This is a genomic window from Nocardiopsis oceani (assembly GCF_054777395.1).
The window spans coordinates 1-55,747 of the sequence record NZ_BAAHAR010000030.1 but is presented as its reverse complement, the minus strand read 5'-3'; the positions used below and the strand labels follow the sequence as shown (position 1 = coordinate 55,747).

The 55,747-nt window shown below is 67.9% G+C and carries 55 protein-coding genes and 1 pseudogene; 38 read left to right on the top strand and 18 right to left on the bottom strand.

Features of this window, described 5'->3' with window-relative positions; all coding sequences use genetic code 11:
* Positions 1–140: 140 nt before the first annotated feature.
* Both ACYVDG_RS18970 and ACYVDG_RS18965 read left to right on the top strand, forming a co-directional pair.
* Entirely contained in the window at positions 141–1,700 is a 1,560-nt protein-coding gene (locus tag ACYVDG_RS18970; RefSeq protein WP_460754514.1) for a glycosyltransferase family 2 protein, read from the top strand.
* A 122-nt stretch (positions 1,701–1,822) separates the two neighbouring features.
* Positions 1,823–2,248 carry a DUF3817 domain-containing protein gene (locus tag ACYVDG_RS18965; RefSeq protein WP_460754509.1) on the top strand — a complete coding sequence of 142 codons (426 nt, stop codon included), beginning with the start codon at positions 1,823–1,825 and terminating at the stop codon, positions 2,246–2,248.
* On the opposite strand, the gene ACYVDG_RS18960 is transcribed toward ACYVDG_RS18965, so the two are convergent.
* Together ACYVDG_RS18960 and ACYVDG_RS18955 are read right to left on the bottom strand one after the other, a co-directional pair.
* The gene (locus tag ACYVDG_RS18960; RefSeq protein WP_460754504.1) at positions 2,224–3,024 is read right to left on the bottom strand and encodes an SURF1 family protein; all 801 of its coding nucleotides are present in this window, start codon (positions 3,022–3,024) and stop codon (positions 2,224–2,226) included. The two genes, ACYVDG_RS18965 and ACYVDG_RS18960, sit on opposite strands and share 25 nt — an antisense overlap.
* A gap of 447 nt (positions 3,025–3,471) precedes the next feature.
* On the bottom strand, positions 3,472–4,038 hold the full coding sequence (locus ACYVDG_RS18955) for a DinB family protein (protein WP_460754498.1): 567 nt from the start codon (positions 4,036–4,038) through the stop codon (positions 3,472–3,474).
* Positions 4,039–4,185: 147 nt separating this feature from the next.
* Between ACYVDG_RS18955 and ACYVDG_RS18950 the strand changes: the two genes are divergently transcribed.
* Positions 4,186–4,953 (top strand): alpha/beta fold hydrolase, encoded by a 768-nt coding sequence (locus tag ACYVDG_RS18950; protein ID WP_460754495.1) that lies wholly within the window; start codon positions 4,186–4,188, stop codon positions 4,951–4,953.
* A 56-nt stretch (positions 4,954–5,009) separates the two neighbouring features.
* On the opposite strand, the gene ACYVDG_RS18945 is transcribed toward ACYVDG_RS18950, so the two are convergent.
* On the bottom strand, positions 5,010–5,420 hold the full coding sequence (locus ACYVDG_RS18945) for a VOC family protein (protein ID WP_460754490.1): 411 nt from the start codon (positions 5,418–5,420) through the stop codon (positions 5,010–5,012).
* Between the two features lie 356 nt (positions 5,421–5,776).
* Here ACYVDG_RS18945 and ACYVDG_RS18940 point away from each other — a divergent pair, with 356 nt between their 5' ends.
* Genes ACYVDG_RS18940 through ACYVDG_RS18920 form a run of 5 tightly spaced genes read left to right on the top strand, consistent with a single transcriptional unit; the run spans position 5,777 to position 8,994 of the window.
* Positions 5,777–6,661 (top strand): ABC transporter ATP-binding protein, encoded by an 885-nt coding sequence (locus ACYVDG_RS18940; RefSeq protein ID WP_460754681.1) that lies wholly within the window; start codon positions 5,777–5,779, stop codon positions 6,659–6,661.
* Positions 6,658–7,512, top strand: coding sequence for an ABC transporter permease (locus ACYVDG_RS18935; RefSeq protein WP_460754485.1), 855 nt, complete (start codon positions 6,658–6,660; stop codon positions 7,510–7,512). Before ACYVDG_RS18940 ends, ACYVDG_RS18935 begins: the two co-directional genes overlap by 4 nt.
* Positions 7,502–7,780, top strand: coding sequence for a helix-turn-helix transcriptional regulator (locus ACYVDG_RS18930; protein WP_460754482.1), 279 nt, complete (start codon positions 7,502–7,504; stop codon positions 7,778–7,780). The genes ACYVDG_RS18935 and ACYVDG_RS18930 overlap by 11 nt, the downstream gene beginning before the upstream one ends.
* A 43-nt stretch (positions 7,781–7,823) precedes the next feature.
* A complete protein-coding gene (locus ACYVDG_RS18925; protein ID WP_460754479.1) occupies positions 7,824–8,387 on the top strand; it encodes a hypothetical protein in 564 nt (187 codons plus the stop codon).
* A gap of 40 nt (positions 8,388–8,427) precedes the next feature.
* On the top strand, positions 8,428–8,994 hold the full coding sequence (locus ACYVDG_RS18920; protein ID WP_460754476.1) for a hypothetical protein: 567 nt from the start codon (positions 8,428–8,430) through the stop codon (positions 8,992–8,994).
* Positions 8,995–10,486: 1,492 nt separating this feature from the next.
* Here the strand turns inward: ACYVDG_RS18920 and ACYVDG_RS18915 are convergent.
* Positions 10,487–11,155 carry a class II aldolase/adducin family protein gene (locus tag ACYVDG_RS18915; RefSeq protein WP_460754471.1) on the bottom strand — a complete coding sequence of 223 codons (669 nt, stop codon included), beginning with the start codon at positions 11,153–11,155 and terminating at the stop codon, positions 10,487–10,489.
* Between the two features lie 341 nt (positions 11,156–11,496).
* Here ACYVDG_RS18915 and ACYVDG_RS18910 point away from each other — a divergent pair, with 341 nt between their 5' ends.
* The 7 genes from ACYVDG_RS18910 to ACYVDG_RS18880 all read left to right on the top strand — a co-directional run bounded on the left by ACYVDG_RS18910 (position 11,497) and on the right by ACYVDG_RS18880 (position 21,096).
* Positions 11,497–12,993 carry an aldehyde dehydrogenase family protein gene (locus ACYVDG_RS18910; protein ID WP_460754468.1) on the top strand — a complete coding sequence of 499 codons (1,497 nt, stop codon included), beginning with the start codon at positions 11,497–11,499 and terminating at the stop codon, positions 12,991–12,993.
* 183 nt (positions 12,994–13,176) lie between these two features.
* A complete protein-coding gene (locus ACYVDG_RS18905; protein WP_460754465.1) occupies positions 13,177–14,751 on the top strand; it encodes a GMC family oxidoreductase in 1,575 nt (524 codons plus the stop codon).
* Positions 14,748–15,914 (top strand): quaternary amine ABC transporter ATP-binding protein, encoded by a 1,167-nt coding sequence (locus ACYVDG_RS18900; protein WP_460754462.1) that lies wholly within the window; start codon positions 14,748–14,750, stop codon positions 15,912–15,914. Before ACYVDG_RS18905 ends, ACYVDG_RS18900 begins: the two co-directional genes overlap by 4 nt.
* Position 15,915: 1 nt before the next feature.
* Positions 15,916–17,883 (top strand): ABC transporter permease, encoded by a 1,968-nt coding sequence (locus tag ACYVDG_RS18895; protein ID WP_460754458.1) that lies wholly within the window; start codon positions 15,916–15,918, stop codon positions 17,881–17,883.
* Positions 17,884–17,938: 55 nt separating this feature from the next.
* The gene (locus ACYVDG_RS18890; RefSeq protein WP_460754679.1) at positions 17,939–18,847 is read left to right on the top strand and encodes a glycine betaine ABC transporter substrate-binding protein; all 909 of its coding nucleotides are present in this window, start codon (positions 17,939–17,941) and stop codon (positions 18,845–18,847) included.
* Positions 18,848–18,950: 103 nt separating this feature from the next.
* On the top strand, positions 18,951–19,103 hold the full coding sequence (locus ACYVDG_RS18885) for a hypothetical protein (RefSeq protein ID WP_460754455.1): 153 nt from the start codon (positions 18,951–18,953) through the stop codon (positions 19,101–19,103).
* Between the two features lie 100 nt (positions 19,104–19,203).
* On the top strand, positions 19,204–21,096 hold the full coding sequence (locus ACYVDG_RS18880) for an endonuclease/exonuclease/phosphatase family protein (RefSeq protein ID WP_460754452.1): 1,893 nt from the start codon (positions 19,204–19,206) through the stop codon (positions 21,094–21,096).
* 21 nt (positions 21,097–21,117) lie between these two features.
* Here the strand turns inward: ACYVDG_RS18880 and ACYVDG_RS18875 are convergent, their stop codons facing one another.
* Both ACYVDG_RS18875 and ACYVDG_RS18870 read right to left on the bottom strand, forming a co-directional pair.
* Entirely contained in the window at positions 21,118–21,387 is a 270-nt protein-coding gene (locus ACYVDG_RS18875; protein WP_460754449.1) for a hypothetical protein, read from the bottom strand.
* A gap of 185 nt (positions 21,388–21,572) precedes the next feature.
* Complete coding sequence (locus tag ACYVDG_RS18870) at positions 21,573–21,821, bottom strand: hypothetical protein (RefSeq protein WP_460754446.1); 249 nt, start codon at positions 21,819–21,821, stop codon at positions 21,573–21,575.
* A 155-nt stretch (positions 21,822–21,976) separates the two neighbouring features.
* Between ACYVDG_RS18870 and ACYVDG_RS18865 the strand changes: the two genes are divergently transcribed.
* Entirely contained in the window at positions 21,977–22,297 is a 321-nt protein-coding gene (locus ACYVDG_RS18865) for a type II toxin-antitoxin system Phd/YefM family antitoxin (RefSeq protein WP_460754443.1), read from the top strand.
* Positions 22,297–22,704 (top strand): type II toxin-antitoxin system VapC family toxin, encoded by a 408-nt coding sequence (locus ACYVDG_RS18860; protein WP_460754440.1) that lies wholly within the window; start codon positions 22,297–22,299, stop codon positions 22,702–22,704. The genes ACYVDG_RS18865 and ACYVDG_RS18860 overlap by 1 nt, the downstream gene beginning before the upstream one ends.
* A 63-nt stretch (positions 22,705–22,767) precedes the next feature.
* On the opposite strand, the gene purL is transcribed toward ACYVDG_RS18860, so the two are convergent.
* From purL to purS, 5 genes are all read right to left on the bottom strand, one after another.
* Positions 22,768–25,062 carry a phosphoribosylformylglycinamidine synthase subunit PurL gene (gene purL / locus ACYVDG_RS18855; RefSeq protein WP_460754437.1) on the bottom strand — a complete coding sequence of 765 codons (2,295 nt, stop codon included), beginning with the start codon at positions 25,060–25,062 and terminating at the stop codon, positions 22,768–22,770.
* Positions 25,063–25,142: 80 nt separating this feature from the next.
* Positions 25,143–25,718: a hypothetical protein gene (locus tag ACYVDG_RS18850; protein ID WP_460754434.1), complete on the bottom strand. Its 576-nt coding sequence runs from the start codon at positions 25,716–25,718 to the stop codon at positions 25,143–25,145.
* A gap of 30 nt (positions 25,719–25,748) precedes the next feature.
* Positions 25,749–26,444 carry a phosphoribosylformylglycinamidine synthase subunit PurQ gene (gene purQ, locus ACYVDG_RS18845; RefSeq protein WP_460754431.1) on the bottom strand — a complete coding sequence of 232 codons (696 nt, stop codon included), beginning with the start codon at positions 26,442–26,444 and terminating at the stop codon, positions 25,749–25,751.
* A 305-nt stretch (positions 26,445–26,749) separates the two neighbouring features.
* The gene (locus ACYVDG_RS18840; RefSeq protein ID WP_460754426.1) at positions 26,750–27,229 is read right to left on the bottom strand and encodes an ATP-binding protein; all 480 of its coding nucleotides are present in this window, start codon (positions 27,227–27,229) and stop codon (positions 26,750–26,752) included.
* A 213-nt stretch (positions 27,230–27,442) separates the two neighbouring features.
* Positions 27,443–27,685, bottom strand: coding sequence for a phosphoribosylformylglycinamidine synthase subunit PurS (gene purS / locus ACYVDG_RS18835; protein ID WP_014910038.1), 243 nt, complete (start codon positions 27,683–27,685; stop codon positions 27,443–27,445).
* Positions 27,686–27,972: 287 nt separating this feature from the next.
* On the opposite strand from purS, the gene ACYVDG_RS18830 reads away from it, so the two are divergent.
* Entirely contained in the window at positions 27,973–28,608 is a 636-nt protein-coding gene (locus ACYVDG_RS18830) for a sigma-70 family RNA polymerase sigma factor (protein WP_460754423.1), read from the top strand.
* Positions 28,609–28,694: 86 nt separating this feature from the next.
* Here ACYVDG_RS18830 and ACYVDG_RS18825 read toward each other — a convergent pair whose 3' ends face one another.
* The 5 genes and pseudogenes from ACYVDG_RS18825 to ACYVDG_RS18805 all read right to left on the bottom strand — a co-directional run bounded on the left by ACYVDG_RS18825 (position 28,695) and on the right by ACYVDG_RS18805 (position 31,803).
* Positions 28,695–29,813 carry a lysostaphin resistance A-like protein gene (locus ACYVDG_RS18825; RefSeq protein ID WP_460754418.1) on the bottom strand — a complete coding sequence of 373 codons (1,119 nt, stop codon included), beginning with the start codon at positions 29,811–29,813 and terminating at the stop codon, positions 28,695–28,697.
* Positions 29,814–29,944: 131 nt separating this feature from the next.
* The gene (locus ACYVDG_RS18820) at positions 29,945–30,343 is read right to left on the bottom strand and encodes a VOC family protein (protein WP_460754415.1); all 399 of its coding nucleotides are present in this window, start codon (positions 30,341–30,343) and stop codon (positions 29,945–29,947) included.
* Positions 30,340–30,522: pseudogene (locus ACYVDG_RS18815) on the bottom strand (ArsR/SmtB family transcription factor); the annotation flags it as partial. The pseudogene ACYVDG_RS18815 and the gene ACYVDG_RS18820, both read right to left, overlap by 4 nt.
* Positions 30,523–30,642: 120 nt before the next feature.
* A complete protein-coding gene (locus tag ACYVDG_RS18810) occupies positions 30,643–31,116 on the bottom strand; it encodes a hypothetical protein (RefSeq protein ID WP_460754413.1) in 474 nt (157 codons plus the stop codon).
* 81 nt (positions 31,117–31,197) lie between these two features.
* The gene (locus ACYVDG_RS18805) at positions 31,198–31,803 is read right to left on the bottom strand and encodes a TetR/AcrR family transcriptional regulator (RefSeq protein WP_460754408.1); all 606 of its coding nucleotides are present in this window, start codon (positions 31,801–31,803) and stop codon (positions 31,198–31,200) included.
* Positions 31,804–31,922: 119 nt separating this feature from the next.
* Here ACYVDG_RS18805 and ACYVDG_RS18800 point away from each other — a divergent pair, with 119 nt between their 5' ends.
* The 19 genes from ACYVDG_RS18800 (at position 31,923) to ACYVDG_RS18710 (ending at position 50,002) form a co-directional block, all read left to right on the top strand.
* Complete coding sequence (locus ACYVDG_RS18800; protein ID WP_460754404.1) at positions 31,923–32,915, top strand: aldo/keto reductase; 993 nt, start codon at positions 31,923–31,925, stop codon at positions 32,913–32,915.
* Between the two features lie 164 nt (positions 32,916–33,079).
* Positions 33,080–33,328: an acyl carrier protein gene (locus ACYVDG_RS18795; RefSeq protein WP_460754398.1), complete on the top strand. Its 249-nt coding sequence runs from the start codon at positions 33,080–33,082 to the stop codon at positions 33,326–33,328.
* A gap of 24 nt (positions 33,329–33,352) precedes the next feature.
* The gene (locus ACYVDG_RS18790; protein ID WP_460754394.1) at positions 33,353–34,336 is read left to right on the top strand and encodes a beta-ketoacyl-ACP synthase III; all 984 of its coding nucleotides are present in this window, start codon (positions 33,353–33,355) and stop codon (positions 34,334–34,336) included.
* A 5-nt stretch (positions 34,337–34,341) separates the two neighbouring features.
* The gene (locus ACYVDG_RS18785) at positions 34,342–35,499 is read left to right on the top strand and encodes an acyl-CoA dehydrogenase family protein (RefSeq protein ID WP_460754388.1); all 1,158 of its coding nucleotides are present in this window, start codon (positions 34,342–34,344) and stop codon (positions 35,497–35,499) included.
* A 12-nt stretch (positions 35,500–35,511) separates the two neighbouring features.
* A complete protein-coding gene (locus tag ACYVDG_RS18780; RefSeq protein WP_460754384.1) occupies positions 35,512–36,705 on the top strand; it encodes an FAD-dependent monooxygenase in 1,194 nt (397 codons plus the stop codon).
* Positions 36,706–36,755: 50 nt separating this feature from the next.
* A complete protein-coding gene (gene ubiG / locus ACYVDG_RS18775) occupies positions 36,756–37,463 on the top strand; it encodes a bifunctional 2-polyprenyl-6-hydroxyphenol methylase/3-demethylubiquinol 3-O-methyltransferase UbiG (protein ID WP_460754380.1) in 708 nt (235 codons plus the stop codon).
* A gap of 260 nt (positions 37,464–37,723) precedes the next feature.
* Entirely contained in the window at positions 37,724–38,548 is an 825-nt protein-coding gene (locus ACYVDG_RS18770; protein ID WP_460754375.1) for an ester cyclase, read from the top strand.
* Between the two features lie 42 nt (positions 38,549–38,590).
* Complete coding sequence (fabD, locus tag ACYVDG_RS18765; RefSeq protein ID WP_460754371.1) at positions 38,591–39,574, top strand: ACP S-malonyltransferase; 984 nt, start codon at positions 38,591–38,593, stop codon at positions 39,572–39,574.
* Positions 39,575–39,606: 32 nt separating this feature from the next.
* Positions 39,607–40,008 carry an acyl carrier protein gene (locus tag ACYVDG_RS18760; protein ID WP_460754367.1) on the top strand — a complete coding sequence of 134 codons (402 nt, stop codon included), beginning with the start codon at positions 39,607–39,609 and terminating at the stop codon, positions 40,006–40,008.
* Positions 39,998–40,459 carry a holo-ACP synthase gene (gene acpS, locus ACYVDG_RS18755; protein ID WP_460754363.1) on the top strand — a complete coding sequence of 154 codons (462 nt, stop codon included), beginning with the start codon at positions 39,998–40,000 and terminating at the stop codon, positions 40,457–40,459. Before ACYVDG_RS18760 ends, acpS begins: the two co-directional genes overlap by 11 nt.
* A gap of 29 nt (positions 40,460–40,488) precedes the next feature.
* A complete protein-coding gene (locus ACYVDG_RS18750; protein ID WP_460754360.1) occupies positions 40,489–41,286 on the top strand; it encodes an SDR family NAD(P)-dependent oxidoreductase in 798 nt (265 codons plus the stop codon).
* Positions 41,287–41,290: 4 nt separating this feature from the next.
* Positions 41,291–41,743, top strand: a complete 453-nt coding sequence (locus ACYVDG_RS18745) for a 3-hydroxyacyl-ACP dehydratase FabZ family protein (RefSeq protein WP_460754357.1) — start codon at positions 41,291–41,293, stop codon at positions 41,741–41,743.
* Complete coding sequence (locus ACYVDG_RS18740; protein ID WP_460754352.1) at positions 41,740–43,008, top strand: beta-ketoacyl-[acyl-carrier-protein] synthase family protein; 1,269 nt, start codon at positions 41,740–41,742, stop codon at positions 43,006–43,008. The genes ACYVDG_RS18745 and ACYVDG_RS18740 overlap by 4 nt, the downstream gene beginning before the upstream one ends.
* A complete protein-coding gene (locus tag ACYVDG_RS18735; RefSeq protein ID WP_460754348.1) occupies positions 43,005–43,415 on the top strand; it encodes a 3-hydroxyacyl-ACP dehydratase FabZ family protein in 411 nt (136 codons plus the stop codon). The genes ACYVDG_RS18740 and ACYVDG_RS18735 overlap by 4 nt, the downstream gene beginning before the upstream one ends.
* Positions 43,416–43,426: 11 nt before the next feature.
* Positions 43,427–44,722, top strand: coding sequence for a beta-ketoacyl-[acyl-carrier-protein] synthase family protein (locus ACYVDG_RS18730; RefSeq protein ID WP_460754345.1), 1,296 nt, complete (start codon positions 43,427–43,429; stop codon positions 44,720–44,722).
* A 54-nt stretch (positions 44,723–44,776) separates the two neighbouring features.
* A complete protein-coding gene (locus ACYVDG_RS18725) occupies positions 44,777–47,098 on the top strand; it encodes a beta-ketoacyl synthase N-terminal-like domain-containing protein (RefSeq protein ID WP_460754340.1) in 2,322 nt (773 codons plus the stop codon).
* 4 nt (positions 47,099–47,102) lie between these two features.
* On the top strand, positions 47,103–48,230 hold the full coding sequence (locus tag ACYVDG_RS18720; RefSeq protein WP_460754337.1) for a 3-oxoacyl-ACP synthase III family protein: 1,128 nt from the start codon (positions 47,103–47,105) through the stop codon (positions 48,228–48,230).
* Positions 48,227–49,393: a phytoene desaturase family protein gene (locus tag ACYVDG_RS18715; protein ID WP_460754333.1), complete on the top strand. Its 1,167-nt coding sequence runs from the start codon at positions 48,227–48,229 to the stop codon at positions 49,391–49,393. The genes ACYVDG_RS18720 and ACYVDG_RS18715 overlap by 4 nt, the downstream gene beginning before the upstream one ends.
* Before the next feature lie 132 nt (positions 49,394–49,525).
* Positions 49,526–50,002: a hypothetical protein gene (locus tag ACYVDG_RS18710; RefSeq protein WP_460754328.1), complete on the top strand. Its 477-nt coding sequence runs from the start codon at positions 49,526–49,528 to the stop codon at positions 50,000–50,002.
* Between the two features lie 73 nt (positions 50,003–50,075).
* Here ACYVDG_RS18710 and ACYVDG_RS18705 read toward each other — a convergent pair whose 3' ends face one another.
* Positions 50,076–50,753 carry a TetR/AcrR family transcriptional regulator gene (locus ACYVDG_RS18705; protein WP_460754325.1) on the bottom strand — a complete coding sequence of 226 codons (678 nt, stop codon included), beginning with the start codon at positions 50,751–50,753 and terminating at the stop codon, positions 50,076–50,078.
* A 210-nt stretch (positions 50,754–50,963) separates the two neighbouring features.
* On the opposite strand from ACYVDG_RS18705, the gene ACYVDG_RS18700 reads away from it, so the two are divergent.
* A complete protein-coding gene (locus ACYVDG_RS18700) occupies positions 50,964–53,186 on the top strand; it encodes an MMPL family transporter (protein ID WP_460754322.1) in 2,223 nt (740 codons plus the stop codon).
* Positions 53,187–53,291: 105 nt separating this feature from the next.
* Here ACYVDG_RS18700 and ACYVDG_RS18695 read toward each other — a convergent pair whose 3' ends face one another.
* Entirely contained in the window at positions 53,292–55,046 is a 1,755-nt protein-coding gene (locus ACYVDG_RS18695) for an AfsR/SARP family transcriptional regulator (protein ID WP_460754319.1), read from the bottom strand.
* Positions 55,047–55,747 lie beyond the last annotated feature (701 nt).

The following is a 55,747-nucleotide window of genomic DNA, read 5'->3' as shown; positions in this document are numbered from 1 at the left end:
AGCCCGTGTATACGATTTGCGTGGCCTACATAGGACGCGAACTTGGGTGAACCTCCCGGTCGCGTAGGGCGTCAACCTAACGCCGACTTTGCGGGTTAATGTCGGTCCGAAACCGATAACTTTCGGAGGGTCCTAGGGCTGTGCGTATCGTGCGTTTCATCGGTGGCCTGCTGACCGGGTTGATCGCCCTGGTCCTGGCCGTCGCACTCTTCTTCTACTGGTTCGACTTCGCGACGGACATGGCCTCCGCCGCGGGGATCGGCGCCCTCGGCTACGTCTTCCTGTGGATGGCCTTCGGGCTGAACCTGCTGCTGTGGACCGTGGTCGGCCTGCTCCGGGTGACCGAGAGCGGGGCACGCACCGCCTTCCGTCGAAGGCCCGGCGACCAGTACCAACGGCGGGCGGTCCGCCAAGGGCAGGAACGCGAGCGGGTCCTGGTCGGAGCGGGAGGCCCCGGTGGGGGTGTCGCGCTGACCGGGGGCGGCCCCGGCGACTCCGTCGATTCCGTGGGCGAAGCGGTGGCGACCGCCACGCCCAAGGAAGTCGCGGTTCCGGCCGACCCCGAGGACGTCAGCATCGCCGTCATCATCCCGGCGCACAACGAGGAGCCGGTGATCGACGCCGCGATCTCCTCGGCGTTGGGCCTGTTCAACCGCTGGGACATCTATGTCGTCTCGGACTCGTCCAAGGACTCCACCGCCGAGATCGCGGCCAAGACCGGCGTGAACGTCCTCGAGCTCCTCACCAACCGGGGCAAGGCGGGGGCCATCGAGGCGGTCATCGAGGAATTCTCACTGACCGAAAACTATGACGGCGTCCTGATTCTGGATGCCGACACCGAGCTCGACGCAGGATACGTCGAAGGCGCCAAGCGTCAACTGACGGATCCGGACGTCGCCGCGGTCGCCGGGTTCGTGGTCTCCGAGTGGAAGCCGTGGGAGCGCAACATCATCGGGCGGATCATCTCCGCATACCGGGACCGCCTGTATTTCATGCTCCAGTACTTCATGCGTTTCGGACAGACCTGGAAGCGGACGAACGTCGCCTTCATCGTCCCCGGGTTCGCGAGCGTGTACCGGAGCAGGTCGCTACGGGAGATCACCGTCAACCCGCCGGGGCTGGTGATCGAGGACTTCAACATGACCTTCGAGGTGCATCGCAAACGCCTCGGCAGGGTCTCGCTTCGGCCGGACACCAAGGCCTACAGCCAGGATCCGTTCACGCTCAGGGACTACTGGAAGCAGGTCGGCCGCTGGACGCTGGGCTTCTGGCAGACCGTCCGCCGCCACAAGGTGTGGCCGAGCTTCTTCTGGGTGGCCCTCGGGCTGTACATCCTCGAGGTCGTACTCGTGTCCCTGATGTTCCTGCTCACCGTGGCCATCGCGGCTTTCGTGCTGATCGGCACCTTCGGCGGGGAGGTGGTGGCGGGGCTACCGTTCTTCACCGACGGGTTCGACGCGGTTACGGCCTTCCTGCCGCTCACCGCGCTCGCCATCGGTCTGCTGGTGCCCGACTACATGCTGACCTGCGTCATGACGATGGTTCGGCGGCGGCCGTCGTACCTCTTCTACGGCCTGTTCTTCTTCCCGATCCGCATGATCGACGCCTACCTGTCCCTGCGGATGATCCCGAAGGCCTGGACCGCCAAGTCCGACGGCCGGTGGAGCAGCCCCGTCCGGATCGCGAACAAGGACAAGTAGACCCGCTTCCACCTGCGCACATGTGAGATTGTCCGGCATCGGTCACCCCAAGGACCCGCCGTGCTGGGTAGCGCTTAGCCTCGATGGAGGGGACCCGACCCTCCTCGGGGCTGAGTTGTTGAATGGGTGGAGTCGCAGTGGACAAGAGACGTGTTTCGTTCGCGTTGTACCGGGTGCTCGCGTACACGACGGGTGTGTTCCTGGTGGGTCTGGTCTTCGTGGCCATGCCCGCGAGGTACCTGGTCGGAGAGACTTCGATGTTCGCTCTGACCGCCGCGCCCGAGGGCTGGGAACACTGGTTCGGCCCCGAGTCCCCGTTGACGCTCTACATCACGGTGCCGCACGGCTACGTCTACATGGCCTACGTACTCGTCGTCCTGTGGGTCGCCCTGGACCGGCGATGGGGGGCCGGCCGCACCCTGGGCGTCGCTCTCGCCGGCACCATTCCGATCCTCGGTTTCGTGGTCGAGCACCGTGTGGCGAAGACCGAGCAGGCGAAGGACCGCGAGGCGGAGCAGGCTGCTCAGGAGCCGGTGCCCACCGGTTGAGTCGAGTCCCCGCCGTTGTCCTCCGAGGCCCCACCCGTCCCCCGGGTGCGGGCCTCGGCCAGTTCACGGCGCATGAGGATGATCCAGAAGACCACGCCGGAGATGCCGAACATGCCCCACTGGACCGCGTAGCTGAAGCTCCGCCAGTTGACGGTGAACTCGGTGGGCGGTTCGGGCGGCGGAATCGCGGTGAGGCCGTCGACCGCCGGCTCCTGTTCGGGGAGGGTGACGTAGGCCGCGTAGAGCTGGTAGTCCCACTCGCTGACCAGAACCGCCGGAGCGATCCGTTCGATGGTGCCCGTGTCGGGCTCGCCCATCGGGAAGAAGCCCTCTTCGGACTCTTCGGGGGGCTGCAGCCAGCCGGAGACGGTGACTTCGCCCTCGGGGACCGGCGGCAGGTCGGTGCCGTCCTCGCTCCAACCGCGGCTCACGGGCAGGGCTACGCCTTCCTCGGTCACGAGGGGCAGGACGACCGCGTAGCCCTCGACCCCGTCGAGGCGGCTGGGTGCGAGGACCTGCGCATCGGGGTCGAAGTGCCCGCTGGCCTGGATCGCCGTGTTCGCGGTGAGGTTGGGATGCAGGAAATCACCGGGTTCGCCGAGCTCCTCCACGGTGACGGAGCCGGCCAGGTCCTCCACCGGGTTGGTGATGACCTCGCGGTCGGGTTCGAAGGCGCGGGTGCCCTGCCAGTAGGTCCCGACAGCGCACACGGCGACCACGAGCAGGGCCGCGAGGTGGAGGCCGAGCCAACGTGGGCTGAGGAGCGGTGATCTCACCCGACCAGGCTATGCGCGACCTCTGAGCGTCCGATCATGACCCCGGGTTGACGATGGCCACAACAGCTTGGCGGTTCACCACCCCAGGAATGACTATCACTTTAAGTAGTTTCTCGTGACAGAGGGTTGTTCTTCGGGGGTGCGGTGGGTAGTGTCTCAATCAACGCGGAACGACAGGTTCGTTTCCACGTGAGAGACCTTTCAGGCCTCGACTCCAGGGGGGAGGAGTCGCAGGCCGCTTCCCAGAGCGAGGGTTGCCTCCGTACTTTGAGGGGGGATACGGAGGCGACCCTCGCCACCTCGTCAGCGGGGCGGGATCACCGATCGGTGGTCCCGCCCCGCTTCTCGTGCGGAGGGTGGCCCGCGCGGAATGCTCTGTAGGACAGGCCCCACCGTTCGCCGGTGCGTCCTACCGCCGGCCCATGCGCTTGCGTCCGCACGCGCGGGTCAGCCCATGGTCTTCTGGCCGTCCAGGGACTCACGGATGATGTCGGCGTGCCCGCAGTGCTGCGCGGTCTCCCGGATCAGGTGCAGCAGGACGTCGCGGACGGTCCAGGCCGTCTCCTCGGGGAACCAGGGGGCGGACGGGAGCTTCCGGCTGGACTCCAGGTTCGGAAGGGCGCGGATGTAGGCCTCGGTCTGCGTCGCCGTCGTTTCGTACTCGGCCAGCACACCCGCCAGGGTCTCGTCCCCCACCAGCCGGAACGTACTCTCGTGGTGGTCGTAGGTCTCCTCGGACCCGTAGTCGACTTCCGGTGCGCCCTCTTCGATGAACCGGATCCAGCCGCGCTCCGCCTGAGACACGTGCTTGACCAGCCCGGCGAGGTTGAGGGCGCTGGCGGTCGGGCGCTCGGAGGCCCGTTCCTGGTCGAGCCCCTTGAGGGTGAAGAGCAGGAACTCGCGCTGTTCGGCCAGGAAGGACAGGAGTGCCTCCCGCTCGGTCCCGCCACCACCCCCGCGAGCGCCGCTGCTGTCGTGGTTGTGCTCCGCTGCCCGCACTGTCTCCGCCGTCATGGTGATCCCCTCTGGTCTGTCTCGGTACCTCGACCCTAGGAAGCATGGCGGTCAGTTACTGTCCTCTACTCGGTTCCGGCGGCCGCCCTTTCTGGCGACCGCGAAAACAGTGTGGATAACCTGGCGGTCCGGCGACCCGGAGGTTCCATGGCCCTGATTCCGCTCCAGTACCGACTCGACGGCCCCAAGCACGCGCCCGTCGTGCTGCTCGTGCCGCAGTTCGGCACGAAGATGTCGGCCTGGGAGCCACAGATGCCCGAACTCACCCGCCACCGCCAGGTGCTGCGGGTCAACCACCGGGGCCACGGGTCCTCCCCGGCGCCCGAAGGGCCCTACTCGATCGAGGAGCTGGCCCTGGACATCCTCGGAATCCTGGAGGATCGGGGCTTCACCCGTGTCTCCGCGGTCGGTTCCGGGTTCGCCGGATCCCTGCTGCTCTGGATCGCCGCCAACTCGCCGCGGACACTGGAGCGGCTGGCGCTGCTGGCGGGTACCCCGCGTACGCCGCACATGCACGGGTGGGACCGGATGGCCGCCCGGGTTCGGGAAACGGGCATGGAGTCGGTGACCGCCGACGTCGTCCTGCCGTGGTTCACCCCGGACCTGACCGGTGGGCGCCCGGAGGTCGCGGCCCGGTTCACCGAGGACTTCGGCGGGATCGACGCGGGCGCGTTCGCGTCGATCTGCGACGCCGTGAGCGGGCTGGACCAGCGCAACCTGGTCTCCGGGATCCGCGTGCCGACCATGGTGGTCTCCGGGGCACACGACCCCCTGCTGCCGCCAGGGCACGGTCGCAGGCTGGCGGACGGGATCTCCGGCTCCCGGTTCGAGGTGGTTCCCGGCGCCGCGCACCTTCTCGGGGTGGAACGCGCCGACCGGGTCAACGAGCTGCTTGTGGAGCATGTGGCCGCTTGAACGGCGCCTGACTGGCTGCCCGGGTGATCGCTGGACCGTGTTGGGGACGACGGGAGTTACACGTCGTCGCGTGCCGGGATCAGCGGGCAGTTGATCTCCAGGAGGTAGCCGTCCGGGTCGCGGAAGTGGGCGGCGCGGATGCCCCAAGCGGTCCAGTCGCGGGGCTCCATCACCTGGCGTGCGCCGTCGGCGACCAGGCCGGCGGCGGCCTCGTCCACGTCATCGACCTCGAAGACGACCGCGAGCCGGTCCTGGTTGGGGAGTTCGGGGTCGGCGGTGTCGGTTTCCAGGGCCTCGGCCATTACCTCGCGCTGATTGATCGCCAGGCGCGTCTGCGAGTGCACGTCGAACTCGGCGTACCGGCTGTTCTCGTCTCCCCACAGGACGGGGAACTTGAGGACGTCGGCGTAGAAGCGGAAGCAGGCCTCGTAGTCGTTGACGAGGAGCCGGATGTAGCTGAAGCGCATGGGAGCCTCCTGCCGTGCGGGGTTGGTCGTCGGCACCATTGTCGCGTCTGAGCGTGGCGGATCAGTGAGTATCCGTACCCGGATGTCACGTGGCCGGATGTGGCCACCTCATTTCTTCTATCCCTCTTGACCTGCGATTCGTGGCCGAAATCCGTGCCTCGGGCTGCACGGGTCGTATTCCCGCGCCTGGTAGTTTTCCTGCTCGCGAATGTAGTACATGTACTATCAAAGGAAGCAGAGCAAGGATCAAACAGAGGAGTGCTGTGACAAGCAGAACGGCACCGAACCAGTCCAGGGCGAGCGCCCCGGCCACCGGAACCCCGGCCGAGACCGTGCTGCGGGCCCGCGACCTGCGCATGAACTACGGCAGTACCGAGGTCCTGAAAGGGGTCGACCTCAGCGCCCGGCGCGGCGAGGTGATCGCCCTCCTCGGGCCCAACGGTGCGGGCAAGACCACCACCATCGAGATCCTCGAGGGCTTCCGCCGCCGCTCGGCCGGAGAGGTCGAGGTCCTCGGCGCCGACCCGGACAGCGCGGACGAGGCGTGGCGCTCCCGACTCGGCGTGGTCCTGCAGTCCTGGCGCGACCACGGCGCCTGGCGGGTACGCGACGTGCTCCACCACTACGGCCGCTTCTACGCGCCCTACTCCGAGCCGTCCCGGTCCCGTCCCCACGACACCGACGAACTCCTGGCCCTGGTCGGCCTCACCGGCCAGGCGAACCAGCGGGTCAAGACCCTCTCCGGGGGGCAGCGCCGCCGCATGGACGTGGCGGTCGGCATCGTCGGCCGCCCCGAGCTCCTCTTCCTCGACGAGCCCACCGCGGGCTTCGACCCGAAGGCCCGCCTGGACTTCCACGACCTGGTGTTCCGCCTCGCCGACGAGGAGGACACCACGATCATGCTCACCACGCACGACCTGGGCGAGGCCGAGAAGCTGGCCGACCGCATCCTCCTGCTGGCCGGGGGCGTGATCGTCGCCGACGGAAGCGCGGACCAGCTGTCCCAGCTGGTGGCCCGGGACAGCGAGGTCACCTGGACGGTTGGTGGCCAGCGCCACGTCCACAGCACCGACAACCCCGCCCGCCACGTCGCGGAGCTGTACGCCGAACACGGGGACGCCGTCACCGACCTGAAGGTCACCCGGCCGTCGCTGGAGGACGTGTACATGGCCATGGTCCAGCGGCACGAGAGCGGTGAGGCCGACGAGGCCGCCGCCGAGTTCGGCAAGGAGATCCGATGAACCCCCAGAGCAACGCGGTCCGCGCCGGGATCTCCCGGAGCTGGATCGAGTTCCGCGCCTCGTTCACCAACCCCCAGGAGGTGGTGGTCGGCTACATGATGATGCCGGCCATTTTCCTAGGGCTGGGCTTGATCACCGGGAGCGGCTCCGACGAGATGGGCGTCGACTTCTCCGCCGCCATCCTGGTCGGCGGCGTCAGCCTGGTGATCGCCATCAACGGCGTCGCCACGGTCGCCCAGGTGCTCGCCACCGAACGCGAGGACGGGACCCTCCTGCGGGCCAAGTCCACCCCGCACGGCATGACCGGCTACGTTGTCGCGAAGGTCGGCCACATCGTGATGATGTCGGCCTTCTCGCTGCTGGTGCTGCTGGTGCCGGCGGTGTTCCTGTTCGACGGCTTCTCGCCCCAGGGGATCTTCGGCGTGGTCACCCTGCTGTGGGTGTGCCTGCTCGGCCTGCTGGCGCTGGCCCCCGTCGGAGCGATCCTCGGTTCGCTGATCACCAACCCCAAGAACGGTGTGGGCCTGGCGATGCTGCCGGTGATCATCCTCTTCATGATCTCCGGGGTGAACATCCCCCTCGAGTTCATGCCCGGCTGGGTGCAGGTGATCGCGTTGATCTTCCCGATCTACTGGGTCGGCCACGGGATGCGCGCGGCGGTCTTCCCACCCGAGGCCACCGACCTCGAGCTCTTCGGGGTCTGGCAGCTGCCGCTGGCAGCGGGGGTGCTGGCCCTGTGGGCCCTGGTCGGGTTCCTCATCGCGCGGCCCTTCCTGCAGCGCATGGCCCGGCGCACGTCGGGTTCCCGGGTCCAGGCCGCCCGAGAGGAAGCGGCGAAGCGTGCCTACTGAGAACAAACAGGGCGGGAACGGCCGCCGCACCAGGGCCGCGGCCAACACGGAGGCGATCTACAACCGGATCGCGATGCTGCGGGCCGAACGGAACGTGTCCCGCCGCCAGCTGGCGGAGGCGCTGGGGGTGCACTACCAGACCGTCGGCTACCTGGAACGGGGCGAGTACAGCCCCAGCCTCCACCTTGCCCTGCGGATCGCGAAGTACTTCGAGGTCCCGGTCGAGGTGGTCTTCTCCACCGAACCCTTCCCCCGGATCGGCCAGTGAGCCCCGGGCGGCCCGTGACCCCCCCACACCATGAGGAGATGACGTGCCCTCCACCGCATCCACCACAGAACTCACCAAGTCTCAGCGGATCCTCCTGGAGAAGATCGAGGACCCGAGCAGGCGCGCCCACTGGGCGCCGCGCTCCCGGCGCCGCCGGGCGGTGGTCGCGCTGGCGGCCATGAGCCTGGTCAGCATCGCGCTCTTCGTCCTCGTGCTGCTCGTGCCCGCCCCCGGCTCCTTCTTCCTGCTCGCCGGGTTCGTCGCGGCCGGGCTGCTGACCATGCCCCTGTCCGCCCGCGTCAGCATCGCCTCCCGATGCACACCCAAGCAGCTCGGCCTGGACGAGTTCCAGCGCGCGGAGATGGACCACGCCTCGCTCCTGGGCCACCGCGTGACCAACGCGGCGCTGCTCGCCCTGCTCGCCGTGACCTCCGGGATCGGCGGCGCGCTCGCGTCCGGGGACTTCTCCGCGTCCGTGGTCCTCGCGGTACTGCTGCCGATGGTGTTCGCCACCACCCTGTGCCACGGTGCCTTCCCCTCCTGCTACCTCGCCTGGACCCGCCCCGACGAGGTCCTCGACGACGTGGACGAGCCCGCCCAGGTCTGAGCGCGCCACCCCACCCACGACTCCGAGAAGGAGCGCCTCGATGAACACACCTGGCGAAGGGCGGGCGGAAGCCCGCCGCCAGAAGCTGCTGACCCAGTTCGAGGACCCGAAGGTCCGCGGCCTGTGGGCCGACCGGTCAGCCCGCCTGCGCCGCTTGTACCTGGTCCTGTTCCTGGTCCTGCTGATCACGGCGGCCCTGACCATGATGGCGCTGGCCCAGAGCACGGTGGTGTTGCTCGGGGCCTGCCTCGTGGTGGTCTTGCTGCTGATTCCGCAGAACCGGGTGCTCCAGGTGCTCGAAGCCGGTTCGAGGACCATGTACGGATACGAGCTGGTGGTGGACGAGCGCCAGCGCACCGAGATCGACGAGGCCCGGAACGTGGGCCATTCGGTCACGACAGCGCTGTTGATCCTGGCGGTGGCGATCACCGGTGCCGCGCACCTCACCAATGCCTACCCCGTGGGCGAGACCAGCGTGCCGGTGGGTGTCTTCCTCCCGGTGGCCTGGGTGGTCCTGGCGCTGCACCGGTCCTTCCCCGTCTTCTACCTCGCCTGGACCCAACCGGGCGAGGTCCCCGACGACGGGGACGAGCCCATCGGACCATAAGCAGGCTTTCCCGCTTGGCAAGCCTTCAGTATCAGGCTCGCGACGACTCGGGTTCAGGGCTCTCTGGTTGACCTGAGTGCGCGGTACAGCGAGATGATCTTGTTTCGGTTGGGTTGACACCTGTGCTCTGGGGTGGCGCGCCGGTGTGGGGCTTGTTGCTGTTGTGGGGTTTCCACGTGGGTGGGGGCTGAGGGTGGCTGGGGTTTGTTGTTGGGTGCGGTGGTTCCCTGCTGGGGTGCAGGCTCCGCACAAGTGCGGGTGGTTTTCCCCGTTTCCTGCCGCTTGATGGTGGCCGTCTCCGCTGCGCGGGTCAAGGTCGTCGCCGTCGAGCGCTTCGCGCGCGAGCGGCGCTCCACCTTGACCCGCTTCGCTGCGACGGCGGGTGGGCGGCTATCAAGAAACGGGGGGCGTGTGGTCGGGGCCTGAAGGGGGCCCTTCGGGCCCCGGGCCTTCGGGCCGGTGGGCCGGGCTTCGCCCGGTCCGGCCGTGGCCGGCCGGATCCCTTCCCATCCGTCTGGTTGTGTCGGTCAGCGCGTCGCAATCCAGTGACCGGTGGGCGACGAAGGACCCGATCAGGCCGGGCGCGTGGCCGAGCGCGTCCCACCGGACTTTCGGTCAGGGGTGGGCCCCCTTTCCAACGACGATCTTGCTCCCAGCTCCACCCTCGACGGCCGAGGGTGGAGCTGGGGGCAAGATCATCGGGGATGAACCGGTTTCGGACGCAACGGATACCCCTACCAGGCCGGTTCCGGACACCGGGGCCGCCCCCCCGGGGGGCGGCCGCTACCCCCGGGTGAGGCACCCGGGGGTAGCGGCCCCCGCCCAGAAGCACCCGGGGCCGGTGAGCCCCCTCCCTGGAGGCAATCTCGGCGCCCACAATGACTCCAGCAGGGGGGCTCACCACGCCCCGCCCCGCACCCGGCCGGGCCACCGGCACCACCCCACCCCGACCGACCCAACACCGAGCCGCCAGACCGGGGGGACGCGCCCAGCCACCCAGGCACCTGTTCGGGCCCTTCGTCGCCCACCGGCCACTGGATTGCGACGCGCCTGCCGACACAACCAGACCCACGGGCAGGAACCCGGCCGGCCACGGCCGGACCGGGCCGCAGGCCCGGGGCAGTTCCCGGCCGAAGGCCGGTCCCGTAGCCACCCCGACCACACGCCCCCCGTTTCCTGACAGCCGCCCACCCGCCGTCGCAGCGAAGCGGGTCAAGGTGGAGCGCCTCCGACAGCGCGCCAGCGCTCGACGGCGACGACCTTGACGCGCGCAGCGGAGACGGCCACCATCAAGCGGCAGGAAACGGGGAAACCCGCACCCAACAACAAACCCCAGCCACCCTCAGCCCCCACCCACGTGGAAACCCCACACCAGCAACAAGCCCCACACCGGCGAGCGACCCCAGAGCACAGGTGTCAACCCAACCGAAACAACATCAGCGGTTGGCCACGGGGTCACCCTGGCGGACGGATTCCCGGTCCGGCCTCCGGTCTAGTACAGGAAGGGGTCGGGTCCCGCCCAGCCGTAGGTGTCGCGTTGGCGGGCTTCGGCCAGCTCGTCCTCGGTGAGGACGCGGGGCTCGCCGATCTGCCGGGCGCGCAGATAGGTGGTGCAGAGCCAGTCGAGCAGCCGGAGGTTCCCCCAGGCGTGCTCCAGGTTCCGGCCCAGGGCGAGGCCGCCGTGGTCGGCCAGCAGGGCGGCGTCCCTACCCTTGAGGGCCTTGACCGCCTGGTCGGCGATGTCGCCCGTGCCGTAGGGCATGTACGGGGTCACGCTGATGGCGCCGCCCAAGCCCGCGGCGCGGTGGTGGATCGGGGGAAGCTCGGGGAGCACCGAGGACACCGCGGTGGTGTCGGTGGTGAACGCGTTGACCAGCGCGAGGGACGCGCGGCCCTGGTCGGCGGCGTGGCGGTGCACGGCCATGTGGAGGGTGGCCTCGGCGGCGGGGTCGCGCCGGCCTTCGAGCATCCGGTCGTCCAGGGACATCACCGGGCAGTCCTGCGGCTGGATCTGGTCCAGCGGTACACCGTGGGGGCTGACGACCACCAGGTCGCCGCTGCGGACGCTGACGGTACCGGCTTCGCCGGGGGCGGTACCCGGGTACTGGGAGATGGCGCGGGCGGTCAGGCAGACATCGCGGCGTTCCTGTTCAAGCAGCATGCGTTCCTCAGCGGGGTGCGCGGGCATCGGTCCGTGGGGGTGCGCCCCCGGGCGTGAGCCGGACGAACCAACTTAGGTACACCTAAATATACGTCAAAGACTCGTTCTGTTGTTCCCCAGGTAAGTGTGTCGTATCGCCCCCGTGAGGGGGCGCGGCATAGGAGTTCTCCGAGGGGCCGGTGACGTGGGCCACTGGTGAGGCGTTCCATAGCGCGGCATTTTTCCTGTTCAGCCGCGCTTGTGGGAGCGTTGGTGTGTATGTGTCCTATGAGACGAGGCTGTAAGTGACTAGCGATCTTCACACGGGATCCGAGAACCGGCCCGACGTAACCCTGCCGTCCGTGCCGTACCTGTCCGAACCCGGCTCGGCCACGGCCACCAGTCTGTACATCGACGGCGAGTGGCGGGCGGCGCAGAACGGAAGGGTCCGGGAGATCCTGGACCCCGCGGACGCCTCCGTCCTGACCATCGTGAGTGAGGGCGGCAAGGCCGACAGTGAGGCCGCCATCGCCGCGGCACGGCGCGCCTTCGACTCCGGCGAGTGGCGCCATACCGCCGCGGACGAGCGCGGCCGTATCCTCGACCGGATCGCCGACCTGCTCCAGCGCGACCGCGAAGAAATCTCGGTCATGGAGTCGCTGGACACCGGCAAGACCATCGAGGAAGGCGGGATCGACGTCGACGACGTCACCAACGTCTTCCGCTACTACGCCGGACTCGCCGACAAGGATGCGGGCCGTCTCGTGTCCGCGCCCGAGGGTGTCCAGAGCAAGGTCGTCTACGAGCCGGTCGGTGTCTGCGGCATGATCACGCCGTGGAACTACCCGCTGCTGCAGCTGGCCTGGAAGATGGCCCCGGCCATCGCGGCCGGCAACACCATGGTGATCAAGCCGAGTGAGATCACCCCGGTGACCACCGCGAAGCTGGTCGAGCTCTCCACCGAGGCGGGTGTCCCGGCGGGCGTGGTCAACATGGTGCTGGGCAGCGGCCCCGACGCGGGCGCGCCCCTTTCCGAGCACCCCGACGTCGACCTGATCTCCTTCACCGGCGGACTGGTGACCGGCAAGCGGATCATGGCCGCGGCCTCCGACACGGTCAAGAAGATCGCGCTCGAGCTGGGCGGCAAGAACCCCAACATCATCTTCCCCGACGTGGACCTGGACACGGCCGTCGACTACGCGCTCAACGCCGGGTTCTTCCACTCCGGCCAGGTGTGTTCGGCGGGTGCGCGGCTCATCGTGCACAACGACATCTACGACGCCTTCACCACCGAGCTCGCCCGTCGCGCCGAGGCCATCCGGATCGGCCGCGGCCAGGACGACGACGTGCGCTGCGGGCCCCTGGTGTCGGCCGAGCACCGCGCCAAGGTCGAGAAGGCGGTGGCACGCGGCGTCGAGGAGGGCGCCCGCATCATCGCGGGCGGCAAGCGCCCCGACGAAGCGGACCTCCGGGACGGCTACTTCTACCGTCCCACCGTGTTCGTGGACTGCGACCGCGCCATGGACATCGTGCAGACCGAGGTGTTCGGCCCGGTCGTGACCGTCGAGCGCTTCGAGACCGAAGCCCAGGCGGTCGAGCTGGGCAACGACACCGACTACGGGCTCTCCGGCGGCGTCTGGACCAACGACACCGCCCGCGGCGAGCGCGTGGCCGCGGGCCTGCGCCACGGCACCGTGTGGGTCAACGACTACGGGCCCTACTTCCCGGGCGCGGAGTGGGGCGGGTTCGGCCGCAGCGGCGTCGGCCGCGAGCTGGGCCTGGCCGGTCTGGACGAGTACCGCGAGGCCAAGCACATCTACCGCAACCTCGCGCCCGAGCCGCAGCGCTGGTTCGGCTGACAGCTTCCGGTCCCGGACACCGTTTCCGGGATCCCGGTCGCCCGGCGGCGCGGGCCGTCCCCGCACCGCCGGGTGTCCTTCCTCCGCAACGGACAACGCACGACACACAACGCAAGAGACACAACACACAGGTCGGATTCCCCCCGGCATCCCCCGAGTAAGCGAAACGAGAGGATTCGGGCCGTGTCCAACAACGAGACCACATATGACTACGTGATCGTCGGCGGCGGTACCGCTGGATCGGTGATCGCCAACCGGCTCACGGAGGACCCCGACACCACCGTCTGCCTGATCGAAGGCGGACCCGACGACCGGGAGCACGAGAACGTGCTCCGGCTCCGCGACTGGTTGAGTGTCCTCGACAGCGACCTCGACTACGGGTACACCACCACCGAGCAGCCCAACGGCAACTCGCACATCCTGCACTCGCGCGCCCGGGTGCTGGGCGGCTGCTCGTCGCACAACACGCTCATCAGCTTCCGGCCGTTCGCCGAGGACCTGGATGGATGGGTCGCAGCGGGCGCCGAGGGCTGGGACAACGCCACCGTGCAGTCCTACGCCGACCGGATCAAGTGCAACATCATCCCGATCGCCGAGAAGGACCGCAACGACATGGTCAAGGACTGGGTGTCCTCGGCCTCCGAAGCGGCGGGCGTCCCGGTCGTCGAGGACTTCAACGCCCTCACCTCGCACGGCGGCGGCTTCGCCGACGGCGCCGGCTTCCTGTCCATCGCCTACGACCCCTACACGGGCCACCGCTCCTCCGCCTCGGTGGCCTACCTGCACCCCGTGATGGACGTGCGGAAGAACCTCACCGTGATGCTGGAGACCTGGGTCGGCCAGGTCCTGTTCGCCGGTGACCGCGCCACGGGCGTGAGCGCCACGACCGCCGACGGCGAGCGGATCACCGTCAACGCCCGCCAGGAGGTCATCCTCGCAGCGGGCGCCGTCGACAGTCCCCGCCTGTTGATGCTGTCCGGCGTCGGCAACGCCGAGGAGCTGGGCGCGCTGGGCATCGAGTCCCGCCACGACCTGCCGGGCGTCGGCGAGAACCTCCAGGACCACCCCGAGTCGATCATCATGTGGGAGACCAACGAGCGGGTCCCCGAAGAGACGGTGATGGACTCCGACGCGGCCCTGTTCGTGCGGCGCGACCAGAGCGACCCGCGCCCGGACCTGATGTTCCACATCTACCAGATCCCCTTCGACGACAACACGAAGCGGCTGGGCTACGACTCGCCCGAGGACGGCTACGCGGTCTGCATGACCCCGAACATCCCGCGGTCCCGCGCGCGCGGCAAGCTCTACCTCACCAGCAGCGACCCCCGGGAGAAGCCCGCCCTGGACTTCCGCTACTTCACCGACCCCGACGGCTACGACGAGAAGACCATCGTGGACGGGCTGAAGATCGCCCGCGAGGTCGCCGCCACCGGGCCGTTCAAGTCGTGGCTCAAGCGCGAGGTCGCCCCGGGGCCGAAGGTGCAGACGGACGAGGAGCTGTCCGAGTACGGACGCCGCGCCGCACACACCGTCTACCACCCGGCCGGCACCTGCAGGATGGGCGCCGCCGCCGACGACGACGCCGTGGTCGACCCCCGGCTCCGTGTGCGAGGCCTGAAGGGCCTGCGCGTGGCTGACGCGTCCGTGTTCCCCACCCTGCCCACACCCAACCCCATGGTGATGGTCCTCGCCCTGGGTGAGCGTGCCGCGGACCTGATCCGCCAGGATCGCGCGGCCGACAAGGAGGAGACCCGATGAGCGCCCAGGCCGCCGAGGCAACCCCGTCCGAGGGCGCCTCTGACGTGACCTTCTCGGTCCGCAACCTGTGGAAGATCTTCGGCAAGAACGCCGACAGCGTCATCGGCACCGAGCTGGAGCGCGCCGACCGGGACCGCATCAAGGCGGAGACCGGCTGCACCGTCGCGGTGCGCGACGTGTCCTTCGACGTCCGTCCAGGCGAGATCTTCGTGGTCATGGGTCTGTCCGGCTCCGGCAAGTCCACACTGATCCGGTGCCTGACCCGGCTGATCGAGCCGACCTCCGGATCGGTCCTGCTGGACGGCGAGGACATCGAGGAGGCCACCGACCAGCGCCTGCGCGAGCTGCGTCGACACAAGATCGCGATGGTCTTCCAGCACTTCGGCCTGCTGCCCAACCGGAAGATCATCGACAACGTCGCCTACGGGCTGGAGGTGCGCGGGATGCCGCGCGCCGAACGCTACGAGCGGGCACGCGAGATGATCGAGATGGTCGGCCTGGCCGGCAACGAGAACGCCCGGCCCGGCGAGCTGTCCGGCGGTATGCAGCAGCGTGTCGGCCTGGCCCGCGCCTTGGCCGTCGACCCGCAGGTCCTGCTGTTCGACGAACCGTTCAGCGCCCTCGACCCCCTGATCCGCCGGGACATGCAGAACGAGGTCGTGCGGCTCCAGAGCGAGCTGAACAAGACGGCGGTGTTCATCACCCACGACCTCCAGGAGGCGCTCAAGCTGGGCGACCGCATCGCCATCATGCGCGACGGCGAGCTCGTCCAGGTCGGCACCCCGGAGGAGGTGGTGGGGCGTCCGGCCAACTCGTACGTCGCCGACTTCACCTCCGACGTCGCCCGCACCACCGTGCTCACCGCGCGGTGGCTGGTCCGCGACGCCTTCCCGGAGGAGCGCACCGACGGCCCCACCACCGAGCCGGGCACGGTCCTGGCCGAGGTCCTGCCGATGCTCGCCGCGAGTACCGCCCCGGTCCGGGTGATGGACGGCGATACCCTCCTCGGCTACGTCGGCCGCGACGACGTGCTGCGCGCCATCGCCGAGGACCAGATGGACGACGCCGGGGCGGTGGCCGCGATCGTGGAGGAGACCGTCGAGGAGATCTCTGACGAGGCCTCCGACCACGGCGGCTCTGCGCCGACCGGAAGCGGAGGGTGACATGGCCACGGTGACCGAACCCGCCGGTTCCACGGGAACCGGCACGGGGGAGCCCGAGGGTTCCGGGGGAACCGGGGGCCTGCTGCGCAGCAGCTGGGTCCAGGCCCTCGTCGTGCTCGCGGTACTGGTCGCGGGCTACTGGGTGTCGCGTGCCTTGGGTAACCCGGCCTGGGCCGGGGGGTTCCCCACCGGCGTCGGCGACAGCTTCATGGCGTGGCTCGACGGGGTGTACGCCTGGATCGTCGAGAACCGCAACGACAGCCCGCTGTTCCTCTACTTCTTCAACTACATCTCGGTGGGGCTGGGATCGGCCGTCGTGCTGATCAACCAGTTCCTCGACGCCCTCACTTGGGTCGGGGTGACCGCCCTCGGCCTGTTCGCCGCATGGCGGATCGCCGGGTGGCGCGTCGCCCTGCTGGTGCTCGCGACCTTCGCGGTGTTCGCGCTCACCGGTCTGTGGAACGAGTCGATGACGACGCTGTCGCTCATCATCACCGCGGTGTTCATGGCCCTGCTGTTCGGTATTCCGCTCGGCATCCTCGCCGGGCGCAGCGACGGGTTCTACCGGGCGATCCGCCCGGTGCTGGACTTCATGCAGATCATGCCGGCCTTCGCCTACCTGCTGCCGTTCGTGCTGCTGTTCGGTATCGGCAACCCGGCATCGGCGGTCGTGACCGCGGTCTACGCGCTCCCGCCGGTCGTGCGGATCACCGCGCTGGGCATCCGGGAAGTGAACAAGGGCGCCATCGAGGCGACGACCTCGCTCGGGTCGACGCCGTGGCAGCTGCTCACCAAGGTGCAGCTGCCGCTGGCCAAGCGCACCATCCTCCTGGGCGTCAACCAGACCATCATGCTCGCGGTCTCCATGGTCGTCATCGCGTCGGTGATCGGCGCCGGCGGTCTCGGTGACGCCATCTTCCAGGCGCTGGCCAAGATCAACGTCGGCCAGGCCTTCCAAGCGGGCCTGGCGATCGTCATGCTGGCGATCGCGATGGACCGGGTGACCGGTGCGGTGGGACACGGTGCCCACACCCCGGACATCCCCGAGCGCTACCGGAAGCCGCTGCTGGGCGGCGGGCTCGCCGGACTGATCCTCATCGTGGCCTTCGCCCGGCTCGCGGACCTGGGCGGTTGGCCGCGCGACCTGTCGTTCCGGGTCGACGAAACCGTGAACGCGGTGAACGACGCGATCGAGTCGGCCATCGGCGGCGCGTCCGAGGCCCTGGGTGAATGGACCCAGGGCAACGTGCTGGGTCCGCTGAACGAGCTGCTCACGGGTTCGCCCTGGTGGCTGGTGGTGCTGGTCGCCGCCGCGCTGGGGTGGATCTTCAGTGGTGCGCGCACCGCCGTGGTCTCCGGTACGGCCTTCGTGGCGATCGGTCTGCTGGGTGTGTGGGACAACGCCATGGACACGCTGTCGCAGGTACTGGTCGCCACCGTGCTCACCATCGCGCTCGGCGTGGTGTTCGGTGTCCTGATGTCGCGCAGCGACCTGTTCGCGGCCGTCCTGCGCCCGGTCCTCGACTTCATGCAGACCCTGCCGCCGTTCGTGTACCTGATCCCGGCGGTGGCGCTGCTCGGCCTGGGTCCCGTTCCGGCACTGGCGGCAGCGATCATCTTCGCGCTGCCCCCGGTGGTCAGGCTGGTCAACGACGGTATCCGCGGGGTACCCGCCGGCACCGTTGAGGCCGCCGTGTCCCAGGGCTCCACGAAGTGGCAGCTCCTCACCAAGGTCGAGCTGCCGATGGCGGCGGGCTCTCTGCGCCTGGCGGTCAACCAGGGCATCATCCTGGTGCTGTCCATGGTGGTCATGGGTGCGCTGGTCGGCGCCGGCGCGCTCGGCAACGACGTGGTTCTCGGTCTCGCCCAGAACGAGCTCGGTCTGGGTCTGGCCTCTGGCCTGGCGATCGTCTTCCTCGGTCTGTTCCTGGACCGGGTGACGCAGGGAAGGAGGGCATCCCGTGCCTAGTCCGACGAGAAAGAACACCCTGTTCCGGCTGTTCGCGGTGGGACTGGCCCTGGTGATGGTGAGCTCCTGCGCGGTGCGCACCGACCAGATCACCCGGGACCCCAACACCGTGCGGATCGCCGTGAACAACTGGGTGGGCTACGAGGCCAGCGCCGAGGTGCTGGCGCACATCCTCCGCGAGGAGATGGACTACGAGGTGCAGCTGGTCCGGGTCGACGAGCAGCCCTCGTGGCAGGCCCTGGACCAGGGGGTCCTGGACGTCATCGTGGAGAACTGGGGCCACGACGACCTCCTCGAGCTGTACGGGCCCGAGGGCAACGGCACTGTCGTGGACGGTGGCCCGAACGGCAACGAGGGCGTGATCGGCTGGTACGTCCCCGCCTACCTGGCGGAGGAGTACCCGGAGATCACCACCATGGAGGGCCTGCGGGAGAACACCGACCTGTTCCAGACCGCCCAGACGGGTGACCAGGGTGAGTTCCTGGCCGGGGCGCCCGGGTTCGTCAGCCAGGACCAGGGGATGATCAACGCCTTCGACATGGACCTGGAGATGGTCTACGCGGGTTCGGAGGCCGCTCAGATCACCGAGGTGCGCCGCCGGTACGCCAACGAGGAACCGGTGCTCTTCTACTTCTTCGACCCGCAGTGGTTCCAGGAGGAGGTGGACCTGGTCAAGGTCGACTTCCCGGAGTACTACGACGGGTGCGACGACGATCTGGAGTTCGTGGACTGCGACTACCCGGAATACGACCTGAACAAGATCTTCCGGGCCGGTTTCGTCGAGGAGGGCGACCACGCCTACCAGTTCCTCGACAACTGGACGTGGACCAACTCCGACCAGAACGCCGTCGCGCAGCTGATCGCGGACGAGGAGCTGTCCCCTCCGGAGGCGGCGGAGATCTGGGCCGGCGAGAACCGCGACGTGTGGGAGGAGTGGCTCCCGGAGGGCTACGAACACCGCTGATCCACCAGTGTGACCAGCAGTGAACAGGGGCGGGGGCCGGGGGGCTCCCGCCCTTTTCGCGCGTCGGCCTGTGGGGGAGCTGCCCGGGGACTACCGTTCTCGTATGCCCGTTGAGCAGGTTCTCGTGACCTTGGACCCCGAGACCGACGAACGCGCACGCCGCGCCGCCGATAGGGAGGGGATACCGCTCTCGACCTGGCTTGAGCGGGCAGTTCGCGCGGAGCTCGACCGGGTCGGTGATCTGGGCGAGGAGTGACGTTAGCGCGGATCGCCGAAGCGGGTAGTGTCCGGCCCCTTGCCCGCTTGCAGGGGAAAGGTGAGAATCACTCACCTATCCCCCTAGCGGCTGGAGCGACATGCACCAGGGACGACTGGTAACGGCGCTCGGTACGGTCCTCCTGCTGGACGCGCTCCGGGTGTTCCTGCCCTCCTTGATCACCCTCTTCGGGCAGGCGGGCTCCACCAGTCCCGAACTCATGGGGGCCTACGCCCTCGCCTGGTTCCTGCTCCCGTTCCCCGCGGTACTTCTCGCCCGCAGACTGCCGCCCCTGGCCGTCGCCCTGACAGCGGGTGCCCTGCTCGCGCTCGGCCGGGTGGCCCTGCAGGTCACCGAGGGCGGCGACCCCCAGCTGTACCTGGCCTCCGTGCTGGTGGGCCTGGGGGCGGTGTGGCTGGTGTGCACGGCCATGGCCACCGCCGCGGACGGCAGGGTGACCGCGCTCGGTGTGATGGTCGGCGTGGTCGCCGGTGTGGCCGCCTCCGCGGTGCTGCACACCGTGCTCGGCACGGTGGACCTGCTCTGGCGCGAGGGCTGGACCGCCTGGTCCGGGGTGCTCGCCCTGGCAGTCACCTTCCTCGTTCTGGCCCTCCGCGCCCTGCGCGCGACCCCCCGAGAACCCGCCGCCACCAAACCGCGCACCTGGCTCGCGCTGGGGCCGCTGCTCTTCCTGTCCGGGCTCTACTTCGCCAACCCGGCCGTAGCCGAAACGGTCGGCGGGACGCCCTACGCCGCGGCGGCGCTGAGCACGGCCGCCGTGCTATCGGTCGCCTTCGCGGCCCGGCCCCGCCTGCTCACCCCGAACCCGCTCCTGCCCCTGGCCGTGCTGTTCGCCAGCCTCACCACCCTGTGGCTGGCGCCCCTCCTTCCCGGCGACGTGCCCGGGACCCTGCCCGCGTGGTCGCTGGCGGCGCTGCTGCTGGGCCAGCTCGCCCTGGCCGCCTGCGCGGGCTGGGCGGCCATCGACACCGCCCCCAAGGCCCCGGCGCTGCGAACCGGCATCCTCGCCGCCTCGGGCCTGCTGTTGTTCGTCGTGTTCGTGTTCGCCTTCTTCGCCGCCTACGACCTGCACATCCCCAACGACTACGTGCCGTTCCTGGCCCTGCTCGCCCTCACCGCGGCGGTCCTGCCGAGGGCGGGCTCCCCGGTGACCCCGCCCAAGGACCGGGTGCTCGGGGTGACCGGCGCGGCCGCTGTCGTCGCCCTGGCCGCCACGGTCGCCGCACCACTGCTCCGGCCACCCGTCCCCGCCCCCGAGCCGGAAGCCGACGGACTGCGGGTGGCGGCCTACAACGTGCGCATGGGGTTCGGGATGGAGGGCCGTTTCACCGTCGCCGAGCAGGCAGAGGTCCTGCGCGAACTCGACGCAGACGTCATCGCCCTCAGCGAGATCGACCGGGGATGGCAGCTCAACGGTTCCCACGACGGCCTCTCCCTGCTAGCGGAGGAACTCGGAATGACCGCGTACTGGGGCCCCGCCGCCGACCCCTTCTGGGGAGATGCCCTGCTCACCAACCTGCCCGTCTCCGAGCTGCGCGGGCACCCCCTGCCCGACAGCGGCCCCACCGGCGCACAAGCGCTGGAAGCCGTTCTCGACTGGGAGGGCACCGAGGTCACCGTAGTCTCCACCCACCTCCAGCCCGAGGGTTACGACATCGGTAATCCAACCGCGGAGGAGCAGCTCGACGCGTTGATGTCCATCGGGGAGCGGGCGCACAGCGAGGGTCGTCCCGTGGTGATCGCCGGGGACCTCAACTTCGAACCGGAGGATCTGGCCCTCGAGGAGCGGCCCTTCCACGACGCCTTCGCCGACACACGTCCGTTCCCCACGATGGTCACGGAAACGGAGTCGGACCAGCAGATCGACCACGTCCTGACGACCGATGACCTGGGCGCCAGCGACACCGCCAACCCGGACGTGCCGTACTCGGACCACCGCCCGATCGCCGTCACGCTCGCCCCCGCGCCCTGACACGGAGGCGAGGGTCAGGGTTCAGATACCGCCACCCGCACGCCACAGTACGAATGAGGAGAACACCGACAGAACGGCGAACACCACGGCGAACGGCACGCTGACCACCAGGGCACACACCCGGGGTGCCAGGCCTCGGCAGGCCAGCAGGACCAGGGCGGCGACGCCTCCGTCGAAGGCGTACACGCGCGGATCGACGTACTGCATCGGGTGACGCATGTCCTGGTGCCAGAGGTAGACGGGGGCGAGCACCAGCCCGATGGTCATGGCGGCGGCCATGACACGTCGCATCGTCCGCTGGGAGCGGAGGCGGTGCCCGTGATTGCGGCGCCAACAGGCCCCCGGAGTACGGGCAGACCCCGGGCCGGGGGTAGGACTCCGGCCCGGGGGTGATCAAACACCCGAACACGCCGGGTGTTGACTGAGTGTAACTATAGCGGTGTCCCGTGCCGGGTGGACGGAGTTTCCCGGCCTTCTCAGTGGGACGGCCGTTCGTAGTGCAGTCGGCGGCTCACCCAGTACACGTTCACGCAGGACGCCACGAAGGCGATCCCCAGGATGAGGATCAGCCAGGCCTCGTCGGTCCAGTACATGGCCGCGGCCGTGCCCACCAGCAGCACCAGAGCCCCGAATACGGCCAGCGACAACCGGAACCCGAGCGCACTCGCCGGGCGGTCGTGGCTCCCGAGTGCACCCTTCAACCTGCCGCGTCTGGCACGTTCCATGACTGCGCACCTCCCTCATCCACAGTCCTACCCCAACCCGATCGCGATACCGTCCTTGACTCCGGTGCGGCTGGGCGGCGATGCTTGGGCCTACTGGTGTCAGGCGAATCTGAAACTCGCCTGACGTAGCCTTCCCTTTGTCATACCATCTGGTTATGGGTGTGGACATGAAGGAACACAGAATCACCATCCGCGAATTGCAGCGCAACGCCGCTGAGGTGTTCGATCGGGCTGGGCGGGGCGAAACTTTCACCGTGACAAGGCGGGGTGTAACGGTCGGTCGTGTTCTTCCCCCGGACGACGCGGAGGAAGCGCTCACGGACGCGGTGGACCGGGGGCTCATCGATCCGCGTGATCTCGACGCTCTACCCAAAGCAGGAGAAGCCGTCGGCATGGTCCGCGAGGAGTCGCCTCCCGGTACCCGCTTGGCGACGGATGCCTTGGCGGAACTGCGGTCGGAGGAAACCGAATACTGATGTTCGTTTACCTCGACACCTGTGCTGCACTCAAGCTCTTCAAGGAAGAGGTCGAGTCCGAAGCGCTGGAGAACTGGCTGAACGCTCAGGGCCAGGCGCGTCAGATCACCAGTTACCTCACCCGGACCGAGCTGCGGCGCGCACTGCACGCGGTCGGCGCGCGGCCGGAGACTCTTGAACGGGCGGATGCCTGGCTATCCCGGGTGGCACATCTGCGCATGCCCGCAGACGTTTTCGACACGGCCGGTGAGCTCGCTCCCGGTAGTCGGCTCAGGTCCTTGGACGCATTGCATCTCGCCAGTGCGTTGGGGCTTGGTGCCGCCCTGACCGCGTTCGTGACCTACGACAAGCGCTTGGCCGAATCGGCAGCGGCCGCGTCCCTGCCAGTCGTCTCCCCCGAGCCCTGAGCTGCCCCGGGCAAAGTGAAGGGAGCGCCCCCGGTATGGGCGCCCCCGCACACTACCTCTGGCCTAGACGCCGTCCATGATGGCGGGCAGGGCCTCCTCGTAGGAGGCACGCAGCTCGTCCAGGCCGAACTCCACCACGCCGCCCGGGTGGGTTACGGTCACGCTCTCGCCGCCCACGGCACCGATCTGGGCGACCGGCACGCCGTGCTCGGCAGCCAGCGCCACGAAGGCCTCCTCGTCACCAGGTTCGACCGCGACCAGCGCGCGGGCACCGGACTCGCTGAACAGCGCCGTGAACGGGTCGCCGTCCACCTCGACCCGGACACCCCTGCCACCGCGGAGCGCGGACTCGGCCAGCGCCACGGCCAGGCCGCCGTCCGAAAGGTCGTGCGCCGCGGCGGCCAGACCACGCTCGGCGGAGGCGGCCAGCACCTCGCCCAGCGCTGCCTCGGCGGCCAGGTCCACCCGCGGCGGCAGCCCGCCCAGGTGTCCGTGCACCACGTCGGCCCAGGCGGAGCCGCCGAACTCGGCGCGGGTCTCGCCCAGCAGGAACACCCGGGCGCCCTCGGTGTCGAAACCGGAGCGCAGGCGCGTGTTCACGTCGTCGATCACGCCGAGCACACCGATGACCGGGGTCGGGTCGATCGGCACGTCACCGGTCTGGTTGTAGAAGCTGACGTTTCCACCGGTCACCGGTGTACCGAGCTGCTGGCAGGCGTCGGCCAGGCCCCGGGTGCTCTCCGCGAACTGCCACATGACCCCGGGGTCCTCCGGCGAGCCGAAGTTGAGGCAGTTGGTGACCGCGAGCGGACGGGAGCCGGTGGCGGAGACGTTCCGGAACGCCTCGGCGTAGGCCAGCTGGGTGCCGGCGTAGGGGTCGAGCCGGGTGAAGCGGCCGTTGCCGTCGGTGGCGAGGGCCACGCCGCGGTCGGAGTCGTCGGAGATCCGGATCATGCCGGAGTCGTGCGGGGCGGACACGACCGTGTCGCCGCGCACGTAACTGTCGTACTGCTGGGTGACCCAGGTCGGGTCGCCCACGCCGGGGGCGCCGAGGACGCGCAGGACCTGCTCGCGCAGCTCGCCGTCGCCCTCGGGGCGGGTCAGCTTCGCGGCGTTGTCGGCCTGCAGGGCGTCCTGGGACTCCGGGCGCGCGTAGGGGCGCTGGTAGACCGGGCCCTCGTCGGAGGCGGTCCGGGGCGGCATGTCCACCACGGTCTCGCCGTGCCAGGTCATCACCAGGCGGCCGCCGCGCTCGGCCTCCTCGGCGGTCACGTCGGTGACCTCGCCGATCTCGGTGGCGACGATGCCCCACTTCTCGCAGACCGACAGGAACGCGTCCATCTTGGCGGGCTCGACGATCGCCATCATGCGCTCCTGCGACTCACTCATGAGGATTTCCTCGGGGGTGAGCCGGTGGTCGCGCAGCGGGACCCGGTCCAGCTGGATGTTCATGCCGCCGGTGCCGCCCGCGGCCAGCTCGGTGGTGGCGCAGGAGACGCCGGCCGCACCGAGGTCCTGGATGCCGACCACCATGTCGGAGGCGTACAGCTCCAGGCTGCACTCGATGAGCAACTTCTCCATGAACGGGTCGCCGACCTGCACGCTCGGCCGCTTGGACTCCGATTCCTCGTCGAAGGAGGCACTGGCGAGCACGGAGGCGCCGCCGATGCCGTCGGGGCCGGTGGTGGCGCCGAACAGCACCACCTTGTTGCCCGGGCCGGGGGCCTCGGCGAGCTTGATGTCCTCGTGCTTCATCACGCCCACGCACAAGGCGTTGACCAGCGGGTTGCCGAGGTAGCTCTGGCCGAAGCCGATCTCGCCCCCGATGTTGGGCAGGCCGAGGCAGTTGCCGTAGAAGGAGATCCCGGAGGTCACGCCGGGCAGGACGCGCTTGGTGTCGTCGGCGTCGGCGGGTCCGAAGCGCAGCGCGTCCATGACGGCGACCGGTCGGGCGCCCATGGTGAGGATGTCGCGGACGATGCCGCCCACTCCGGTGGCCGCGCCCTGGTGGGGTTCGACGAAGGAGGGGCTGTTGTGCGACTCGATCTTGAACGTGACCGCGCGCCCGTCGCCGACGTCCACGACGCCCGCGTTCTCGCCCATGCCGACGAGCAGGGCGTCGTTCTCGGGGGCCTTCTCGCCGAACTGGCGCAGGTGCGTCTTGGAGGACTTGTAGGAGCAGTGCTCGCTCCACATCACCGAGTAGATGGCGAGCTCGGCCGCGGTGGGACGGCGGCCCAGGATCTCGTGGACCCGCTCGTACTCGTCCTTGGGCATGCCCAGTTCGGCGTACGGCTGCGGTGTGTCCGGGTTTCCGTACGCCGTGGCGACGGTGTCGAGGCCGGGGACATCAGACATGCGGTGGTTCCGTTCGGGTGTCGCGGGGTTGCGCGGAGGTGGCGGCCGAGCCTTGGCTGTGTCCGCGGCCCGGCACCGGTTCAGTTGGCGGGCTGGTCTCCCGCGTTGCCGAGCATCAGGACGGGGAGGGCGTCGGCCTCGGGGGCCGAGGAGTCGGCCACCAGGGTGGTGCCGTCGGTGAGGACGGTGTCCGTGAGCGCGACGTCGTCCGGGGAGTCCTCGTCTTCCGGCAGGTCCTGGCTCCAGCCGTGGGCCAGCAGGTGCTCGTAGACCGCTTCGACGCTCTCCTCGGCTCCGGAGTCGAGCTCTTCGCCCTCCTCGTCGGCGACCAGGATCAGGCGGAAGCAGTACCCCTCGGCGCAGTGGGCCTCGTCCTGGTCCACGTAGGTGTATCCGGTCGGAGGCGTGCCCAGCGCTTCGACCTCGGGCGGGGGCTCCTGCTCTTCACCCTCCGGCGCCTGAGGCCCTTCCTGGCCCTGGCCTTCTTGCCCCTGGCCTTCCGGCCCTTGTTCCTGACCGAACCCCTCTTCGGGCCCGGCCGCGGGGGGCTGGCTGAAGGACTGGAAGAGGCCGATGGCCCCGGTGACCACGAGGCCGAAGACAAGCAGCCCCACCAGTAGGTACAGCATGATGCGGGAGCGCAGCATCGAGATCATCGCGAGGATCGTCCCCCTCTCGGTGTTGCTTCAGGCCGGGGCCGGCGTACCGGCTGCCAGGTGGGTGAGGATCGAGTTGAAGAAGCCCAGGCCGTCGGTGGAGGGCCCGGTGAGGGCCTCGACGGCGTGTTCGGGGTGCGGCATCAGGCCGACGACGTTGCCGTGCTCGTTGGTGATCCCGGCGATCTCGCGGCGCGAACCGTTGGGGCTGCCGCCGACGTAGCGGGCCACGACCCGGCCCTCGGACTCCAGACGGTCCAGAGTCTCGTCGTCGGCGACGTAGCTGCCCTCGCCGCTCTTGAGGACGACCAGGATCTCCTGGCCTTCGGTGTAGTCGTTGGTCCACGCGGTCCGGGTGTTCTCCACCCGCAGGACCTGGTCGCGGTTGACGAACCGCAGCGTGGAGTTGCGGGTGAGGGCGCCGGGGAGCAGGTGGCTCTCGCACAGGATCTGGAAGCCGTTGCAGATGCCCAGGACCGGAAGCGCGCCTGAGCGTGCGGCCGGCAGCAGCTCGGACATGAGCGGGGCGAACCGGGCGATGGCTCCGCAGCGGAGGTAGTCGCCGTAGGAGAAGCCGCCGGGGAGGACCACGGCGTCGACCCCTTTGAGGTCGGCGTCCGCGTGCCAGAGCGCGACGGGTTCGGCACCCGCCAGCGATACCGCGCGAGCGGCGTCCTTGTCGTCAAGGGAGCCGGGGAAGGTGACGACGCCCACACGGGCTGTCATGAGCACACTCCGAGTTTGTTGTTCGACGGGGAGAAGTCGGTGCCTGGCCCCGTCACGGGGACGGCGCTCCGCTACTCCCGCAGCGTACCCGCTCACCTGTACGCGAGTACGACGGTCACCCCCTCCAGGGGGTTCCGGCCTGTGTGATCATCCGATGGAATCCCCTCTGAGGCGGGGTGGAGATGTGTGACCCGACAGGTCGCGTGGCATGCGTCACGGCATCGCCGTGCGTCGCACCCGGTCGCCGCCAGGGACTGTGTAGTGCGGGGGAGCCCTACAAGGGAACCCCCCGCACAGCAGAACCCCTACAGCAGGACGAAACGGGGCGACCGGGAACTGTGTGCCAGCTGTTCCCGGTCGGCCGGATCGCAGGCGGTGACGCGTTTGCGCAGGATGACGGTGGTCCGGGGCTCGCCGCTGAAGGTGACCTCGTCCATGAGGCACCGCATCAGCAAGATGCCCCTGCCCGATTCTTCTTCCAGACCCGGGAGGGGCATCTGTTCCGAGGTGAACCTCTCGACGAGCGCCGCGTTGTCGGGCGCTCGTCCGGTATGGGAGATCCTCAGTTCGCACCAGCCGGGGGCGAGTTCGGCCTCGACCGCGTAGTCGCGGGCGGGCCCCCCGTGTTCGACGGCGTTCGCGCTGGCTTCGGAGACGGCCAGGAGGATGTCGTCGACGCATTCGGTGCACAGCCCCGCACGGCCGAGTAGGGCGCCGAGTACGTCGCGCACGACGGAGACCGTGTACGCCTGCCTGGGGAGGGAGATCGAGAAAACGGTGTCCATCCGTGTACCTCTCGTGCTCCGTGTCGGTTACCAGCTCGGCACGTTAGGAAGCCTTCCCGAGGCTGCTCAGGGTAAAACGAACAGCCGTGCCCCCAGGGGACACGGCTGCCGGTACCGGACACTTCCGGTGCCTGGGGTTTCAGGCCCGGGAACCCGGGAGCCCGGGGGCTCAGCTTCGAGGGAGCCCGGGGTCACAGGCCCGGAAGGCGGGACTCAGGCCGGGCGGACCTCGAAGTCCTCGATCACGGTGTTGGCGAGCAGGGTCTCGGCCAGGCGGCGGACGTCGGCGAGCTTGGCCTCGTCCACCTCGCCCTCGACCTCGACCTCGAAGCGCTTGCCCTGGCGGACCTGTTCGACCCCCTCGAAACCGAGGCGGGAGCAGGCGCCGGCGATGGCCTGGCCCTGGGGGTCCAGGATCTCGGGCTTGAGCATGACGTCAACCACGACGCGGGCCACAGGTCCTCCACAGGAAAATGGGTATGCCACTGGTTCGCCGTTCGGCGGGCGCCTCGTCTGGACGCGCCTGGCGGGCGACGCCAGCGTATGACACCTGAGACCGGGTAGTGGCCGAGTAGGGGGCACTGGCCAGGCGCCACGCAGGGCTTTTACCGCATGCTTACCGGGACAGGCGATGGTTTCGGTAGGCCCGTGACCCGTATCACGCGTATTGATGTCATCATTGGAGGCGTGATGCTGCGTCTAACAGTGTGGAAGTGATCGTCCGGTCGTCCCGAGGGGGAATCTTGACGACTCTCGAAAAGGATCAGACCTCCACGACCGGTGAAACCCGCGACGGCGAACAGACTCTGGATTTCGCCACCGCGGTGACACCGTTCGCAGACCAGCTCTACCCGACGGCGTTGCGGATGACCCGCAACCCCGCCGACGCCGAAGACCTCGTTCAGGAAACGTTCGCGAAGGCCTTCGCCAATTTCCACCAGTTCAGGGCCGGGACCAACCTCAGGGCCTGGCTGTACAGGATCTTGACCAACACCTTTATCAACAGCTACCGCAAGAAGCAGCGGGAGCCGCGTCAGGAGACCACTGACGAGATCAAGGACTGGCAGCTCGCCGCAGCCGAGGCGCACACGTCGTCCGGTATGCGCTCGGCCGAGACCGAGGTCCTGGACCACCTGCCCGACTCCGACATCAAGCTGGCCCTGGCCCGGTTGCCGGAGGAGTTCCAGGAGGTCATCTACCTCGTGGACATCGAGGGCTTCGCCTACAAGGAGGTCGCCGCCCGCATGGGGACGCCTCTCGGCACGGTGATGTCCCGACTGCACCGTGCGCGCCGCCAGCTGCGCGAGATGCTCGCCGACTACGGTCGTGAGCGCGGAATGAAGGTGCCGGCCCCCAAGGCTGGTTCCGCTGACGAATAACCGGCCGAGAAGCGCCCGGAAACCGTTCCGGGCACCTCTCCCACCGCTTTTCCGGCTGCACCGCCTGTTTCGGTCGGTGCCCTATCTCATACACCCCGTGCTGCCGGTGGAGCGTGCGTCGGCCCCGGCGCCGCCTCGGTCAGCGCCGGTCCCGTCCGCCGGGTGCGCCGCCACACCACGATCGTGATCGCGACGAGCAGGACGCAGGGTACGAGCATGACCGGCGACCCGGCGCCCGCCGACCGTTCCATCCCTTCAGCCAGGTCGTCGCGCATGAGGGCGGCGATGAGGAAGATGAGCGTGTTGTTGACCGCGTGGATGACGACCGCGATCTCCAGGCCACCGGTCCGCCACGTGATGAGGGCCAGAGTGACACCCATCGTGAAGTAGTAGATGTTGAGCCACGGGTCGAGCGCGAGGTGCGCGACCGTGAACAGCACACTCGAGACGAGCACGCCGAGCACGAGTGCGGCGCGCGGCCCCCGGCCCCAGCTCGCGGCGACCCGGAAGGCGAGGCCTCGGAAGCCGTACTCCTCACCGGCGGACTGCAGCGGTGCCAACAGGATGATCACCGCGAACATGACGAGGAGGTCGCCTGCCGGCCAGTGCCCCTCTTCCTGGGGTGCGAGGGCCGAGAAGAGGGTCAGGTAGACCGCCCACACGGGCAGGATCACCAGGAACGCCCGCCCGAACACCTCGGGGCGGAACAGGGAGCGGACCGAATGCAGGGAAGCGCCCTTCACCCCGTAGAGCCACCGCTGGATGAGCATGCTCCACGGCAGGAGCAGGGCGAGCCCCATCAGGGCGGTGGCCTGGAGCGCGGGAGTGAACTCGGTGCCGTCCTCCATCATCAGGTTGCTCCGGCCGAGCGCCATGTCGATGAACATGCCCAGGAGGCCGAAGCCGAAGGCGAAGGCGAGCATCCCGCCGATCAGCAGCGCGAGCGCGGCGATGCCCCGCCAGATCTGCCGCTTCTCGTCGGAGAGGACGAGGTGGTACGGCACCCCGGGTGGGACCGGCCGCGGCCCGCGACGGCGCCGCTTCTTGTGCGGCGGTCCGGGCGGCTGACCGGGCGGTTGGCCGTGTGCGGGCCGGGTGGGCGGGGCCTGTTCTGGTGGGACTGGGGGTGACTGGCCCGGGGCCGGGGGCGGATCGCCGGGTGTCGGTGCGGGCGTCGGGCTGGAGCGGTCGTCTTCCCGGTTCATGTCCCGAACCTAGTTCTACGGGGTGATCCCGGGGAAGTACCGCGGATCATGAGGTTTCCCCGTGTTTCACACGGATCGGCGCATGACGGATGTCATGCGCCGACCCGCAGTGCCGACCGGGGTCGGCGGGCCTATCCCACCTGCTGGAGCTGGATGAGGTTGCCGCACGTGTCGTCCAGCACCGCTGTGGTGACCGGGCCCATCTCCAGGGGGTCCTGGGTGAAGCGCACGCCCTTGTCGCGCAGCCGTTCGAACTCGGCGTGCACGTCGTCCACGGCGAAGGCGGTGGCCGGGATGCCGTCGTTGACCAGGGCTTCCCGGTACGGCCCCACCGCGGGGTGGCCGGAGGGTTCGAGGAGCAGCTCGGTGCCGTCCGGGTCCTCGGGCGAGACCACGGTCAGCCACCGGTTCTCGTCCGCGGGCTCGCCCAAGGGGACGTCGTGCTTGGCCACGAAGCCCAACACGTTGGTGTAGAAGTCCAGGGCCTTGACCTGGCTGTCGACGAAGACGCTGTTCAGGTGGATCCTCATGGGTTTCCCTCTCGTTTGGCGGGCCGGATCCACCGCTCGGTGATGTGCCGCAGCGGCGCCGGGTTCATGTCGTGGAACTTGTAGTGCCCCTCGCGCCTGCTCTCGACCAGCCCGGCCTCCTCCAGCACGGACAGGTGCTGGGAGACGGCTTGGCGGGACATGCTGAGCTGGTGCTTCACGACCTCCGTCTCCGGGCTTTCCGATTTCCTGGTCGGATCATCGGACCCCGGGACGCCCAACGCCACGAACCGAGGCGAGGACCTCCTCAGTGCTCTTCGCCCGCGTGAGTGGGTCCGATTTCAGGGGAGGGCGAGCGCCGTGCCGAGTGCCGCCAGGGCCACCATCTGAATGCCGACACGCGTGTTTATCAGCCTGTCCCAGTCGGCCTGGAGCGCCTGAGCGTTGCTGAGCTCCTCGTTGGCCAGTGCTGCGGCGCTGAACTTCTCGTTGATGGGTTTGGCGGAACGCGTGTAGATGACGAGCCAGGCGGTCAACGCGGCGACCGCGATCGCGCCCGCGATCGCCGCTTCGACCCGGCCCGCGAGAATCGCGGCCACCAGGCTCATGCAGGCAGCGGTGAAGCCGATGGCGCCGGGGATAGGTAGCCGACGATCCCCGTAGTAGTGGACGTATCCAACCAGCCTGGTCAGGGCTGAGTTGTCCAGGTGGCGTAGGGAAGTTCTCCACACGACGGCCGCGAAGGTGTCGGTTCCGTAGGTCACCGCGTTGCCCAGGATGGCGATGATGCCCAGGACATAACTCAGGATGTACATGCTGCCTCGCTCACCGGAGGGGATCGACGGCAAGAAATCTATCACTGACAGACTCTTCGCGCTAGAAGCATTTTCCAGGCCTCACGGGTGGTCGGTTGACGCCTTTCCTTCCTTGAGGTGGAGCAGCCCCTCGATGAGCATGCTCAGCCTGGCCTCCGACTGTTCCGGGCGCAGACGGTGGGTGGCGCTCAGTGTGGCGAGTCCGTGCAGGGAGGCCCAGGTGATCTCGGTGAGCACCTCGACATCCCGTCCGTGGGCCACGGCGGCGATGGCCGAGTGGAACTCCTGGAAGGCCCCATGCAGCTCTTCCGGGGTGTCCTCCGCGGCGAACAAGAGGTTGGTCGGGTGCACGAACATCGCCTCGTAGAGCCGTGGGTTCTCGGTGGCGAAGCGGCCGTATGCGTGAAAGAGCAGGTGGATGGCCTCCTCTGGCGTGTTGGCGCTCTCCCTGGTCCTCCTCTGGAGTTCGGCTAGCTCAGTGAAGCCCTGGATGGCCACCGCGCGGATGATCTCGTCCTTGTTCTTGAAGTGTGAGTAGAGGACCGGCTGGCTGTACTCGATGGAGTCCGCTAGCTTGCGCGTCGTTACCGTTTGCCACCCCTCCTGTTCAGCGAGTTGACGTGCGGTGGAAACGATGAGGTTGTGGCGCTGTGCGATCTCTCGCTGGCGCCGCGACTTGATGGCCATCCATCGATGGTAGCGAAGACAGATCGCTAATCAGCGCTAGACATATCAATAGTAGAAGTACTAGCGTCGTTAGGTGCGGGCTTCACGGGCCCTGGTGCACCATCGACGATTGGATGAAAATGGACTCACGCACGCTGGGTAGCGCGGGCCTAACGGTTTCCGAGCAAGGGCTGGGCTGCATGGGGATGAGCTTCGGCTACACCCTCGGGGACGAGGGGGAGGCGGTGCGTACGATCCACCGTGCCCTGGACGCGGGGGTGACCCTCTTCGACACCGCCGACATGTACGGCCCCTACACGAACGAACGGCTCCTCGGGTCAGCGGTCGCGGACCGCCGATCCGAAGTCGTTTTGGCCTCCAAAGTAGGTCAGGAGATCGATGCCCAGGGGCAGTTGACCTGGAAGGTCAACGGCACCCCCGATTACGTCCGCAAGAGCATTGACGGAACCCTAAAGCGGCTGGGGGTGGAGCAGTTGGACCTCTACTACCTCCACCGCATCGACGCCAGCGTCCCCATCGAGGACACCTTCGGCGCCATGTCGGAAATGGTCGAGCAGGGCAAGGTCCGTCACCTGGGTCTCTCAGAGGCCTCCGCGGCGACCATCCGCAGGGCACACGCCGTGCATCCCGTGACCGCGGTCCAGACCGAGTACTCGCTGCTCACGCGTGATGTGGAGACCAACGGCGTCTTGGAGGCCTGTAGGGAGCTCGGAATCGGCTTCGTCGCCTACAGCCCTCTGTGCCGAGGCTTGCTCTCCGGCAAGGTCCGAGGGACTGACGGACTGGGTGAATTGGACTTCCGCCGCATCGCCCCCCGCTTTCACGAGGAGAACATCGAACACAACCTGGATGTGGTCGACCAGATCCTCAAGGTCGCCGAGAGCAAGGGCGTCACCGCCTCCCAAATGGCGCTGGCCTGGGTCCTGTCCCGAGGGCAGGACTGTGTCGCCCTGCCCGGTACCAAGCGCACGACCTATCTGGACGAGAACCTCACGGCGTCTCAGGTCTCTCTGAGCGAGTCCGAACTCGCCGAACTCGACCGCATCGCGCCGCCCGGAGTGGCGAAGGGGGATCGATACCCCGATTTCGCCATGGCGGAACTCAACATCTGAGTCCGATCGAGGTGGGTCCTCCACGGGTGGGACCCACCTCGCCTACGGGGTTTCGCCCTTACTTCGGGGTTCCACCTTTATTCAAGAAGACGGTCCAGATGCGGGGCGCACGATGCCAGAGCAGGGCTTGCCCAGGGCCGCGAATCATCCAGGAGAGGTCACAGATGGCCAGCGAAGACCTAGTAGCGCACGTAATCGACGAGATCACCCGGCTGCTCCCCGAAGTCGAGGGCGACGTGCGGCCGGACTCCCAGCTGGAGTCGGACCTGGGGATGGATTCCATCCATCTCATCGATCTGGTCACCAACATCGAACGCTCGCTCGGGATCGACATTCCCGACTCCGACACCGAAGACCTCAAGAGCGTCTCGGACATCGTCGACGCGATCTCCCAGCACAGCAGAGTCGCCTGAGCCCACAGACGGAAGATGGAGAACATGTTGGCTTTCGACGCGCTGTCGGGTTCGCGGGTCCTCGCCTTCGGCGGATACCGTCCCGAGACCGTGCTGACCAACGCCGAACTGGCGGCGCGTATAGACACCACCGACGAGTGGATCCAGTCCCGAGTCGGTATCCGCGAGCGAAGAATCGCTGGTGCGACGGAGAGCCTGGTCGACATGGCGGTCCAGGCCGGGGACAAGGCACTGGCAGCGGGCGGCACCGCACCGAGCGAGATCAACCTCGTCATCGTCGCCACCTGCACGATGGAGAGCTCGATCCCACAGGCGGCGGCCCAAGTCGCCGCGAGACTCGGCATCCCCTCACCGGGCGCCTTCGACATCAACTCCGCGTGCTCGGGTTTCACCTACGCTCTCGCGGCGGCCAGTGACTTCGTACGGTGCGGATCCGCGAGGCGCGTGCTGATCATCGGCGCGGAGAAGATGTCGCAGTGGATCGACTGGAACGACCGGTCCACCTGTGTACTGTTCGCCGACGGGGCGGGCGCCGCCGTCGTTGGTCCTTCCGAACGGATCGGGATCGGCCCGGTCGTCTGGGGCAGTGACGGGGCCAGCGCGGACGCGCTGCGCATCCCTGACCGGAACTCCTTCCTGCAGCAGGACGGCAGAGCCGTCTTCCGCTGGGTCAAGTCCCTGTCTGAGAACGCGCGGACTGCCTGCGAACGGGCCGGGGTCGCACCTTCCGATCTCACGGCCTTCGTGCCACATCAGGCGAACCTGCGGTTGATCGAACTCGTTGCGGAGCAGCTCGGTCTCAGGGATGTCGTCATCGCCCGGGACGTCGAGACAGCCGGCAACACGACCGCTGCGTCGATCCCCCTGGCCCTCATCTCCCTGATCGAACAGGGGCAGGTCCCCAGCGGCGGTCACGCCCTGTTGTTCGGCTTCGGAGCCGGGCTGTCCTACGCGTGCACCGTCATCGAGACCCCTTCATGGCCACCGCAACCGCAGAGCAAGGAGTGAGCACGTTGCCCACTGACATCGTGCGCAAGGTCAGGGAGTTCGCACGTGAAGAACTGGTCGGCAACGAGGACCGGTTCGACGCGCTGGCACCGCCTCCCCTGGAGCTCTACCGGTCCTTTCACGAGGCCGACCTGTCCAACTGGTGGCTGCCCAAGGAGTTCGGAGGCGCGGGACTCGGACTTGAGCAGAGCGTGGACATCGTCTCGGAGCTGGCGTACGGCGACGCGGGTGTCGCCTTCTCCCTCTTCGTGTCGATCCTCGGCACCTCGATGGTCAACCTCTACGGATCGGACCGTACCCGGGAACGGTATCTCGCTCCCATGGCCGAGAACGGGGGCTTCTGCGCGACGCTGGGCAGTGAGCACGCTGCCGGAAGCGAGCTCGCCAGGATCGAGACAAGTGTCCGTGCCGACGGCTCCGAACTGCTGGTCGAGGGCGAGAAGGCCTTCTCCACCAACACCGATTTCGCCGATTTCCTAGTGGCGGTGGCCCAAGAGCCGGGATCGGACTCGCGTTACGCCGCGGTGGTCGTCCCCCGGAACAACCCCGGGGTCGTCATCGACAAGCGCTGGGAGATGGTCGGTGTGCGCGCCTCCGCCACCTACCAGGTGACCTTGGACGGCTGTCGCGTCTCCTCCGAGGACAGGCTCAGCGGCTCGGGCCTTCGGGTGCTCGAGGTCGGACTCAACGCCAGCCGCATCTTGGTCGCGGCCACCGCCGTGGGGTTGTCCCGGCGCATCCGGGACCTGTCCATGGACTACGCGGCGTGCAAGAACGTCAACGGCCGTCCGCTGCGCGAACACGACGTCTTTGCCGCCAAGCTTGGTCACATGGAGTCGCGTATCGAGGTGATGCGTAACCAGTGCCTGGCCGCCGCGCGCGAATACGACCTCGTCATGGCTTCCGAGGACCCCACGCGAAGGTTCCAGCGCAAGGGCGCGCTGCGGTCGGCGTTGACCGCCAAGCTCTTCTGTGGCCAGGAGGGGTGGAGTATCGCGGACACGGGATCCCAGATGTTCGGCGGGTTCGGCTACACCCGGGAGTCCCCCATCGGGAAGCTCGTTCGGGACATGCGACACGTCGCCGTCATCGAGGGCGGCGAGGACGTGCTCCGGGACACGCTTTACCGCCGCAGCGTTCTGCCCACCGCGCAACGGATCTGAGGAGTGGCTGTCATGCCGAGTCAAGTAGAACGCCGGGCCGTGATCGTCGGCGGCGGTATCGGAGGGCTGGCGGCCGCGATCGCCCTGCGTGGACGCGGGATCGACTCTGTGGTCCTGGAGGGCGCGGAACAGCTCAGGGACGGAGGAGCGGGGCTGCACCTGTGGACCAACGGGGTACTCGCGCTGGCCGAGCTCGGCGTGGCCGGGCCGGTGTTGCGGACCGCCCCGGTGCAGCGTGTGTGCGAGTTCCGTACGCACACCGGTGATCTGCTGGGAGCCTGGCCGGTCAGTCAATTCGAGGAGACGTACGGTGCCCCCACCATCGCGATCTCCCGCTCTCACCTGCACCAGGCCTTGGTCCAGGCGCTACCCGCCGATACCTTGCGTTCCGGTGCCAGAGTGGTTTCCTTCCGGCAGGACGCGCAGGGTGTGGACGCCGTGCTGGAGGACGGAACCGTCGAACGAGGCGACGTCCTCATCGGAGCTGACGGTCTGCACTCGGCGGTGCGCCGAGGGCTGTTCGGCGACACACCGCCCCGGTACAACGGATATGTCGCCTGGCGCGGCCACACGAGGATCGACGATCCGGAGATTCCGCCCGGAAGCTTTCGAGCCCTCTTCGGTCCGGGGCTGAGGTTCACCTACTACGATGTCGCGCCTGGTGTCGTGCACTGGATGAGTGTCGCGAACGGTCCGGCCGGAGGGCGGGACGAACCAGGGATCGTGGAACGCCTCCAGGAGCGGCATTCCGGGTGGATGGAACCGGTCCAGCGCCTGATCGGCGCCACCCCCGAGGACAAGGTCATCCGCAGCGACGTGTTCGACCGGCGACCGGACAAGACCTGGGGCCGCGGTCTGGTCACCCTACTCGGAGACGCCGCTCACCCCATCAACTTCAATGTGGGACAGGGTGCCTGCCAGGCATTGGAGGACGCGCTCGTCCTCGCCGAATGCCTTGACGAGGAGGTTGACACCGCCGCCGCACTGCGCAGCTACGAGAAGGAACGCCGTTCCCGAACCGCAGCGCTACAACGACTCGCACGGTGGATCGGGCGTATGGGTGCTATGCGCAATCCCTTGGCCTGTCGTGCTCGAAACGCCTTCATGAAAGCGACCTGGGATAACCAGGCGTTCACCGGTACCGAAAAGGATATCGCCTACGCCGCACGCTGGGCCAGATCTCCTAGGACCGTCGCGGTCGAATAGCGACCGCAGTCCAACGGCCTGTCAGGGAACATGAGAAAGTGAGCCGATCTATGGCGGAGAACAGCACGCATGACGATACCTTCTTCGGCGCCTACGCCGATACCTGGTGGGACGACGAATCGACGATGGCCCCCCTGAAGTCGTTCAACCCGCTGCGTTTCTCGTATTTCGATCGCTTCGTGGACACGTGGGAGGGCAAGCGCGTCCTCGACGTGGGTTGCGGCGGGGGATACACGACGGAGTTTCTCGATGCTCGAGGAGCGCGGGTCTCTGGAATCGACTACTCCCCCAAACTGATCGGCGCAGCCCGCCACCACGCGGCGGAGACCGGCAAGGACATCCAGTATGAGGTCGGTGTCGCCGAGGAACTGCCCTATGAGGACGGTGCTTTCGATATCGTCACCTGCGTTGATGTCCTCGAACACGTGCGTAGCCCCGAGCAGGCCGTGCGCGAGATTCATCGGGTCCTCGCGCCGGGGGGGATCTTCCTGTACGACACGATCAACCGGACCCAACGCTCACGGGTGATGATGATCTGGATCCCCGAACGGCTCTTGGGAATCGTTCCCCGAGGGGCGCACGAGTGGAAGGATTTCATCACCACACGCGAGATGCTGGCCTACCTCTCCGGCGCGGGGTTCACCCCGGTGGGCAAGATGCTCGGCATCGCGATTCGTGGTCAGAACTCCGACGGCAGCCTCAAGGCCAAGCACACCAAGGACCTCTCCTCGCTTTACATGGGGGTCGCCAAACGTTGACCAACACTGTCAATGAAGGCGGAACCACATTCCGTTACTGAGCGCCCGGCTGGTTTTTCCTGGCCGGGCGTTTCGCGTGTTCCCGAATCAAGGGTGTGCAGGCGACGATCAGAAATCAGGAGAATCTCTCAAGATTTCATCAAGCTCGATGTCAAGGAAGCCGCGTGAGACTTGTTCTGGGACTTCGGTTTACCGGACCAGCCCGGCCGTTCGATATCGATCAGGAGGACCTGGACGTGTCACCGAAATCAGAAGTGACAGTGAACAAGGAGATCATCCGTCGGGTATTCGAGGATTTCGTGAACACCGGCGACTATTCCCTCGTCGATGAGGTCTACCGGCCGGACATGGTCGACCACCAAGCCCTGCCCGGTGCTCCGGAAGGGCTTGACGGGGTCCGATATACGATCGCGGGCCTTCGGGCCGGCTTTCCCGACCTGCACGTGACCATCGAGGAGATGAGCGCTCACCGCGACAACGTCGTTGTGCACAACACGTGGCGGGGCACACACCTCGGCGAGTTCCTCGGTATCGCGCCAACCGGGCGGAAGGTGGAGTTCAGCGGGGTCGTGGTCTGGCGCCTGCAGGACGGACTGATTGCGGAACGTTGGGGCATCGGGGTGGAGGGCACCCTGGTGGCCGAACTCGGGTTGGGCAGCCTGGCTCCGGGAGCACGCCCAGGGCGCTACCGCAGGGGGGAGACGCCGACCGCGCGCCAGGCCTTCGCCCTGAGCTTGGAGAACGTTCCTGCCTGGCGCGAACTCGACGCCCTCTTGAGCGGCGCTCGTATGGCAGAGTTTCAGGCCAGCCGTCGCCGGGTCGGCGCCGTCCGCGAGTCCTTCTCCTGCCAGTACTCCGATGGTGGGGCGCTCGTGCTCCAGACACTCGAGGCCCGAGATCCCAGGCGATCCGCCCGGCGGCTGACCACGTCGAAGGACCCCTTCGACCTGTGGCTGTCCGCGAGGGCCAAGGAGATCCTCGGGGTCGATCCCTGGCTACGTATCGCCGAGGGCGAGACGGCTGATAACGGACTTGACTGGTGCCTCCCCGTGGACCTGTCCCGAGCCCAGCGAACCAGTGCCTGAACCAGCACGCAGAGTTCCCTTCCCCAAGTGAGGTGAGCGTCCATGAGTATTGACAGCGGTGAGTCCGTGCCCGTCCCGACCGGGCCCTTCCTGGTCTTTCCCGGTCAAGGGTCCCAACGAGTGGCGATGTCCGCTCATCTGATCGAGCGCTATCCGCTGATCGCTGGCCCGGTCCTGGCTGAGGCCGACCGCGTGCTCGGGCTGCCTCTGGCGGAACTGTGCGCCTCGGGCAGTGCGCAGGAGCTCGCCCGCACCGAGGTAGCGCAGCCGGCCATTCTCGCGACCAGCCTGGCGACCCTGGCTGTCCTGCGCGAGCGCGGTCTGGAGCCAGCGGCAGTCGCGGGGCACAGCTTGGGCGAGTACACCGCGCTGGTGGCGGCCGGTGTGCTCACCACGGAGTCGGCCCTCCTGCTGGTTCGGGAGCGGGGAAGGCTGATGGCCACCGTGGGCGCCACGACGCCGGGGGCCATGGCCGCGATCGTCGGCTTGCCTGGTGAGCAGGTCAAGGAACTCTGCCGCGCGGGTGCCGCGCACGGCGTGGTCGAGGTCGCCAACTACAACGAGCCCAAGCAGACGGTGATTTCGGGCCGGGTCGCAGCGGTGGAGGAGGTCGTCGGGCTTGCCGTGGCAGCCGGCGCCGAGCGAGCGGCCCGCCTGGACGTTTCGGCCCCCTTCCACTGCAGCCTCATGGAGGCCATTGAGGAGGAGTTCGCGGCCGAAGTGGCCCGGCATAGCTTCCGGCCGCCCCGAACCCGCGTCATCAGCTCGGTCAGCGGTCGCGGTGTGGCCGACCCCGAGCGGATCCGCGAACTGCTGTGCTCTCAGCTCGTGGAGCCAGTGCTGTGGACCCAGGTCCTCGAAGCGGCCGGGAGCGGCTTCTCCGAACAGATCGAAGTGGGCCCCGGGCGCGTCCTCAGCGGCCTGGCGAACCGGGCCGGAACCGGACTCCGTGCCCGCAGTACCAACGACGCCCAGCGCCTGGCGGCAGTCGCCGTCTCCCTGTCCTCCCTGCAAGAAGTCTTCTGACCCCGAACGGTTCCCTCACGAAAGGCAGTTCCATGTCACAGATCGCCGCGCACCTGTCCATCGTCAACGAGGCCGTCGCCGACGGTCTGGGCCTTGACCTTGAGGAAGTTGAGCCGGACGCCAGCCTGCTGGAAGACCTCGGAGCGGAGTCCATCGACCTGCTCGACGTCTTGTTCCGCATCGAACGCAAGTCCGGCATCAAGATTACCGCCAGCGACCTGGCCGACTTCCTCCAGGGAGGTATCAGCGACGACGAGTTCAGCGACGACGACCACATCGTACTGGACGCGGGCCTGGCCCACCTGGAGAAGGTGCTGCCGCAGTTCGACCGAGCGCAGCTGCCTGAGCCGTTGGAGGCGGAGGGTGTCCTCGGCCTGTTTACCGTTCAGAACCTGGTCGACCTGGTCACCGCGCGCGGTGCGGATGCGTCCTGAACCTCCGGCCGAGGAGGCCACCGGTTGCGGGCACTCGCTCCGTACGGGAACCGACTTGGTGGACGTATCCGACCTCGGCCGGCGCCTCGCCCAGCAGCCGGGGCTCGCCGAGAGGGTCTTTACATACGCCGAGTTGAAGTACTGCCGTTCCCGCCGGCGGCGCTGTGACGAGCACCTGGCCGCGCGCTTCGCCGCCAAGGAAGCGGTTCTCAAGGCGTTGGGGACCGGCTTGTCACACGGAGTCGAATGGACGGAGGTCGAGATACCCAAGGAACTCGGGGGCCGTCCCCGCGTGGTCCTGCACGGCTCGGCCCGGCGGATCGCCCTGGGCCTCCGGGTCCGCGAGGTCGACGTCTCTCTGTCACACGCCGCTGGGCTGGCCATCGCCAACGCCGTGCTGATGACCGGTGGCTCAGCATCACACGAGGCACTCAGCGCATCGCCCACCTGAAGGCACCTCCTCCAAGGAAGACGGATCCCATGAAACTCCGAAACAGGGTCGCTCTGGTCACTGGCAGCTCACGCGGAATCGGTCGCAGCATCGCCTCGGCACTAGCGGAGGAGGGCGCGGCGGTCGCGGTGAACTACCGCTCGCGAGCCGAGGAAGCGGCGCAAGTGGTCAAACACATCGAGGAGACGGGTGGCCGTGCCGTCGCCCTGCAAGCCGACGTGTCCGACCCCGCGGAGGCCGAACGCCTGGTGGCAGAGGCCACCGAGGCCCTCGGAGGACCGCACATACTGATCAACAACGCAGGCGTCTCCGACGACTCACTCCTGCACAAGATGTCCGGTGACTCCTGGCGCCGGGTGATGGAGATCAACTTCGGCGGCGTCTTCAACTGCACACGCGCGGTCATGGACCACTTCATGATGGAGCGCGACGGAGCCATCGTGAACATCTCCTCCGGCATGGGCGAGCGGGGTTGGATGGGGCTGTCGACCTACGCGGCCTCCAAAGGAGCGGTCAACTCCTTCACCAAGTGCAGCGCCTTGGAGCTGGCCCGTTTCGGGGTCCGCGTCAACGCGGTCACCGCGGGTTTCGTGCCGACGGATCTTGTGGCTCCGCTGCTTGAACGGCACGCCTCCGGCGGCATCACCAAACAGATCCCGCTCGGCGACGTCGCCACCCCGGAACAGGTCGCCGACGTCGCGGTCTTTCTCGCGGGGCCCGGTGCCAGCTACATGACGGGCCAGTTGGTCGGTGTCGACGGTGGGTCGGACGCCCAGTTCGGGATCGGACGCCCCCTCCCGAAGTCCTCCCAATCCAGAGGAAGGTGAGCCGGTGCGCTTTCACCTCGTTGACCGAATCGACGCCTGGGCCCCCTGGGAGGGCCTGACGGCTCACAAGGCGACCTCGCGCTCGGAAGCCTATTGGCGCGGCGGCGTCCACGGCCCGGAGATGCCCGTCGGCCTGCTCACCGAGAGCCTGTGCCAAGCCGGAAACTGGCTGCTCTTGCTGAGCAGCGGGTATGAGCGCCGAGGCGCCCTACTCAAGGTCGGCTCCGTCACCGCGTACTCGCGGATCGTCCCCGGTGACGAACTGTGCCTACGGGTCGAGATGGTGTCCCTGCGGGAGGACTCCGCCGTGCTTGAAGGAAGCGTCACGGTTCGTGACCGATGCGTCCTGAGGGCATCGAGCATCATCTGCACAATTCTCTCCGGGGAGCTGTTCGACGATCCCGAAACCACGGCCCGTATGGGCTCCAGAATGCTCGGCGGGGAGGTACTGCGATGAAACGTGTCGTCGTCACCGGCATGGGTGCTGTCACACCGGTGGGCAACACCACGGAAGAGACGTGGGACGCACTGGTTCGAGGGCACAGCGGCGCCGGACCGATCACGGTCATGGACGCCAGCGGGTTCCCTGTGCGAATCGCGGCGGAAGTCGCAGATTTCGACTTCGACCAGGCGCTGCCGAAGTCGCGTGACCACCGGTTCTTGGAGCGCGCCGGGCAGTTCGGGGTGGCCTCCGCCTACCAGGCCCTGCGGGAAGCGGGCCTGGAACGACCCCACTACGCTCCCGATGACTGCGGCGTGGCAATGGGACACAGCGTCGGGCGCCCAACACCGCGTCGCATCCTTGAGATCGCGCGCGCACGCAAGGAGACCGGGAACGCGGAGGCCTGTGTCCGCCAGTCCCCGTCCGAGGCTCTGCGGTCCAGCCCCAACACCGCTTCGAACGCCATCGCCCGCTTGGTCCCAGCGGTAGGTCCGATGGTGAGCATCAGCACCGCATGCTCCGGTTCGGGGCACTCCATCGGTGAGGCCTTCCGCCTCATTCAGGAGGGCGACGTCCGCATGATGGTCGCCGGCGGGTTCGACTCACTCACCACATGGGTCGACCTGCTGGGCTTCAGCCTGCTGGGCGCGCTTACCACTGAGTACAACGAGGAGTCACACAGGGCCTCGCGGCCCTTCGACTCCGACCGCAGCGGGTTCCTCCTCGGTGAGGGCGGCGTCGCCCTCGTTCTGGAGGAGCGGAACTCAGCGATCGAGCGGGGGGCGGAGGTCCTCGCGGAGGTTGTCGGCTACTCCAGCACTCTGAACGCCTGGCGCATCACCGACTCACCGCCAGACGGGGCGGGGGCCGTGGAGGTCATGCAGGAGGCGGTCGCCGAATCAGGGCTCGGAAGCGATGCCTTCGACTTGGTCGTGGCGCATGGGACCTCCACTCCCGGCAACGACAAGTCCGAGACCGTGGCCATCCGCAAGGCCTTCGGGCCCCGAGCCGACCACCTGATGGTCACCGGGCCGAAGTCCATGGTGGGTCACCTTACGTCAGGGAGCGCGGCCCTGGGCGCTCTGGTCGCCATCGGTTCCATCCGCTCCTCGATGGTGCCCCCGACCCTGAATCTGGAGAATCCGGACCCCGCGTGCGATCTGGACTACGTGCCCGTGTGTGCGCGCCAGACCCCGGTGCGAGCGGCCCTGGTGAACGCCTTCGCCTTCGGCGGCACCAACACCTGTCTGGCCTTCGCGGCCCCGGAAGGAACGCGATGATCGCGATATCCAGTGGGGCGTTGCCCCAAGAGCTCGACCGCATCCTGCACGTGGAACCCGGATCCCATGCCATCGCCGCGCAGAGCTTTCCGGGGAGCCTGGACCTGTTCGCCGATCACTTTCCGAGATTCCCCGTGCTGCCTGGGCTGCTGCTCTTGGACTGCATGACCGAGGTCATGCTCCTGCCCCTCCTCGGACGCGGCGAGTGGAGTGTGGCCGCCTTCCGCGGTCTGTCCCTGATACATCCCGTGTTGCCCGGGGACACGGTTGAGGTCTCCGCCGACATCGTCGAGGAGCGACCGGACCGTGTCCGGGCCGTCGCCGCGGCCGAAGTCGACGCGAGGACCGTGGCCCGCGTACGCGAGGTCGTGCTCGTTCCGGCCGATGCGCCCTTGAGAACCGAGTGAGGAGAACCGTCATGGGACTGGACCGTGGAGGAAACCGCCGAGTGGCGGTCACCGGCATCGGGCTGATCACCCCCTTGGGCCAGGGAGCCGATTCGACCTGGCGGGGACTGCTGGACGGCCGGAGCGCGGTGGCCCCGATCGAACACTTCGACGCCAGTGCCCTGGAGTCACGGCTTGCAGCAGTGGTGGAGGGCTTCGCACCCGTCGACCACATGACCAAACGGGAACTCCGCACGCTGGTGCGGGAGGACCAGTTCGCGCTGGCGGCGGCGGGGCTGGCTCTGAAGGACGCCGGGATCGACGTCTCCGAACCCTGCGGGGCCCGTGCGGGAGTGTTTCTAGGCGGGGACAAGGAGACCTCCCGCATGGGGCCGTTCATCGACGCCGTGGCGGAGTTCGGCCGCGAGGACGGCGACGTCGACATGCACAGGCTTGGCAAGGAGGCGTCATCAGTCATCAACCCCCTCTTCTACATCGAAGGGCTCCAGCCGGCCGCGGTCTTCCACATATCCAAGAAGTTCGGTATGAGGGGTGCCAACGCCTACTTCCATGGGACCGCGGACTCCGGTGCCATGGCCGTGGGACGCGCGGCACGCTCCATCATGCGGGGTGAGTCTGGCACCGCGCTCTGCGGTGGCTCCAGCGTTGGTACGTCGTCGTGGATGCTCGCCAAGACCGACGCGGCCGGGTTCACGACCACCCGCAACGATCTCGGAGCGGGCGCGTGCAAGCCCTTCGACGCCAAGCGCACCGGTTCAGTACTCGGAGAGGGAGCGGCCCTCCTCCATCTGGAGGAGTACGAGAGCGCCCTCGCCCGGGGCGCTCGCGTGTACGCGGAGATCACCGGCTTCGGCTCCGGCAACGAGTGCGCGAGGATCCCCGCCCCCGATCCGGACGGGCGCGGACTGTCCCGGGCGCTGTCCCGGGCGATGGACGAGTCTCACTGGTCTGAGGTCGACTTCGTCACCGCCCACGGGTCGGCCACGCGGTCGGGCGACCTCAGCGAGGCGCGAGCCCTGCACAAGAGTCTGGGGCCCCGGACAGGACATGCCCGGGTCACCAGTGTCAAACCCCAGACCGGTCACCTGGCGGCGGGGGCGGGGGCGCTTAACGCGGCGGTCGCGGCACTGTCCCTGCGCAAGGGGGTTGTCCCTCCCACCATCAACGTGGACGATCCCGATCCCGAATGCGACCTGAACCTCGCGCTCGGGGCCGACACCGCCGCGGCGCCCAGGACGGCCCTGGCCGTGGGCAGGGGCGTCGAGGGGCAAGCGGTCGCCCTCGCCCTGGCGGCAGCACGTACCTGATCCACGATCTTGGACGGACCGCCACGGGGTCCGCCAGCAGAAGGGACCAATGCCATGGAAGACTCCGGCCGAACAGTTCGTGCGGACCGCCTGCCGGTCATCGCGGGAATGGGGGCGATCACGGCCTTCGGACGCGGCGTGGACGCCCTCTGGGAGGGCGTCGTATCTGGAAAGACCGCCATCGGTCCGGTCGAGGGACACCTGGTCGAGGGCGTCCCGGAGCCTATCGGCGGAGCCGTGCCCGACCTTGCACGCGAACCGGGCGCGGGCAACGACGCACAGCGGGATCCGACGGTCGAGTTCGCACTTACCGCGGCACGGGAGGCGATCGACTCCTCCGCCTTGCCCGTGACGGGCGGGGCGCCGGGCGCCGTTCCGGCTCACCGGTGGGGTGTGGTCGCCGGGAGCTGCAACGGGGGCCTCCAGACGGTCGAGGAGGCACTGCGCCCGAACTCCTCCCGAGGCTTGCGCGACATGGTCGTGGTCTCGCCCCAGACGGTGGCCGAAGTCCTCAGCGCCGAGTTCGGCATCACCGGGCCCACGTACTCGGTCAACACCGCCTGCGCTTCCAGTGCCCACGCCATGGGACACGCGGCGGAGATGATCCGGCTCGGACAGGTGGACGTGGTCCTCGTCGGCGGCAGTGACGCGTTCAGCGCCACGGCCTTCGCCGGCTTCCACCAGCTCGGAGCGCTCTCGGCCACGCCCGCTTCGCCCTACTCACTGGGTAGGAACGGGCTCTCCCTCGGGGAGGGCAGCGGAATGCTCGTGCTCGCGGCACGGGACGTCGTGCGTGAGGCTGACGGACACGTGCTCGCCCACTTGCTCGGGTACGGGTTCTCGGCCGACGGCCACCATGCCACAGCGCCGCATCCGCAGGGCGAGGGTGCGGCCCGAGCCATCACGGCGGCGATTGCCATGTCGGGGCTCGACCCCCAGGACATCGATTACGTTAACGGTCACGGAACCGGTACCCCCAAGAACGACCCTGCCGAGAGTAACGCTGTGCGTGCCTCCCTTTCGGAAGCGGCCCGGGACATTCCGCTGAGCAGCTCGAAGTCGATGATCGGCCACCTGTTGGGGGCGGCGGGAGCGGTCGAGGCGATTATCAGCGTGCGGGCGATGCAGGAGCAGACCTTGCCGCCCACCGCGAATCTTGTGGCCCTCGACCCGAAGTGCGGCCTGGACCCGGTTCCCGAGGCCCGTCCCGCGCCACTGCGTGCCGTGCTCAGCAACAACTTCGCCTTCGGGGGAGCCAACGCCACACTCGCGCTGGCGCACTCCGCGATCCGGCACCCGGGGGCCGCACCCGCCGAACCCGAGAACGTCGTGATCACGGGCATGGGGGTGCTGACCCCGGCCGGACAGTCACCCGACGCCCTCTGGGACGCCTTCGCCGACCAGGAAGGCCTCGCTCCTGAGGGCGGTCGGGTGCTGCGGGTGGACTTCGATCCGGACGAGTACACTTCCCCCCGCGAACGCCGGAGGGTGGACGGCCAGGGGTTGATCGCGCTGGCCTCGGCCCGCCGAGCCCTGGAGGACGCGGGGTTGGAACCCGGTCATCGTGTGGGCGTCGTGCTCGGGACCGGCTCGGGGCCGACCCAGAGCCTGGAGGACTTCGCCGTACCGGTCATTGAATCCGGCCCCGAAGCAGGAAGCCCCGGTGTCTTTCCCAACACGGTCTACAACGCCGCGGCCGGCCAGGTGGCCCAGATCCTGGGGGTCAGGGGGCCCACCTCCACGCTGACCGCTAACCACGCCGCCGGGGCCACAGCCCTGTGCGTGGCACACGACCTTCTGGCGTCCGGTCAGGCCGACGCCGTGGTGTGCGTGGCCGCGGAGACGCTCGCCCCGATGGCTGAGCGTGTCTACCGATCCCTGCCCCTGCTAGGCGCCAGCGGTGCGCGCTACTCGCTCACCGAAGCCGGGATCGCCTTCGTCCTGGAACGAGGAGCTCACGCTCGCGAACGCGGTGCCGGTGCCCTGGGGACGTTGGCGGGCTACGGGATGGCCTCGGACGCTCTCGGCCAAGGGCGCTGGGACCCGCGGGGACGCGGAGTGGAGCGAGCCATGCGGTCAGCTCTCAACGGTGGCGCGATGCCTTCGACCGTGTGGCTCAACGCCGCGGGTATCGCCTCCGTCGACGGCCCGGAACGGCGGGCGCTGTCGCGGTTCACCGCTGAACTCGGTTTCTCGCCCGCCCTGTGCGCGCCCAAGGTCCTCCTTGGTGAACCGGTCGGGGCCGGGGCTCATCTGTCCATCGCCCTGGCACTGACCGGAGCGCGCCGGGGAGAGGGCACCGGTGACTTCCTGGTCAACAGCTCATCGCTGGGTGGCGGCCACGTCTCCCTCCTCCTGCGAACCGAAACGGAGTGACGACATGCTCACACCCTCTCTGCACGTCCGCGTCCTCAGCACGGGCGCCCATGTCCCCGGCCCTCCGATCTCCAACGACGACCTGGCCAAGCTGGTCGGTCCGCTGCCGCAGGACGTGCTGCAGGGCATGCAAGTGAGCCGACGGCACTGGTTGATCGATCCGGCCACCGGCGAGCACCAGACGAGTACCAGCGCCATGGCCGCTGCCGCCGCCCGACAGGCCCTGGCACGGGCCCGGGTGTCCGCGGACGAGGTGGACCTCGTGGTGATGTCGACCGCGAGCCCGGAGTACCCCCTGCCCGCTTCGGTCACCTACGTGCAGGAGGAGCTCGGACTGGCACAGTGCGCGGTCGTCGAACTGCGGGCCGGCTGCGTGGGCGCGGTCCAGGCCTTCGACCTGGCCCGCCGCTATCTCAGTGACGGGGACTACCGGACGGCACTGGTGATCGGGGCCGAGTCGATCTCCCCGGCCCTGGCGCCCCTCTTCCTCGGCCGGGAACCGGAGAAGATCCGGATGCGCGATCGACTACCGGTCTACACCTTCGGTGACGGCGCCGGCGCGGCGGTTCTCCGAGGGGTCGACCGGTCGGCCGCCCGAGGAGAGGGCACGTACGCCACCGGCTGCGTGGGCGCTCTCCAGCGTCCGGGGATGCGGATCGTCGGGGGAGGGACCGACATTCCCGCCCATCGTCAGCAGGCGCGAAAGCGCATGATCGACCTCCAGCTCGACATTCGCGCCACGGCCGAGTCCGGTCCCCGCGTCTTCACCGAGGCACTGACGGACATGCTCAACCGCTCCGGACTGTCACTGAGTGAGATCGACGCCTGTGTCCTTCCGGAGGGCAACGCGGAGTACTTCACCCGGGAGATGGTGCAGGCGGGACTCACCGAGGAGGACTTCGCGGTGCTCCAGAGCCGCGTCCTCGAGAACCTGGCCGACGTGGCCGCCACGGGTTCGGCCGCCGTCCCCCTGGCACTGAACGACGCCTGGCAGTCGGGCCGGCTGAGGCGCGGTGACACGGTGATGCTCTTGGCCATCGAGGCCAGCCGGTTCTTGTACGCCGGCTTGACCCTGTCCTGGAACGCACCGGCACCGGACAAGGACGAGTCCGGGGGGTTGGTGTTCGTGTGACTACGCCGATCACGATCGTCGGGGGAGGCATCGCCGGCCTCACGGCCGCAGTCACTGTGGCGGAGGCCGGGGTTCCCGTGCGCCTCTACGAGGCCCACAGTGTTCTCGGGGGCCGTGCCCGGACCGCCGCAGGCCCGTACCGAACCAACAACGGGACCCACACCTTCTACGCCGACGGCGCACCGTGGGAATGGTTGGCCGAGCGCGGCTTCGTCACGCCCTACGTCCGGCTCGGTCTGCGCGAGATCATGCGGATGCGTTTCTGGCGCGGCGGCAAGATCCGCACGATGGTCTCCCGGGACTACAGCCGCATGGTGGTGCGAGGCAGGAGACTGACCGCTCCCGTCGACCGGTCCTTCGCCGACTGGGGCGGTGAGCACTTCGGGGAGGCCGCGGTCCGCGAGGCGGCCGGGTTCCTCGGCCCCGCGCTCTACGACGCCGACCCGGGGCGGCTCTCCGCGGCTTTCGTGTTCGAGCGTTTGCTGAGGGTCGGCAGACCCCGCTACCCCTTGCCCACCCGCTACCCGATCGGAGGATGGGGGGCCGTCATCGACCGCATGTCCGCGCGGGCACAGGAGCTGGGTGCGGTGATCGAGACCGGCGCCAGGGTGCACGAACTGCCCGATGACGGGCCGGTGGTGGTTGCGGCGTCGATGGCCGCTTCCAGGGCTCTGCTACGCGACGAGTCGCTGGCGGAGGAGAGCGGGGCGGCCGTCATGCTCGACGTGGGCCTGACCTCGCGAAGGGGCGATCGCTTGATCCTCTTCGACCTGGACGAGGGGGGTTTCGTCGGCCGGTACACCAGCCACGACCCCTCCCTGGCCCCGGCGGGGGAATCCCTCTTCCAGAGCTCCCTCCCCGTGCGTTCAGGAGAGTCCAAGTCGGCGGCCCTGTCCCGGATCGAGGCGCTGCAGGACCTCGCCGCGCCCGGCTGGCGTGACCGAGTCACGTGGCGCAAGGACTACGTCTCGCGCGGACGCACCGGGGCACTCGACCTTCCCGGGCGCACCTGGAGGGACCGTCCCGCCATCGACCGGGGCGGCGGTGTCTTCCTGTGCGGCGACGGTGTCGCCGCACCGGGCGTGCTGGTCGAGGTCTCTGTCAACAGCGCTTTGACAGCCTCCCGCCTGGCGGTGGAGGCGGTTTCCCGGAATCGTGCCTGAAGCGGGGGCAGTACAAGGCCGCGGGGCGGTGCGGTACTCGGCCGCGCAAGAGTCCGCTCGCCCCCGGTCCGGTCATCGGCCTGTCCCTTGCCGGGGGACGCCGGAGCACAGAACGCAACCGAAGGAATGAACATGTGGGAACTGCTTGCCCTAGTCCTGTTGGTGATCGCGGCCTTGGCGAACGCCTCAGTCTTCGGTACCGACTTCTTCTGCGCGGTCGTCGCGCGCTCAGCGATGTCCCGAGTGGACGACGGCACACTCGGACGCACCATGGGTTTCATCCACTACTACGGTGATCGCAGGATGCCGATCCCCGGTGTCGTGGCAATGGTGGCCTCCATCCTCGCCGCGGTGTCCGCGAGCCTGGCAGGGTCCTTCGCCGCGGCGGCACTGATCGCCTCGGGTGTCATCGCGGCCGCGGTGTGGCTTGCCATCTACGCCCGTGTGAGTGCGCCGTTGAACAAGGTTATGGTGGCGGCCGTGCTGGAGGACCGCGTACCTTCCGACATCCGCGAGCTGCAGCGGCGCTGGGACAGCGTCATCAACCTTCGCGTGCTGCTGCAGGGGTACCCCCTGGCGGCTCTGTGCGTCTCGATCGCCCTGCTCTGAGGGAGGCCCGTCCCCCAGAGCACGGGGCCAGCTCTGGGATGTGGGGTGGTGGCGCCGGAGCGGTGTCACCGCCTCACGGCTCGGGCGGCAGGTAGTCGATGCCCCAGATCCGTGAAATCTCGCTCAGCATGTCCTCGAAGAGCGGTTCGGCGTCTCGCAGGATGAACCGGAAGTGCCCGAAGGCCTCCAGGCTGACGGATCCCTGCAGCCGTTCCCAGCACTTCACCATGGCGAGTAGGACACCCAGGGGCAGGTCCAGATCCAGGTTCCGCCGGTAGGTGTCCAGCTGTTCCCGCAGGGCCGGATCGATCTCGGAGTCAGGCGTGACGGCGAACGAGCTGTTCTCCGACAGCCGCAGGAACAGCCGTAGGAACGTCTCACCGAAGCGTCGGCCGGAGGCGCTGGTCGCGTCGTCCTCGTAGATGTCGAACCCGGGGATGGGAGCGCCGAAGATCAGCGCGTACTCGTGCGGGTTGGTCATGGCCCAGGCACGGAAGGCCCTGGCGGCCGCGAGCAGGCTCTCGTTGGGCCGCTCGTGGGCCTGGGCCGCCTCCTGCACATGGTCGGTGGCGTCCGCGTATACCTCGCTCACCATGTGGCTGATGAGGTCTTCGAGGTTGCTGAAGTAGTGGTAGATCGACGGCGGTGTCATACCTACGTCCCGGGCGATCGCCCTCAGGGTGATCGCCTCCAGGCCCTTCTCAGAGAGCAGACGCCTCGCCGTCTCGATGAGCTCCCTCGTTGTCGACACTCGAAGACGTTCTCTGCGCGTGAGTGCCACGCTGCGCCCCCTCGTTCCTCACTGTCCTCCGGGCTGTTCGGATGACGCTTAGTCTAACAGCATTGACTTTGTCTAACGCTGTATGAGAACTTAACAGCATTAGTCTCAGTGAATCGGATTCGTAGAGAGGTAGTCATGCTGGAACGCTGGGGGAGGTTCGTCCATCGGTTCCGTTGGCCGGTGCTTGTGCTGACGCTCTTGGCCACTGTCGGTGCCTCGATCTGGGGCCCGGGGGTCTTCGGGGCCGTTGACAACGCCGGTGGTTTCAACGTGCCGGGCAGCGAGAGCGATGAGGCTGCGGAGATCATCGAGGAGGAGATCGACGACATCCGTGCCGATGTGGTCGTTCTCTACGAGTCCGACGACCTGACAGTTGACGAAACCGAGTACCGGGAGGCCGTCGACCGTGTACTGGACGGTCTGCCGTCGGGGCTGGTCGAAAGCTCGGAGACTTACTGGTCCCTCACCGAGCAGGCTCTGGTCGAGTTCGAACAGGTTCCAGGCTTCGAGGAGGAGGGAGCTCCGGGATCCGAGGAGGATGCGGCCCCCGGAGAGGAGCCGGATCCCTTCCAAGGCCTGGTTAACGACGAGCGGACGTCGACCTACGCGGTCCTCCAGATCGTCGGCGAGGACACGCAGACGAGAGTGAACAACTTCGAGGAAGTCGCCGACGAACTGCGGGAAGCGGACGGGCTCAGCGCCTCAGTCGGGGGTCAGACCGCGACCGAGGCGACGATCTCTCACCAGACCGAGGCGGACGTGACCACGGCAGAAATGATCTCGCTGCCGCTGCTCATGCTCTTGCTGCTCTTCGTGTTCGGAACGTTCACCTCCGCGCTCCTGCCCATGGCGGCGGCCGGTATGTCGACGGTCGGTTCCTTCGCCGTGTTGCTCGGGCTGACCTACATCACAGACATCTCGATCTTCGCGATCACCATCGCCACCATCCTGGCCCTGGTCTTGGCTGTCGACTACGGACTGATCCTCGTCTCGCGTTACCGAGAGGAACTCAGGCGGGGTCGCAGGGACGCCGATGCCGTGGCGGCTACCATGGCCACGGCGGGGAGCACCGTCCTAGTGTCCGGTGTGATCGTGGCGGTCTCGCTCAGTGGCCTTCTGCTCTTCCCGCAGATGTTCCTGCGTTCGATGGGCTTCGGCGGTATCGCCACTGTCGTGGTCGCGATGCTGAGCGCGCTCACCACACTGCCTGCTCTCCTGGCCATCTTGGGCACCCGTGTCAACTCGCTGAAGATTCGGAAGATGTCTGCGGCTCCTCGCGGCAACGGCACGGAAGGTATCTGGGGCACCATCGCGCACAGTGTCATGCGCAGGCCCGTCGTCTATCTTGTCGCCTGCCTGGGCGCCATGCTGGCGCTGTCCGTTCCCATCCTGCGCCTGGAACCGGGCGGTGTGGACGAGCGGGTCCTGCCCGAGGGTACGGAGGTGCGCGAGGTGGCGGCGGCGCTGGAGGCAGACTTCCCGCCCAATGCCACCTCTCCCATCGATGTCGTGGTCGTCGGCGGCACGAGCGAGGGCGACCTCGCGGACTACGTCGACCGCATCGCCGACGTCTCGGGTATCGATGAGGCCGGCGTCGTCGGCGCGGAGGGCGACTTCCACCAACTGAGGCTGGACTACGAGCTGGACTGGCAGAGCTCCGAGGCGAGGGACCTGGTGGCCGAGGTTCGGAGCGTGGAGGTTCCGGACGGTACCGACGTCCTGGTGGGTGGCTCCAGCGCTGACCTGGTCGACCAGTTCGAGGCGATGCTCGAGACGCTCCCCTGGGCGGCGTTGCTCGTGGGCGTAACCGTCTTCATCATGCTGTTCCTGTCCTTCGGATCCATCGTCATGCCGTTGAAGGCCATGCTGATGAACCTCCTTTCGGTATCGGTGGCTTTCGGCGCGCTTGTGTGGATCTTCCAGGAGGGAAACCTGGCCGGAACGCTGGGCTTCACCCCCACCGGCACGCTCGATCCTTCCTCGCTCGTCCTCATCTTCGCCATCCTGTTCGGACTGTCGATGGACTACGAGGTATTCATGCTCTCCCGGGTCCGGGAGCAGTACGACCTGACCGGCGACAACAAGCGCTCCGTCGCGATGGGCCTGCAGAAGACCGGGGGGCTGGTCACCGCGGCGGCCCTACTGCTTCTCGTGGTGGTCGGATCGTTCTCCTTCTCGGGGATCACGTTCATCCAGATGATCGGTATCGGGATGATCATCGCCATCACTGTCGACGTCGTGGTCATCCGCACCCTGCTTGTGCCAGCGACGATGCAGGTCATGGGCAACGCCAACTGGTGGGCGCCGGGTCCCCTGGCCCGTCTGTACCGCTCTTACGGCATCCGGGAGCACGACGGCGAGGTGAAGGAGTCCGGCCCGGAGCAGGAATTGGTCCGGACGTGATCCCTGGGTCGGCCGGTGATCCCTGGAACCCGCCAGCACACCGGCCGACCCCGAACCGTGTCCCCCGGGAGATGCCGTGCCACCTGGAAGAAGCCATCCACACGGTCACCCGGTACCGGAACCGGCGCGCGCGTACACGTGTTGCAGAGCTCCGAAACGGTAGAGCTGGCTCTTCGCCTCGTGGACTCTGAGCAGGTGCTGGTCCGCGAGCTGTTCCAGTTTGCTCCGCGCTCTCGTCAGGCTTTCCGATCCCAGGAGCGTGCTCACCTGTTCAGCCGAGAACCAATCGCGTCCGGCGACCGAGCCGAGATCCAGGAAGAAGCGGGCCAGAGCCGGATCGAGGGTGCGCAGAACGTTGTCGAAGCAGTCCTGCACGTCGAATCCGCCGTACCGGATCTCGTCGAGGCGTCCAGCGGGGGTGTACATGAGCTCCACGAGTCGGCGCAACGACCAATAGGGATGAGTGGCCAGTCGCGCTGCGACCGCCCTGAGTGCCAGCGGCAGGCCGTCGCACATCCGCACCAGGTTCTCGGCGGCACAGGGTTCGCGGTCCACACGCGCTCGGCCGATCGTCTCTCGGAGCATCCGCATGGACTCGTGCTCCGAGAACTCCTTCAGGTAGATCAGCTGGGCTCTTGGAAGGTACAGACGGGACCGACTCGTCAGGATCAGCCCGCAACCGGCCACCTTGGGGACGAGCGATGCGAACGGCTCCGCGTCGACCGCGTTGTCCAGGAGGATGAGCACGCGGAGGTTGGCGAGCAGGAGACGCAGGCGCATCGCGCGGCCGCACGCGCTGTCCGGGACCGTTTTTTCACCCAGCGCCTTCAAGAGGGCTTCCATGAGGTCCGCGGGGCACTCCGGCCGGCCCTCTGGGGAAGTGCTGCTGACGAAGAACTGCCCGTCCGGATAGTGGGAGGCCACCTCGTGAGCCACCCGCAGTGCGAGTTCGGTCTTTCCGATGCCGACTCCACCGGAGATGACGGCGACTGGGGGGCGGGCGTGTGTTCGGCCGAAATGCGCCAACAGTTGCTCGGTCTCCTGCTCACGTCCGCTGAAACCGTCGACGTCGGTGGGCATGCTGGTGGGGACGAGGGGAGGATCGCCTTGCGCCGTTCGCGGGTCGGCACGGTGGCGGAGTTCGACCGGCGGCGTCTCGGCAGGAAAGTCGCCCCGGAGAATTTTCTGGTGGAGTTCCTGGAGCCGAACGCCCGGATCGGTTCCCAGCTCCTCCGCCAGTCTGTGCCGCATCCGATTGTAGGACTCCAACGCGTGCGAGCGCTGACCGCTCAGGTAGAGGGCTTGGATCAACCGTTCGTGCAAGTGTTCACTCAGCGGTGATTCCAGGAGTTCGGTGGTGAGGCGCTGGATGGTCGCCGATGCCCGGCCAGCCTGTATCTCGCTGTCGGCCCAGGCACAGAGAAGTTCGTCCTTGAGTGGACGCAAGCCCTCTCGGAAACGGTTTGCCCAGTCAGTGGTGATGCCGGTCAAGGGGTCCGAGGACCAGAGCGAAATCGCCTCGGCGAGACGGTCGGAACTCGTCGGGAGACCGGGGGCGGTGCGGGATTCGGTCAGGAGGAAGCGGACCCGATGCAGATCCACCCGGAGGGGGTCCACCGCGAGCCGGTATCCGCGAGTGTCCTTGATCAGCGGGACCCCGGCATCACAGTGTGCCAGGATCCGCCGTATGCGGGCGATGTAGGTGTATACGACATTGCGTACTCCGGAGGGTGGGGACTCGTCCCAAATCCTGCTGATCAGGGTGTCCATCGAGACCGGGCTGTCGGCATCTGCCAGCAGTGCGGCGAACGCGGTTCGTTGGCGTTTGGGTCCCAAGGCGATGTTTCGCCCACCGTTCACCACCTCCACCGGGCCGATTAGCTGGAACCTGGCCAGATCAGGCTCGTGTGTACCGGGGTCGGAAGGGCCATTGACCAGTGCATTTGCATCAGCGGGAAGTGTCGTACGCGCCTGAAAACCTTGCATCGTTCCTCGGGCCTCTAGTTTGCTCATCGGCACCACTCGCACACAGGGTGGAGGTTGTTCTGCTGCTTGACTGAGCCCTGGGAAGAAATTCCTGGTGCGAGTGGCGGGGGATTTCAGTGCATCAAGAAAACCACTGTAGTTGAATTTTATCGGTCAGACTTGGGGTGAAGTCTGCCATAAATGCGTTGGCGAGAGGTTGGGATAAGCAGATATGGAAAATTGAATATTTCTAATTCGTCACCATGTGTATTGAGGTTTTCACTGATTGCGACTGCAGTCTGTAGGGATGTTTCGGTCACTGGCGCCAAGATGTACGATAGTGCTGACAGGTTAAATGTCAACGATATCTGCAAATTTTATGAGGTTAATATTTAGTGTCATTTCTTACAGCATCCGTGATGTCCTCGATCGCGTCCTGATCGCATCACCGGGGACGACCTCGCCCCGGGGTGACTGTTCAGGTCTTTGGGTGAGTTGATCGGTTCGCCTGCGAGAGGGACCCCTGGGCTGCAACGATGAACCCGTGACCTCCTCCGACCAGACCGCGCCCTCCTACGAGGAGCTCGCCGCGCTGG

Bases quoted from the DNA above. Each gene is read 5' to 3' on its own strand.
- ACYVDG_RS18880 (WP_460754452.1), top strand. From the start codon at position 19,204: ATGCACCAGGGACGACTGGTAACGGCGCTCGGTACGGTCCTCCTGCTG.
- ACYVDG_RS18790 (WP_460754394.1), top strand. From the start codon at position 33,353: ATGTTGGCTTTCGACGCGCTGTCGGGTTCGCGGGTCCTCGCCTTCGGC.
- fabD (WP_460754371.1), top strand. From the start codon at position 38,591: ATGAGTATTGACAGCGGTGAGTCCGTGCCCGTCCCGACCGGGCCCTTC.
- ACYVDG_RS18950 (WP_460754495.1), top strand. From the start codon at position 4,186: ATGGCCCTGATTCCGCTCCAGTACCGACTCGACGGCCCCAAGCACGCG.
- ACYVDG_RS18890 (WP_460754679.1), top strand. From the start codon at position 17,939: ATGGTGAGCTCCTGCGCGGTGCGCACCGACCAGATCACCCGGGACCCC.
- purL (WP_460754437.1), bottom strand. From the start codon at position 25,062: ATGTCTGATGTCCCCGGCCTCGACACCGTCGCCACGGCGTACGGAAAC.
- ACYVDG_RS18750 (WP_460754360.1), top strand. From the start codon at position 40,489: ATGAAACTCCGAAACAGGGTCGCTCTGGTCACTGGCAGCTCACGCGGA.
- ACYVDG_RS18820 (WP_460754415.1), bottom strand. From the start codon at position 30,343: ATGAGGATCCACCTGAACAGCGTCTTCGTCGACAGCCAGGTCAAGGCC.
- ACYVDG_RS18805 (WP_460754408.1), bottom strand. From the start codon at position 31,803: ATGGCCATCAAGTCGCGGCGCCAGCGAGAGATCGCACAGCGCCACAAC.
- ACYVDG_RS18860 (WP_460754440.1), top strand. From the start codon at position 22,297: ATGTTCGTTTACCTCGACACCTGTGCTGCACTCAAGCTCTTCAAGGAA.
- ACYVDG_RS18920 (WP_460754476.1), top strand. From the start codon at position 8,428: ATGAACACACCTGGCGAAGGGCGGGCGGAAGCCCGCCGCCAGAAGCTG.
- ACYVDG_RS18740 (WP_460754352.1), top strand. From the start codon at position 41,740: ATGAAACGTGTCGTCGTCACCGGCATGGGTGCTGTCACACCGGTGGGC.
- ubiG (WP_460754380.1), top strand. From the start codon at position 36,756: ATGGCGGAGAACAGCACGCATGACGATACCTTCTTCGGCGCCTACGCC.
- ACYVDG_RS18875 (WP_460754449.1), bottom strand. From the start codon at position 21,387: ATGCGACGTGTCATGGCCGCCGCCATGACCATCGGGCTGGTGCTCGCC.
- ACYVDG_RS18885 (WP_460754455.1), top strand. From the start codon at position 18,951: ATGCCCGTTGAGCAGGTTCTCGTGACCTTGGACCCCGAGACCGACGAA.
- ACYVDG_RS18735 (WP_460754348.1), top strand. From the start codon at position 43,005: ATGATCGCGATATCCAGTGGGGCGTTGCCCCAAGAGCTCGACCGCATC.
- ACYVDG_RS18865 (WP_460754443.1), top strand. From the start codon at position 21,977: ATGGGTGTGGACATGAAGGAACACAGAATCACCATCCGCGAATTGCAG.
- ACYVDG_RS18895 (WP_460754458.1), top strand. From the start codon at position 15,916: ATGGCCACGGTGACCGAACCCGCCGGTTCCACGGGAACCGGCACGGGG.
- ACYVDG_RS18940 (WP_460754681.1), top strand. From the start codon at position 5,777: ATGAACTACGGCAGTACCGAGGTCCTGAAAGGGGTCGACCTCAGCGCC.
- acpS (WP_460754363.1), top strand. From the start codon at position 39,998: ATGCGTCCTGAACCTCCGGCCGAGGAGGCCACCGGTTGCGGGCACTCG.
- ACYVDG_RS18850 (WP_460754434.1), bottom strand. From the start codon at position 25,718: ATGATCTCGATGCTGCGCTCCCGCATCATGCTGTACCTACTGGTGGGG.
- ACYVDG_RS18870 (WP_460754446.1), bottom strand. From the start codon at position 21,821: ATGGAACGTGCCAGACGCGGCAGGTTGAAGGGTGCACTCGGGAGCCAC.
- ACYVDG_RS18915 (WP_460754471.1), bottom strand. From the start codon at position 11,155: ATGCTGCTTGAACAGGAACGCCGCGATGTCTGCCTGACCGCCCGCGCC.
- ACYVDG_RS18840 (WP_460754426.1), bottom strand. From the start codon at position 27,229: ATGGACACCGTTTTCTCGATCTCCCTCCCCAGGCAGGCGTACACGGTC.
- ACYVDG_RS18955 (WP_460754498.1), bottom strand. From the start codon at position 4,038: ATGACGGCGGAGACAGTGCGGGCAGCGGAGCACAACCACGACAGCAGC.
- ACYVDG_RS18795 (WP_460754398.1), top strand. From the start codon at position 33,080: ATGGCCAGCGAAGACCTAGTAGCGCACGTAATCGACGAGATCACCCGG.
- ACYVDG_RS18825 (WP_460754418.1), bottom strand. From the start codon at position 29,813: ATGAACCGGGAAGACGACCGCTCCAGCCCGACGCCCGCACCGACACCC.
- ACYVDG_RS18730 (WP_460754345.1), top strand. From the start codon at position 43,427: ATGGGACTGGACCGTGGAGGAAACCGCCGAGTGGCGGTCACCGGCATC.
- ACYVDG_RS18810 (WP_460754413.1), bottom strand. From the start codon at position 31,116: ATGTACATCCTGAGTTATGTCCTGGGCATCATCGCCATCCTGGGCAAC.
- ACYVDG_RS18965 (WP_460754509.1), top strand. From the start codon at position 1,823: ATGGGTGGAGTCGCAGTGGACAAGAGACGTGTTTCGTTCGCGTTGTAC.
- ACYVDG_RS18900 (WP_460754462.1), top strand. From the start codon at position 14,748: ATGAGCGCCCAGGCCGCCGAGGCAACCCCGTCCGAGGGCGCCTCTGAC.
- purQ (WP_460754431.1), bottom strand. From the start codon at position 26,444: ATGACAGCCCGTGTGGGCGTCGTCACCTTCCCCGGCTCCCTTGACGAC.
- ACYVDG_RS18780 (WP_460754384.1), top strand. From the start codon at position 35,512: ATGCCGAGTCAAGTAGAACGCCGGGCCGTGATCGTCGGCGGCGGTATC.
- ACYVDG_RS18760 (WP_460754367.1), top strand. From the start codon at position 39,607: ATGTCACAGATCGCCGCGCACCTGTCCATCGTCAACGAGGCCGTCGCC.
- ACYVDG_RS18945 (WP_460754490.1), bottom strand. From the start codon at position 5,420: ATGCGCTTCAGCTACATCCGGCTCCTCGTCAACGACTACGAGGCCTGC.
- ACYVDG_RS18800 (WP_460754404.1), top strand. From the start codon at position 31,923: ATGGACTCACGCACGCTGGGTAGCGCGGGCCTAACGGTTTCCGAGCAA.
- ACYVDG_RS18935 (WP_460754485.1), top strand. From the start codon at position 6,658: ATGAACCCCCAGAGCAACGCGGTCCGCGCCGGGATCTCCCGGAGCTGG.
- ACYVDG_RS18720 (WP_460754337.1), top strand. From the start codon at position 47,103: ATGCTCACACCCTCTCTGCACGTCCGCGTCCTCAGCACGGGCGCCCAT.
- ACYVDG_RS18710 (WP_460754328.1), top strand. From the start codon at position 49,526: ATGTGGGAACTGCTTGCCCTAGTCCTGTTGGTGATCGCGGCCTTGGCG.
- ACYVDG_RS18725 (WP_460754340.1), top strand. From the start codon at position 44,777: ATGGAAGACTCCGGCCGAACAGTTCGTGCGGACCGCCTGCCGGTCATC.